General features: G+C 42.0%; 44 protein-coding genes and 1 riboswitch. Of the genes, 13 read left to right on the forward strand and 31 right to left on the reverse strand.

From position 1 onward, the window contains the following. Positions 1 to 265: 265 nt before the first annotated feature. Positions 266 to 709 carry a hypothetical protein gene (locus BMZ06_RS03940; protein WP_089750342.1) on the forward strand — a complete coding sequence of 148 codons (444 nt, stop codon included), beginning with the start codon at positions 266 to 268 and terminating at the stop codon, positions 707 to 709. A 39-nt stretch (positions 710 to 748) separates the two neighbouring features. On the opposite strand, the gene BMZ06_RS03945 is transcribed toward BMZ06_RS03940, so the two are convergent. Continuing rightward, on the reverse strand, positions 749 to 1,618 hold the full coding sequence (locus tag BMZ06_RS03945; RefSeq protein ID WP_089750344.1) for an alpha/beta fold hydrolase: 870 nt from the start codon (positions 1,616 to 1,618) through the stop codon (positions 749 to 751). Positions 1,619 to 1,840: 222 nt separating this feature from the next. Here BMZ06_RS03945 and BMZ06_RS03950 point away from each other — a divergent pair, with 222 nt between their 5' ends. Both BMZ06_RS03950 and BMZ06_RS03955 read left to right on the forward strand, forming a co-directional pair. Continuing rightward, positions 1,841 to 2,209 (forward strand): hypothetical protein, encoded by a 369-nt coding sequence (locus BMZ06_RS03950; protein WP_089750346.1) that lies wholly within the window; start codon positions 1,841 to 1,843, stop codon positions 2,207 to 2,209. A gap of 169 nt (positions 2,210 to 2,378) precedes the next feature. Then, complete coding sequence (locus BMZ06_RS03955; protein ID WP_089750348.1) at positions 2,379 to 2,660, forward strand: hypothetical protein; 282 nt, start codon at positions 2,379 to 2,381, stop codon at positions 2,658 to 2,660. Between the two features lie 124 nt (positions 2,661 to 2,784). Here the strand turns inward: BMZ06_RS03955 and BMZ06_RS03960 are convergent, their stop codons facing one another. The 4 genes from BMZ06_RS03960 to BMZ06_RS03975 all read right to left on the reverse strand — a co-directional run bounded on the left by BMZ06_RS03960 (position 2,785) and on the right by BMZ06_RS03975 (position 11,386). Then, positions 2,785 to 3,666 (reverse strand): AbaSI family restriction endonuclease, encoded by an 882-nt coding sequence (locus tag BMZ06_RS03960; protein WP_089750350.1) that lies wholly within the window; start codon positions 3,664 to 3,666, stop codon positions 2,785 to 2,787. Between the two features lie 527 nt (positions 3,667 to 4,193). Further along, positions 4,194 to 6,668: a restriction endonuclease-like protein gene (locus tag BMZ06_RS03965; protein WP_089750351.1), complete on the reverse strand. Its 2,475-nt coding sequence runs from the start codon at positions 6,666 to 6,668 to the stop codon at positions 4,194 to 4,196. Next, a complete protein-coding gene (locus BMZ06_RS03970) occupies positions 6,640 to 8,379 on the reverse strand; it encodes an MrcB family domain-containing protein (RefSeq protein ID WP_245755950.1) in 1,740 nt (579 codons plus the stop codon). The genes BMZ06_RS03965 and BMZ06_RS03970 overlap by 29 nt, the downstream gene beginning before the upstream one ends. 286 nt (positions 8,380 to 8,665) lie before the next feature. Continuing rightward, the gene (locus BMZ06_RS03975; RefSeq protein WP_089750356.1) at positions 8,666 to 11,386 is read right to left on the reverse strand and encodes an AAA domain-containing protein; all 2,721 of its coding nucleotides are present in this window, start codon (positions 11,384 to 11,386) and stop codon (positions 8,666 to 8,668) included. Positions 11,387 to 12,871: 1,485 nt separating this feature from the next. Between BMZ06_RS03975 and BMZ06_RS03980 the strand changes: the two genes are divergently transcribed. The 3 genes from BMZ06_RS03980 (at position 12,872) to BMZ06_RS03990 (ending at position 15,874) form a co-directional block, all read left to right on the forward strand. Then, positions 12,872 to 13,870, forward strand: a complete 999-nt coding sequence (locus BMZ06_RS03980; RefSeq protein WP_089750357.1) for a tRNA dihydrouridine synthase — start codon at positions 12,872 to 12,874, stop codon at positions 13,868 to 13,870. 331 nt (positions 13,871 to 14,201) lie between these two features. Continuing rightward, the gene (locus BMZ06_RS03985; protein ID WP_089750359.1) at positions 14,202 to 15,113 is read left to right on the forward strand and encodes an ABC transporter ATP-binding protein; all 912 of its coding nucleotides are present in this window, start codon (positions 14,202 to 14,204) and stop codon (positions 15,111 to 15,113) included. 17 nt (positions 15,114 to 15,130) lie between these two features. After that, complete coding sequence (locus BMZ06_RS03990) at positions 15,131 to 15,874, forward strand: ABC transporter permease (RefSeq protein ID WP_089750361.1); 744 nt, start codon at positions 15,131 to 15,133, stop codon at positions 15,872 to 15,874. Positions 15,875 to 16,002: 128 nt separating this feature from the next. Here the strand turns inward: BMZ06_RS03990 and BMZ06_RS03995 are convergent, their stop codons facing one another. After that, entirely contained in the window at positions 16,003 to 16,473 is a 471-nt protein-coding gene (locus BMZ06_RS03995) for an RDD family protein (protein WP_342708461.1), read from the reverse strand. A gap of 306 nt (positions 16,474 to 16,779) precedes the next feature. On the opposite strand from BMZ06_RS03995, the gene BMZ06_RS04000 reads away from it, so the two are divergent. Both BMZ06_RS04000 and BMZ06_RS04005 read left to right on the forward strand, forming a co-directional pair. After that, positions 16,780 to 18,096: a voltage-gated chloride channel family protein gene (locus BMZ06_RS04000; RefSeq protein WP_089750365.1), complete on the forward strand. Its 1,317-nt coding sequence runs from the start codon at positions 16,780 to 16,782 to the stop codon at positions 18,094 to 18,096. Positions 18,097 to 18,114: 18 nt separating this feature from the next. Further along, entirely contained in the window at positions 18,115 to 18,726 is a 612-nt protein-coding gene (locus BMZ06_RS04005) for a DUF421 domain-containing protein (protein WP_089750368.1), read from the forward strand. 120 nt (positions 18,727 to 18,846) lie between these two features. On the opposite strand, the gene BMZ06_RS04010 is transcribed toward BMZ06_RS04005, so the two are convergent. The 3 genes from BMZ06_RS04010 to BMZ06_RS04020 form a co-directional block, all read right to left on the reverse strand. Continuing rightward, positions 18,847 to 19,545 (reverse strand): ABC transporter permease, encoded by a 699-nt coding sequence (locus BMZ06_RS04010; protein ID WP_089750370.1) that lies wholly within the window; start codon positions 19,543 to 19,545, stop codon positions 18,847 to 18,849. Further along, the gene (locus BMZ06_RS04015) at positions 19,545 to 20,393 is read right to left on the reverse strand and encodes an ABC transporter ATP-binding protein (protein ID WP_089750372.1); all 849 of its coding nucleotides are present in this window, start codon (positions 20,391 to 20,393) and stop codon (positions 19,545 to 19,547) included. The genes BMZ06_RS04010 and BMZ06_RS04015 overlap by 1 nt, the downstream gene beginning before the upstream one ends. Positions 20,394 to 20,600: 207 nt before the next feature. Further along, positions 20,601 to 21,656, reverse strand: a complete 1,056-nt coding sequence (locus BMZ06_RS04020) for a LytTR family transcriptional regulator DNA-binding domain-containing protein (RefSeq protein ID WP_089750374.1) — start codon at positions 21,654 to 21,656, stop codon at positions 20,601 to 20,603. A gap of 598 nt (positions 21,657 to 22,254) precedes the next feature. Between BMZ06_RS04020 and BMZ06_RS04030 the strand changes: the two genes are divergently transcribed. Both BMZ06_RS04030 and BMZ06_RS04035 read left to right on the forward strand, forming a co-directional pair. Then, on the forward strand, positions 22,255 to 28,071 hold the full coding sequence (locus BMZ06_RS04030; protein WP_089750378.1) for a DUF3320 domain-containing protein: 5,817 nt from the start codon (positions 22,255 to 22,257) through the stop codon (positions 28,069 to 28,071). A gap of 368 nt (positions 28,072 to 28,439) precedes the next feature. Continuing rightward, complete coding sequence (locus tag BMZ06_RS04035; RefSeq protein ID WP_089750380.1) at positions 28,440 to 29,510, forward strand: sulfite oxidase; 1,071 nt, start codon at positions 28,440 to 28,442, stop codon at positions 29,508 to 29,510. A gap of 267 nt (positions 29,511 to 29,777) precedes the next feature. On the opposite strand, the gene alr is transcribed toward BMZ06_RS04035, so the two are convergent. From alr to BMZ06_RS04050, 3 genes are all read right to left on the reverse strand, one after another. Continuing rightward, on the reverse strand, positions 29,778 to 30,896 hold the full coding sequence (gene alr, locus BMZ06_RS04040) for an alanine racemase (protein ID WP_089750382.1): 1,119 nt from the start codon (positions 30,894 to 30,896) through the stop codon (positions 29,778 to 29,780). A 59-nt stretch (positions 30,897 to 30,955) separates the two neighbouring features. Beyond that, positions 30,956 to 32,086, reverse strand: coding sequence for an alanine dehydrogenase (gene ald, locus BMZ06_RS04045; RefSeq protein WP_089750385.1), 1,131 nt, complete (start codon positions 32,084 to 32,086; stop codon positions 30,956 to 30,958). Positions 32,087 to 32,189: 103 nt separating this feature from the next. Continuing rightward, positions 32,190 to 33,440 (reverse strand): PucR family transcriptional regulator, encoded by a 1,251-nt coding sequence (locus BMZ06_RS04050; protein ID WP_089750387.1) that lies wholly within the window; start codon positions 33,438 to 33,440, stop codon positions 32,190 to 32,192. A gap of 237 nt (positions 33,441 to 33,677) precedes the next feature. Here BMZ06_RS04050 and BMZ06_RS04055 point away from each other — a divergent pair, with 237 nt between their 5' ends. Further along, a complete protein-coding gene (locus BMZ06_RS04055; protein ID WP_089750388.1) occupies positions 33,678 to 34,754 on the forward strand; it encodes a YkvI family membrane protein in 1,077 nt (358 codons plus the stop codon). Positions 34,755 to 34,833: 79 nt separating this feature from the next. Here BMZ06_RS04055 and rlmH read toward each other — a convergent pair whose 3' ends face one another. The 9 genes from rlmH to BMZ06_RS04100 all read right to left on the reverse strand — a co-directional run bounded on the left by rlmH (position 34,834) and on the right by BMZ06_RS04100 (position 43,328). Then, positions 34,834 to 35,313, reverse strand: a complete 480-nt coding sequence (gene rlmH / locus BMZ06_RS04060; protein ID WP_089750390.1) for a 23S rRNA (pseudouridine(1915)-N(3))-methyltransferase RlmH — start codon at positions 35,311 to 35,313, stop codon at positions 34,834 to 34,836. A gap of 129 nt (positions 35,314 to 35,442) precedes the next feature. Then, positions 35,443 to 36,393 carry a ribose ABC transporter substrate-binding protein RbsB gene (rbsB, locus tag BMZ06_RS04065; RefSeq protein ID WP_089750393.1) on the reverse strand — a complete coding sequence of 317 codons (951 nt, stop codon included), beginning with the start codon at positions 36,391 to 36,393 and terminating at the stop codon, positions 35,443 to 35,445. 60 nt (positions 36,394 to 36,453) lie between these two features. Continuing rightward, entirely contained in the window at positions 36,454 to 37,389 is a 936-nt protein-coding gene (locus BMZ06_RS04070; protein ID WP_089750394.1) for an ABC transporter permease subunit, read from the reverse strand. Next, on the reverse strand, positions 37,386 to 38,891 hold the full coding sequence (locus tag BMZ06_RS04075; RefSeq protein WP_089750397.1) for a sugar ABC transporter ATP-binding protein: 1,506 nt from the start codon (positions 38,889 to 38,891) through the stop codon (positions 37,386 to 37,388). Before BMZ06_RS04075 ends, BMZ06_RS04070 begins: the two co-directional genes overlap by 4 nt. Positions 38,892 to 38,906: 15 nt before the next feature. Continuing rightward, positions 38,907 to 39,305 (reverse strand): D-ribose pyranase, encoded by a 399-nt coding sequence (gene rbsD / locus BMZ06_RS04080; RefSeq protein WP_089750399.1) that lies wholly within the window; start codon positions 39,303 to 39,305, stop codon positions 38,907 to 38,909. Next, entirely contained in the window at positions 39,302 to 40,201 is a 900-nt protein-coding gene (gene rbsK / locus BMZ06_RS04085; protein ID WP_089750401.1) for a ribokinase, read from the reverse strand. The genes rbsD and rbsK overlap by 4 nt, the downstream gene beginning before the upstream one ends. After that, a complete protein-coding gene (locus BMZ06_RS04090; RefSeq protein ID WP_175477793.1) occupies positions 40,198 to 41,193 on the reverse strand; it encodes a LacI family DNA-binding transcriptional regulator in 996 nt (331 codons plus the stop codon). The genes rbsK and BMZ06_RS04090 overlap by 4 nt, the downstream gene beginning before the upstream one ends. 217 nt (positions 41,194 to 41,410) lie before the next feature. Continuing rightward, a complete protein-coding gene (locus tag BMZ06_RS04095; protein ID WP_089750406.1) occupies positions 41,411 to 42,673 on the reverse strand; it encodes a M48 family metallopeptidase in 1,263 nt (420 codons plus the stop codon). A gap of 193 nt (positions 42,674 to 42,866) precedes the next feature. Continuing rightward, a complete protein-coding gene (locus tag BMZ06_RS04100; protein ID WP_245755951.1) occupies positions 42,867 to 43,328 on the reverse strand; it encodes an NUDIX hydrolase in 462 nt (153 codons plus the stop codon). A gap of 246 nt (positions 43,329 to 43,574) precedes the next feature. Here BMZ06_RS04100 and BMZ06_RS04105 point away from each other — a divergent pair, with 246 nt between their 5' ends. Then, complete coding sequence (locus tag BMZ06_RS04105) at positions 43,575 to 44,906, forward strand: FAD-dependent oxidoreductase (protein WP_089750410.1); 1,332 nt, start codon at positions 43,575 to 43,577, stop codon at positions 44,904 to 44,906. Between the two features lie 66 nt (positions 44,907 to 44,972). Here BMZ06_RS04105 and BMZ06_RS04110 read toward each other — a convergent pair whose 3' ends face one another. The 3 genes from BMZ06_RS04110 to ltaE form a co-directional block, all read right to left on the reverse strand. After that, complete coding sequence (locus BMZ06_RS04110) at positions 44,973 to 45,842, reverse strand: 5'-methylthioadenosine/S-adenosylhomocysteine nucleosidase (protein ID WP_217646819.1); 870 nt, start codon at positions 45,840 to 45,842, stop codon at positions 44,973 to 44,975. A 184-nt stretch (positions 45,843 to 46,026) separates the two neighbouring features. Then, positions 46,027 to 46,130, reverse strand: a riboswitch (purine riboswitch). Positions 46,131 to 46,330: 200 nt separating this feature from the next. Then, positions 46,331 to 46,507 carry a hypothetical protein gene (locus BMZ06_RS20585; RefSeq protein ID WP_175477795.1) on the reverse strand — a complete coding sequence of 59 codons (177 nt, stop codon included), beginning with the start codon at positions 46,505 to 46,507 and terminating at the stop codon, positions 46,331 to 46,333. Positions 46,508 to 46,624: 117 nt separating this feature from the next. Further along, the gene (ltaE, locus tag BMZ06_RS04115) at positions 46,625 to 47,644 is read right to left on the reverse strand and encodes a low-specificity L-threonine aldolase (protein ID WP_089750414.1); all 1,020 of its coding nucleotides are present in this window, start codon (positions 47,642 to 47,644) and stop codon (positions 46,625 to 46,627) included. 127 nt (positions 47,645 to 47,771) lie between these two features. On the opposite strand from ltaE, the gene BMZ06_RS04120 reads away from it, so the two are divergent. Next, positions 47,772 to 48,290: a DUF2306 domain-containing protein gene (locus BMZ06_RS04120; RefSeq protein WP_342708443.1), complete on the forward strand. Its 519-nt coding sequence runs from the start codon at positions 47,772 to 47,774 to the stop codon at positions 48,288 to 48,290. 627 nt (positions 48,291 to 48,917) lie between these two features. Here BMZ06_RS04120 and BMZ06_RS04125 read toward each other — a convergent pair. From BMZ06_RS04125 to BMZ06_RS04155, 7 genes are all read right to left on the reverse strand, one after another. After that, a complete protein-coding gene (locus BMZ06_RS04125; RefSeq protein WP_089750416.1) occupies positions 48,918 to 50,141 on the reverse strand; it encodes a S1C family serine protease in 1,224 nt (407 codons plus the stop codon). 79 nt (positions 50,142 to 50,220) lie between these two features. Then, complete coding sequence (locus BMZ06_RS04130; protein ID WP_089750418.1) at positions 50,221 to 51,015, reverse strand: MBL fold metallo-hydrolase; 795 nt, start codon at positions 51,013 to 51,015, stop codon at positions 50,221 to 50,223. Beyond that, entirely contained in the window at positions 51,012 to 51,998 is a 987-nt protein-coding gene (locus tag BMZ06_RS04135; RefSeq protein ID WP_089750420.1) for a two-component system regulatory protein YycI, read from the reverse strand. The genes BMZ06_RS04130 and BMZ06_RS04135 overlap by 4 nt, the downstream gene beginning before the upstream one ends. A gap of 17 nt (positions 51,999 to 52,015) precedes the next feature. Beyond that, on the reverse strand, positions 52,016 to 53,371 hold the full coding sequence (locus tag BMZ06_RS04140) for a YycH family regulatory protein (RefSeq protein ID WP_089750422.1): 1,356 nt from the start codon (positions 53,369 to 53,371) through the stop codon (positions 52,016 to 52,018). Next, positions 53,368 to 55,197, reverse strand: a complete 1,830-nt coding sequence (gene walK, locus BMZ06_RS04145; protein ID WP_089750424.1) for a cell wall metabolism sensor histidine kinase WalK — start codon at positions 55,195 to 55,197, stop codon at positions 53,368 to 53,370. The genes BMZ06_RS04140 and walK overlap by 4 nt, the downstream gene beginning before the upstream one ends. Positions 55,198 to 55,204: 7 nt before the next feature. Further along, positions 55,205 to 55,909: a response regulator YycF gene (gene yycF / locus BMZ06_RS04150; RefSeq protein ID WP_089750425.1), complete on the reverse strand. Its 705-nt coding sequence runs from the start codon at positions 55,907 to 55,909 to the stop codon at positions 55,205 to 55,207. A gap of 390 nt (positions 55,910 to 56,299) precedes the next feature. Next, positions 56,300 to 57,610: a peptidoglycan DD-metalloendopeptidase family protein gene (locus BMZ06_RS04155; RefSeq protein ID WP_175477796.1), complete on the reverse strand. Its 1,311-nt coding sequence runs from the start codon at positions 57,608 to 57,610 to the stop codon at positions 56,300 to 56,302. Positions 57,611 to 57,671: the final 61 nt, after the last annotated feature.

Below are 57,671 nucleotides of genomic sequence, written 5' to 3' on the forward strand. Positions count from 1 at the left end.
GTATCAGTTTGGAGAGCTTCGTGGTGATCGAATCTATTACTTTACATCTTACTCTAATTCTTTTGTCCTGGTCAAAACATTATTACGAACAAAGCGGGCGATCCGCCTGCTAATTTATTTTCTCCTAACGTGGAAAGTACCTCTCCACCCGAGGAATACGAGGAAATAATATGAATGAAGACCTATTTATTTGTAAAAAATAGGTCTTTTTACGTTTTCTTCAAACTACTAAAGGGGAAGTTTATAAAAATAGGGAGGAGATTGTGTGGAAGAACTGTTACGGGATTACGGATCAACTGGAACGGTATGGATTTGGCTGGTGATAGCGATCCTGATTGCGGCGGGGGGCGTAGCTTTATCGATCGCTATTTCGAAGGGCAAGTTTGACTTGCCACGGGTGAAAATCGACCGCCTGCGCTACGTATCATGGGCAATCGTGTTCACAGGTGTGTTAATAGCATTATTTACGCTTGCAGACGGGGAGATCACCTTCTCGCAAAACAATATGGCGTTAGAACAATGGAACGAAAACGGCTACTATGTAGAAAACTACGGAGAGATTGAAGAACGAGACGGTGAAACGATTCAAGTGAAAGAAGGAGCGCAGGAGGCCACAGAATTGAAAGCTGATTATATCCTGATCGGCTGCGACCGGGATGTGTACGCCGAAGTAACCAATGGAGAGGTATGGATATGTGTCTCTGAATAGAAAAAAGGGCGACCCTCTCCGTGAGGACCGCCCTTTCGCTTATTTCTTTTCTTCTAAAAACTCGCGCATATAACGATTGACTTTTTCCGGTTGTTCATGATGCGGGGCATGACTGACCCCTTCCATACGATGAATGGTGAGGTCACGGACATAATCTTCCACCCCGTCCAGATTGCTGTTTTCAAAAGCAGGATCCGCATCGCCCCAGATAATAAACGTTGGTGACTCAAACATTTGATAAGGCAGATCCAGCGGCTGTTTCACATGCTCTTCGAACGGATAGAACGAAGCCGCCCGGTAATAATGAAGCATCGATTTCATCGCATCCGGCTGCATCCAGGCATCTATGTACTTCTGCTCATCCTCTTTGGTCAAATACCCTTTTCTTCGGCCAGGAATCGTCATCATTTTTCTCAACCGCTCCGCATTGTTCTCGAGCAGCTTCTCATGCGAGTCGGTACGCTGGAAATAGCCCATATAACTGCTCGCTTCCCGCTGCCCCGGGTTCTCTTTCAGTTCACGCCTGAACGTGTACGGATGAGGCGCATCAAACATGATCAGTTTCTTCACATATTCAGGCTCCGTATACGCAAGCGTCCACGCAACCGCTCCGCCCCAGTCATGGGCGACTAAAATGCAGTCCTTCTCCCCGAAGGCTTCAATTAGCTGCTTCACATCCTCGACCAGGACCGACATGTCGTAAGAAGAAACTTTTTCCGGCTTATCGGAAAGGTTATACCCTCTCATATCCACCGCGACCACACGATAATCCTTCGAGAATTCTTCGATTTGGTGATGCCAGTTGTACCAGAAGTAAGGGAACCCGTGGAGAAACAGCATGAGTTCGCCTTCTCCTTCTGCGACGTAATGAAGATTGACGTCATTGACTTTCACATATCCTTCTTGCATGATTCCTACCACCTTTCCTACAAATACTTTCAATATGGTGTCACTGTACTCCTCTTCACTGAAAAGGGCAATTATGAAGTCTCATTTTCTGGATAATTAAGAAAAATAACCTAGTAAAATCAGGGATCCTGATAAGGTCAACTTCTTATATGGAATAAATACACTTAAACCTTATTAAGATATTCCATAGAGAAAATTCATTACATAAAAGGAGTTTTGCTTATGAAAGAAATAAAAATTTTTACTTATCTCAGCTTCATACTTTTGCTTACCGGCGTCACCTTTCTTACTTTAGGATTTGACCGCATGCACAATTATAATAACCCGGACAGTGAAGAGTCCTATTTGCTTGAGGATGATGATAGCGAAGATCCTAAAAATGCTTATGTTGGCGGAGATGCGTATAATTACATCATCAACGGCACTCATTCCACCTCCTACTTTGTTTTAGCTTCGACCATGTTTATCCTTTCCGTGTTACTCTTCATGTGCCAAATTCAATATGACACTAAAGAATTAATAAGAAAAACACAGCAAGAAAAAGAGGATGACCCCAGTACTTACCTTCTGTTTCAAGTAGATAAAAGTTAAAAACAGCCCGCATGAAACAATCATGCGGGCTGTTTTTTATGAAAGGCTGGCGGAAAATGCTTCCCTTTCTCGCGTGTAAGAGTTATTTTGTTTTTCTCCTTGTCCTAAATGGGAATATATAATTATTATCGATTTTATGAAAATAAAGGATGCGAGGAAGGGATTATCTATGTTGAAAAAATCTAGTGGTATATCCATATTGATAAGCGGGGTCTCTTTAGGATTAGCCTTAATTCTTGTTCTGTTTTATTCACAGCCTAACCTTCCTACTTTTGCCATCTTCTTGTTCACCCTGGTAACCGGCCTAATTGGAATGATTTTTGGAATCGTCGGTCTGATTAAGGATAAAGGGATGTTGAAGCTCCTCAGTACGGTGAGTGTTTTGGTTGGTTTAGGTTATTTGGTATTTTTAGCGGTTTTCATAGTAACCGGAGATATTTTTGGAACTTAAAATTTTTAAATAGAACAAAGACTTTGAAGAATGGGTACTGCCATAGCCGCTATTACACTGGGTTGTGGCAGTATAGTTTGTATAATGGTAACGCATATGCGACTCTACTCTTAGAGGGTCATATTCAATGGACGATCTCTATTTCTTCTTTTACCCTTTCATACCGGATAAAGCGACTGTCCTCCGGAGAAACACCAGCGATTCTGAACACGTCAACAAATCTATAACGATGAACGCCGAGGTTATCTTTATACTTTGCGAAAACCGCTCTTTCCTCTCCCGATTGAACCTCACGTTTATACGCTTCCTTCCTTTTTGATACGATTTCCTCGTCTTCATGCGATTCATCGATATACGTCCAGTCATCTGCCAAAACATTAAGCCACCCTGCCGCAGCCGACTTCCTGCTGCCTTCTTTGACAATCGATAACTTCGGGCACCATAGCCATAGTTGAGGACCTATACGGAAGTAGCTACGCTGATACCTTTTTGCATTCTTGCCGAATACGGTATTGGCAATATCCTTGATATCCTGAAATGCGATTTTGTCATGAATTGATAAGTGTGTCTGTGATCTACACGATTCTAATTCCTCTTCATACAAAAGCCAGTATAAGGGCCGGGCCTCAGCTCTCTTCTTAATGATTTCAACACACTCGTTAATTCTTTCGTGTATTTGATTAATCGGGAGCGTCGCATCGATGCGTAGAATTAGGAAGTCTTCCAGTTCATCTTCTTTGACAGCAGAAAGAATATCATCCATTCGAAGCTCATCTTGAGAGCGGATATTCTTGTGAAACGCTTCATCCACTTCAATCCCTACATGAATTTGTGGGAAGTAAAGATCCATTAAAGCATAGCTATTTTCTCTTTTCACATACTGCTGGCTGACGGGTTTTAAGTTCAAGTTATCCACCTTGTGCCAAAGGGCCGTTAAAATATAATTCTCATAATCTTTCTTTTTCGTTCTGGAAAAAGTTCTTACAAGATATTCTCGTTTATCCATCCTCATCTTCCTCATCCATTTAATCCGAGTATAAATATATCGTATAATCCGCCTAATGCTGAGTTTCCAGATCCATTAATATCTTTCTATTGAAAACAAGGCTTCTTCGCTTTTATGCAATAAAAAACTCCACTCTTTTCATGCAACACACGAATCTCTCTCAAGTAAAGTAAATAAATCACTGAGCCTATTATCATACTTTAGCTTTATCATAAGAAGCCCTTCATAGCGGAAATATTAAATACATAATTTATTCTACGTTTGAGGTCTTTTTCCTTTTATATTTCCAGGTAGCTAATCGATGAATTACAAAAAGGTAGTAAGGGGAGCAGATGGAAATAGATGCCCAAACCACGAAAGGTTTACCAACACATTTGATATACTTATGGTAATAAAAGGAGTGTAGAATGATATGGGAGATATAAAATTATTCTCATTACATAACGATAGTAAAAGTGCCTACCCCACTATTAACTTCATGGGAACAGGCACTTTATCTACTATCAAGGAACCGAAGGAAAGCGTCATTACCCTCTCGACTGAAGGTTCACTATTTCCCTGAACACCTTATTCACGTTGTGCACCACATCCCCATAAGAAAAAGCCATGCTCCCCTTATCGGATCGTACATTAACAACCGATTCCTCCACCTCTACCGTTATTCCACTAGTGAGGGTTCGGAAAGAGGTGACCTTGCCGGCCTTTTCGAGCTCTGTAAAATCTAGGTCCATACGAATATCTCTAGAAAACCTTCTTAACACTTCCCACAACTGCCTTTCCATAGCACTCTTCATATAGAGTTGAGGTAATTCTTCAGCTGCCTTCAAATTCGGTAAAGTAGTCAAAGTGGAGGTACTAATCCCATAGCCCACTGGCTTAATAGAATGCTTGAGTCTTTTCCAAGTATCCATGTATAGACGGATTCCACCACGTTGATAATCTACTTTTAAATCGCGTAGTTTTGCGTATTGATAAATTCCACCATCCTCTGCAAAGATAGCTTTCGGCTTATATAAAGCTATGTAGCTTGCTTCCTTCCAGCCTTTACACAAATACGAATCCGGAATAGACATCTGGCCTGACTGGTTGATGTTCCGTAACTGTTGTTCACCGTTCACCTTTACGATTAATACTTTCTCTTTCACTCTAGAATTCCACTCTTCAAGCGTCCCTTTAGGCAAAATTCCCTCTTCCTGTAACTGTTTAGGTGAGCACTCTATTAATCGGTCTAAGAAACGCTCCACTAATGCAGTTGATTGAGGTAGAAAAGGAAAACCACCTATATTTACTTTTTGAATGCTTTGGTAAAAGGCGTGTTTTTCGTATTCATGTTCTTCGCCCCAAGGGAATAATACGTAGGCCCCAAACGTATTACGCTCATAGGCGCTAGCATTATTTTCTACTATCGCATCTCTATAGCGGTGCATGGTGTTAATGTCTTCTTCAAGTGGACCAGGACTATGGTAAGTCCGTCCATAATAACTTCCTTCTGCAGCAAAATCGACGCGGTACTTGGCATCAAAGACATATTCGTAAGCATGATCTTTCCCCACTTTTTCTATGCTTAACATAGAATCTGGTTTTTGCCTTACCGTTGGCAATGTTCCTGAATGCTTTTGGAAATGTAAGGTGATCTTTTCGTTCGTATGAGGATGACGAAAGACTCTTTTCGCCGACTTCGACTGATTTAACGTTACAAAAAGACCCTCACGATTGACTCTGATAATATCTTGACTAATCATCTTATACTTTGAAGCTAAAATTTGCCCTAACTTCAAAAACGTCCAATATTCATAGAGTGTTGCCACATCTTTGACAGACATTCTCGCTACTTCTCCATGCAAAACTAAACCACGGGATAACGTCAGATAAGCTTGATAAGCTTCTCGGTATCCAGGTGCCATTTGTAGTACAAGAGTCATGACAGAGCGATCAAGCTTTCCTATGGTTCTCCAAAAGGAAGAGGCAAGCTTTCTTTGGATAGAGGATTCCATATCTTCGACTACTTTTATGTTATCTTGATTGGGGTTTTGTTGATCAAAGGGATTTCTCTCTTCCATCTTTCGTTTTAATGAACTTAATTTATGAGATAACCTAACCATCATCCATTTGACGAAGCGGTTTTCTAATGTGTCGTAGGTTGGTTCTTTTTGAACGTTTATTCCTTTCGTGGGCATCATTTTCCTTTCATGAATGGGAATGCCATTAGGAGATTCCACAAATAGACCAGGACGCTTACGCAGATATTTCAAACCGACCGTGTCTTGCCTGTTAAGCTGGTCGCCTCTCACTAAGCGATGTTCTTTCTTCAGTTGGTGATGTGGTTGCTTTTCAACTTGTGTAACGGCCTTTGTAAACTGTTGGAAGTATTTCATTACTAAACGATAAAATTCTGCCCAAGAGGGGTCGGCCGCTTGCGTTGTGGTAGCTCCCAAATAGGTTTTCTTAACGAAATGATAGGCTAAGTTATAAACTTCCTCATTCACTTCCTCTAAGAGCTTTTGGTAATCTTCCTTATACGACAGCTTAGAAGGAAAGACTTCCAAAGTTACATCCAACTTCTTTTTCCCTTCACTACGTATAGAGAAAGTGGTGTACCCTACTTCATTCGTAAAGGATAAATTCCCCATTAATAGTTGGTGAGGATGCTTCCCTACCTTACTGACAGCTTTCCTTAAGGCAGGGTGTTCATGTTCAAATTCTAATGAATCGTGCTTTTTAGGCGTTACCACGAGTTGATAAACTCCATTTTCAAAAAATAAAGGCGGCACACTCGTATGATCCGTGAGCCTCTCTTCACGCACATCAAACACTCTAACGGATTCAATAGCTTCTCCATTTACTGAAAAGTACATTGATTCATAGGGCTGAATAGCCTTGTATTGCTTCAAACTCTCATAACGACTGTGGTACGGCTTTCCCTTAATGTAGAGGGAAAACGAGTCCGTCTCTATTTCAATCAGTTCTCTTTCATCAGCTGCTCCAGAAGGAAGTAAATCCATCTAAATCACCTCGCCGGATCATCTCATAAACCTTTCGACCACTTCTCGGAAAACGTGCCTGGCCCAGTATGTCCTCGATCTGATCTGATGATAAACCTTCTTCATAAGTATGGTTTGTAAAGTAAGTAAATAACTTCATTAACACTTGAAAAGCTTGTCCATGACTAGCTGTGAGTCGCGGAAGAATCTTTTGGTAAAACTGAAAGTCTAACGCTTCATCCTCAGTCATTAAATAGCGACTATAAATCGTATAGAAACAAACCTCATCACGGACACGATAACCCACATGTGCCTGAATGGGGTTAAGGATATCGTTGATCTGAACTAACTCTTTCGTTACATGTTCCACCGTTTCTTTATTTGATGAGTAGGCGTCTTTCAAACGAAGGTATTCTGATTGTATCCGTTGATTCGGAAGGTTTACCTGTTCCTGTTGTCCTTCCTCTTCTTCAAGAAAAAACAAGGTATCCAAATGAACGTCGTTCCATTCAATTGTATTCGCACGATCTAATACCTTTTTACTAAACGGATGAGTGGTTTCATCCATATTCACTGTCCCAATAATATATAAATTAGGCGGGATCGTTAGCCGTTCCCCCGCTTGGTTTTTACTCATAATCGGGAGGGTCTGAACTTTTCCATCCACCCATTTCCTGCTTTCCATCACACTTAGAAAATCACTAAAATAATACTCCACACGCGCCAAGTTCATTTCATCTAGCACGACAAAGTAAGGGTGCTCTTTATGTAGCCTCGCTTCCTTAATCACAGAGGTTAACGGTCCCTCCTGAAATGTTCCTCTAATATCGGTGTAGCCTAGAAGGTCAGAGCCGTCGCTCCAGTCGGGTCTTACTGGAATTAAAGTAAATTGCTTGGTTTCCTCTGTTGCTCCTAAACTTTCGGAAAATAACTCTATGATCTTTGTTTTCCCTGTTCCAGAAATACCAGATAAAATCACAAAAGGCTTTGTTCTGAGCGAGAGGAACAAATTTTTCACATCCTCTAATTCATAGTAAAACCCTTGATTTCGTATGTAAGAATGAATATGATCGATGATTTTTTCATCTGACCACTCTATCTTGTGATCTGTATCATTTTCCTCTACACTTTCACTCTGCACGCGGACGTAGTCATCATAGATATCAATCATGGACGATAAATCTTGTCGTAGGTCAGCTTCTGAAGGCAAGGAGTTCGGGACGTATTCAATATACAGTGCCGTAGACTCTTCATAGCTCTTTCCCTTGGAGCTGCTCCCGATATTAATAGCATCATCTTTATGTATAGGTGAAGAAGTAAGATAACGATCTGTCTGAATCGTGCTTCTAATATCTGCCCGGATGTGCTTGAGCTGTTCTTTAGACGCTTTTGTGATTCCTTGAGCGAATGAAAGATAGACCCTCTCCATATCTTCACTAAACAAGTACCCTAAATAGTAGCCTTGTTGTGTACTTGTTGTTACATGCTTATCTAAGATAGTAATCCAAGGGATTTGGGCCCAATTTCCTTGTCCCACCGAACCTTTCACTATAAAGCGGTCTTGATCGATAAAGTCCAGCGAGTTAATTATTTTTGGAGCATTAGTGCGAACAAATTGCCCCAATGAATTGGATTTAAATTGCTTATTTTTTTCTGTTAAATATTCATTTGTAATCTTGGTTAATATCGAGTGAAGCTTGTCTTTACTTTCTAAATCTACTTGATTATTCACTGGTCCAACTCTCCTCAAAATCAAGTTTATAAATACACCCTAAGGAACCATATGTCTAATGCCATGAAATTCATATTTAGACTGATTTATTTAGTCACTTCTACTCAATCGACTATTTTCAAAAATAATCCATAGTTATTACTAACACTATACGATGAAATCATGTTTTGAAAGTAAAAAAGAAGAGAACGACTCCTCTTGTTAACAAAGGCATTCTCTTCTTTTTTATTTTGATTTGAAGGATTAATAGAGTGCCGGAAGAGAGGAATTCCACCTCTACCAGCTCTTACCTTAAAATCTCCACTAGTTTATTATGTAATTTTTCTTTTTCTTCACTACCAGTCGTTTTCATTCTAATTACTGGAATTCCATACTTTTGTAAAATTTGGTCTTTCATTTGATCTCTTTTAAGCTGCTCAGAGTTCTCGGAATGGAAAGCATGGCCGTCGACTTCTACCACTAGTAGGGGCATTTTATCCATTTTGTTAAATATAACAAAGTCTGTGTGAGTTAATGGATTCATGGCATATTTTCGTTCTGATTTTGTAAGTCCTTCAGAGTCCTGAATTAACATTCGAAGTGGTTGATGGAGAACGAAATCCAAGCTCATGAATTTTTCATCACTTAACACTTCCTCGATTACTACATTCATTAAATTTTCTGAAGTGTATTTAGAAACTTTTTTACTTTTTTTCATTATATTTAATAATTTGTCTGAGTAGCTACTATAGAGAAGATCAAAAACGGAATGAATTTTGCTTTCTATAACTTGAAAATTGTTATATCTAATATATCTAATTAAATCTCCTATATTCGTTCCGTGCCAACGATCGCCCCCATCGGCTACTACGACAATTAGCTTTTCCTCTGCACGTGATATAGCTACGTTTATAAGTTTAGCGTCATCTACGAAGTCATTTGCTTTGACTTTATTAGAAACCGTAGTCAGAATGATTGTTTCTTTTTCTCTTCCCTGAAATTTATGGACAGTGTCTACTTCCAATTCAGAGTGTCCATGTGTATCTTGGATTGTATCCGCTTGTAATCTGTATGGCGAAATTACCCCCGTAGAACTCAACTCTATCTTTTGTTGTGGTAGTACTTCTTTTAAAATTACGTCTATTTGCCTTTCGTTAATTTTGTCCCTGGCATGGTTACCTTTGGCTGTCTGATATATTACTAAAGGTTGGTCTTCTTCCTCTTCTTCTGTCAACACTACTAACTCATTATTATAGAATTTTTGATTACAGAAACCAATAATCTTTGGATGGCATCGATAATGCTCTTTTAGCAGCGTTCTTGGAGCATCTTTAAATACAGCCCCTACCGATGATAATAAACTGTGCTTTGCGTAATGGTATCCTTCATCAACATTAAAATCCTCAAATATTCTTGTCGTTATTTTCTTAATCTCGGAAGTAATGACATTAGGAAGCTGCTTCATATCTCCTACGATTACCGCTTTTTTTGCAGAAGATAAAGCTAATGCGCCAGTTACTAAATCCACTTGCGAAGCTTCGTCAACAAGGACAAAATCAAACAGATAGTTTTGAGGTGCATTGTTTCTCAGGGAATGAGTGGTACTTAAAATGATAGGATACTCCTTAGAAAAATCACCAAAATTATTCCACAAAGCCTTCTCATCGAATAAAACCCTTTTCTTTTTCTTTCCAAAAGTGGCTGCCAACTTTGCTTTGAGCAACTTCATAGAGTCTGCACTATACTGTTTCATGACAGAATCAAAATCATAATTCTTCAACTTCTTACCTAATCTACTTATTTCAGTCTCCAATTCTTTTACCTTTAATTCGTAATAGAGCCTTTGTAGGTTAGAAATAAGTTTCTCTGAGGAGTATTTATATAGCTCAAAGTTATAAATGCCGTACTTCATTAGGTAAAATAACTTTTGCCTCCATGTAATTTTCCCATCCTGTATTGATCGCTCGTACTCAATTAATAATTGCAATACTTTATCCGAACTTAATTTGTAATAGGATTTTATTTGTAAAAGTTCTAGTTCTGTATTTGAAATATAGTCTTTAAAATATTTATACTCTGTTTTAATTGAAGATAATGATTGCTTCAGAGAAGCTTGCTTATTTTTAAACTCTAGCATTTGGTTCAGTTCTTGTTCGGATTCCTCTAGCTTTCTTCTAATGGATTGGACTTGGGTATCCTCTAGTACCCAATGATCCATGTTAGGATATGCCCCACTCTGCTCAGAGAAAAATTTTTCCTTATTATTCTTATTCCCTAAATAAGCAGCTAAAAAATCAATTCCATACTTTTGCAATTTCTCAAGTACATTGGATGTAGCAGAATTATTATTCGAAACAACCGCAACCGTTTTGTCATTCATAATAGCGTTGGCAATAATATTAAGAATCGTTTGCGTTTTTCCTGTACCCGGGGGGCCTTCGATGATACTAAGCTGTTCGTTCATCGCATTTATAGTAGCTGACTTCTGGCTAGCATTAAATCCAAAAGGAAAAATTACACTTTCTTTTTTAGATTCACTTTTTAGTGGTTTTCTTTCTAAATAAGCGGATAAAACACTTTGGGAACTGACAGGCGTTAAACTATCATACTGTTTACTTAATAATTTCCGACCTTGCTCTTCTTCAGAATCTATCTGTTGAGATAGTTTTTTTAAGTAATCAAAACAAATAATCGCGTTTTGATTTGATAAGCTATCCTCATCTATTGTCAAAGATTCTCGGGAATAAGTTTTTTTGAAACCACTATTAAAAATCAATCGTACATGGGCTTCGAAAACCAAAATATCATTAATTCCATTTATAGGTTGATTATTGTTATATATTATTTTAGAAGCTGTTTCCAACCTTTTAGGATCACGATACCAAACTACTTTATTTTCATTATATTTGTAGACCTTATTGGACCTCTTAAACCTAATATGCCAATTGCCATTATTAAAATTACAAAATGAAACTTGATCTGTTTTGTCCGTGCCGTTTATAAGGACCAGGTCTTTGTCTAAATTCACCCTTAAAGCACCTCTTTTTTAAGCAATATGAATTTCGATTACATCTTTTCCTTTTAGACATTTTATCACATCATTGATCAGCGCTATATTAAATAAAGGCGTCTTCATCTGAGGAGTTGCCATGGAAACACCTCAGATGAAGACGCCAAAATTTTTCTCTTTTTCAAAAACTATTATTATTTTAACCAATTAATTGAAGAACGCGGAGATGTACATCATGTATTCACTAAAAAGCGTATACAAAATAATGGATATAATAACCGTCGCCATTATAATCAAATCGCGAACTATGTCTATACTGAACAGGCGGTTAATTTAGCGATCAAGGACCAGAAACCGGGAAAGTACATGGAAGTTGTTAAATAACAAATTGCTAATAATGAGTTTGTAATTTGGAGAAATAAATGATGAAACATTGCTAAAAGAAAATATGAAGATGAATTGCGTTCCTGAATCAATATTTTCAATGACTGCCAATAATTATGATGAGTTTCTAGTAGAGAGAACGCGGATGATGATGGAAAAAGTTCGAAGGTTTTATGAAAGGTTATAGAAAACATATTAGTTCCTAATTTCCTAAACCACCATTTGTATAAGTTAGTAATTATTTAATTAATAATATTTGCTTTTATATAAGCATTTGTCACCTAATGAGAAGTTTTGCGCAGAAACTAGAAACTAAATTCACAAAAAACAAAAGACCTATACCAAAAAAGAGGCTGGCAAACTTTTAAGGCATAGGTTTATATACTAATATTCGTTTAAACCTCAGTCCTTAATTGATGATAAAATGCCCTGAACCACTTCCTTCTTGCTGGTAGCCTTTACCTTATAGTGATGGCTTAAAAATTTAGTCATAGCAATACATTTATTCGCTTGATAAAACTCAATAAATAACGTAACACGTCCTTTACGGTAAAAACTTTCGAGACGAAATATTAAATTAAGGTTATATACAGATAAGGAACTATTACAATATGATATTAAGTAGATCTCTCCTTTATAAATCAGCCTAGTTTTTATTGGAGCTTACTTTTAAAGAAGGGCATCATTTACCCATCTTTTTGTATAGATCAGGCTCCTTGATCCATACTTAATATGAGGTATTTAAACAGGTCTAAAGATAAGTCGATTCGCCCTCCCTTGCACCTTGAACCACCACTTCTATTCCTTGTAAAAATCACGTAATCCTAACTCTCTTCACATACTTTGATTCTGTATTTTAAATCTCATCATCTATTTCCAATCCACTTCACAGTTTCAACTACCTTATCAACTGAGCCACATTGGTGTTGGCTACATCATCCATTTCAATTAAGATTTTCCTCAAAACAAGACTGGTACTTCTCTTGCACTTTTCGTTTGATACCATTAAAGTATATAATGGTTGAAATCCAGCCTTATTGGTAATGGATATGATAGAAACATTTTTACTTTTTAATTTTGGGAACATGGTTTCCCTTAAGGAAAGGGTTCAGATATAGTATGAAAGATAATTTTTGGCATGAGTTGCCGCGACCGTTTTTTGTTCTGGCACCGATGGAAGCAGTAACGGATGTCGTTTTTCGTCACGTCGTGAGTGAAGCAGCGAGACCTGACGTGTTTTTTACAGAGTTTACGAATACGGATAGCTACTGCCATCCAAAAGGAAAAGACAGCGTACGGGGGCGTCTAACCTTCACGGAAGATGAACAGCCGATTGTCGCCCATATTTGGGGAGACAATCCCAAAAAGTTCCGGGACATGAGTATTGGTCTAGCCGAAATGGGCTTTCGCGGCGTGGATATCAATATGGGTTGTCCTGTACAGAATGTTGCAGCCAAAGGTAAAGGGTGTGGATTGATTCGTCGTCCAGATGTTGCTGCGGAAATCATTCATGCCTCCAAAGCCGGAGGACTGCCCGTAAGTGTGAAGACCCGTCTCGGTTATACAGAGGTGGAGGAATGGCGGCATTGGCTGAAGCACCTCCTGGAACAGGATATAGCGAACCTTTCCATCCATCTCCGTACGAAAAAGGAAATGAGTAATTTCGATGCTCACTGGGAGCTCATTCCAGAGATCAAGCAGCTTCGTGATGAAGTTGCCCCTGATACGCTTCTGACGATCAACGGGGACATTCCTGACCGTCAGAAGGGACTTGAACTCGTGGAGAAATATGGTGTGGACGGGGTGATGATCGGCCGGGGGATCTTCCATAACCCGTTCGCTTTCGAAACAGAGAAGAAAGAGCATACCAGTGAAGAACTGCTCGATCTCTTGCGACTGCAGCTCGACCTTCATGATAAGTATTCTGAAGGACTGGAGCCCCGGATCTTCAAACCGCTTCGCCGCTTCTTTAAGATTTACGTCCGAGGATTTAGCGGAGCAAGTGCCTTGAGGAATGAGCTGATGAGTACAAATTCTACTGATGAAGTACGTGCGCTGCTTGATGAGTTTACAGAGAAAGATGGTGTGAACGAAGAGGAAAGTTTTTCGGTATCTTAGGTAAGGTCCTTTTACAGGAGAGGAAAGCCGTTCGGGCTTTTCTCTCTTTTTTATGAATAAAAAAAGATGACAAACTAAAAGCACTCTTCTTCAATACCTTTCTCAATACACTCTTGCTATAAGTATAATTCCACCCTCTATGGCTATCTAGATTATAAGAATTCATCTGTTTCGTTTAATTTCCAGAGTCCTTACCTACTTGTCGCGAAACACTTTAGAAAGAATAAGTATCTTCTCTATTTTCTTAAAATTATGAAACTAATAATCTTGAGCATACGTATAAGAGACAGTTAATTACAATTGGGTTGATAACGGGAAAGGAGACAGTTCTGTGATCAAGGTAGAAAACATCAGCAAGTACTACGGCACACTGCAAGCACTCAACAACATCAGTTTCACTATCAACGAAGGCACATGCTTTGGACTCGTTGGCCCGAATGGAGCCGGCAAGTCGACGCTTATGAAGATTTTATCCGGCATTTTACTTAATTTTGATGGGGACATCCATGTGAGAGATTGGAAGGTTTCGAAGGACCGCCTCAAGATCAAGCAGCAGATCGGCTATATTCCTCAGGAGATCTGCCTGGAGGATACGCTGACCGCTCGTGACAACCTGATCCTTTTTGGCAACTTGTATGGACTGAAAGGAAAAGAGCTGCAGCGTCGGATGGATGAGGTGCTTGATCAGATCGGCTTAAGCGAAAGGGTAAAGGATAAAGTCGTGACGTTCTCAGGTGGTATGAAGCGCCGGCTGAACATCGGCTGTGCGCTTTTGCATAAACCGGGCATCGTCATCATGGATGAGCCGACCGTCGGCATTGATCCGCAGTCGCGGAATTCGATTTTTTCGATTATTCATCAACTGAAGGCTGAGGGAAGCACGATCATCTACTCCAGTCACTATATGGAGGAGGTCGAGCAGCTGTGTGACAGCATTGGCCTCATTGATAAAGGGCAGCTCATGGAGTTCGGCCGGATGGAAGAGTTGTTAGAGAAGTATGCGAAGCCTTCGTTGTTTATTGCTGGAGAGAGCATTGAGCTTGGGATGCTGCAAACCTTTGGAGAGGCGGAAGCGAAAGGAAACGGTTATTTACTGAATAGTGACGAGCCGCTTCTCACTCTGGAAAAATTGGTGGCGCACTGTCGCGAGAATAGTTTGGAGCCACGCAGGCTGGAGCTTTATCATCCGCGTCTTGAAGATATTTTCTTCAATTTAACCGGCACGCAGTTAAGAGACGCTTAGGAAAAGGAGAAATCCATATGTGGGCAATTGCTCGTACTGAATTGAAAAAGACGGTCCAGGATAAAGGGCTGTGGTTCTGGACATTTGTTCTCCCGATTGTATTTATTGTGGCTTTTGTTGCAATTTTCTCCGGTGATGAGAGCACGAGCTATAAAGAAGTGGTGACGCAGATTATCCCGGGCTACACAATCATGTTCGCTTTTTTTATTATGATTTCCATGGTCATTGTTTTTGTAAAAGATCGAGAGCGCGGGATGGTCGCACGGATTGCCAGCACTCCCCTCTCGATCCATCAATACTTCTTTGGCAAGTGGCTGCCGTTCATGATCATCGTGCTTGTCCAAATCACGGTCCTGTTTGGGTTTGGTGTCGTGGTCTATGATCTGCCGCTTGGAGACCCCTTTGCTCTCATTCTTTTATCCCTGGCGCTTGCGTTTATTGTGACCGGATGGGGCATGGCGATGGCCGTTATTGTACGAACGGAAAATATGGGGATAGCGATGACGCAGATTCTCGCTTTAGGCGGGGCGCTCCTCGGTGGTCTCTGGATGCCGGTCGAGTTTATGCCTGATGTCGTTCAGAACATTAGTAAAGCCCTGCCGCAATACTGGGCGCTGCAGGGGTATAAGGAGATTATTCTCTCCGGAGGCGGGGTTGCTGATATTTGGCTGCACCTTTTGATCCTGATTATTGCAGGTGTGGCTGGCGGAGTGCTTGCTTTAGTCTCTTATCCTAGATTTTTACGGCAGTCACGAAGCTAGTAATTAAAATCGTGAAGCTCCAAGGCCTTCCTTTTTCTGGGGGACCTGAGGAGCTTTTTTGCTGATAAGATACATGAACCGAAATTTCTTCTATATAAACACAAAAAAGCACTGATCCTTATCAGTACTTAATCAAAAGGCTCTTCCTTTCGTTTTACGGTGGTATAAGAGCTCATTTCTCCCCAGCCACGTCCCTTCTTATCGACCAGACAGGCAATCAAAGAAACGAAGTACCACAGCCCGTTGGTGAGAATGACTGGTCCGAATCCGAGCACCGCGCGCAAGATGATTTGGAAGAAGTTCGGTTTCTTTCCGTTGTTAGATGTGACCGTCAAATTCATCAGCAGCATCCCCAGTGTCCTTCCGTTTGCGAACAGTGGAATGGCGAGTAAGAAAGTGAAGTGAGTGATGATGAAAGCTTTCCAGAATATCGGGTTCGGATCGAATCCTCGGCCGGTATCTTGCCATTGCGTATATAAGGCGGCAATAAAGCCGGCGATCATGAGTTCGAGTCCGGCGGCTATGAGCCGTTGTAACAGGTTCTTTTCGTTTATGATAATCCCTCCTCCCCTTTGCTGTATTCTATGGGAGCTTGACAGGAAAGGTTCTGGGAGTGGCTTGGTGCATCATCCCTCTTGATTTTTAAGATAGTCCAGAAGCTAGCTTCCATTCAAAAGCCCCCTTAGGAATTCCCTTTTTCGGGATACCTAAGGAGCTTTTTTTGTAGGCTTCGAACGTCCGGTAATAGGTATCTCCTCTAATGGTCTCCATAACCTCTACGTAAATAATCCTCGCCAATCTTTTTTGCAGTCATCAGTTCTTCCACCCTTATTTTCATAATTCCAACCCAATAGGCAAAACTAGAACCAACATTCCCACCAGACTGGAAATGAGGTGAATGGTTGATGCTTCTAAAGTACAAAAACTTCTTTTCAATTCTTGGTTCATGGATTTTCTTTGGAGGCCTAATTGGTTTAATCGTTGGCTCGGCAACCACTTTCCTTTTAGAAACAAACGATTATCTTGGAGATGAGGTTCGATTAGAAAGAGATTGGCTGATCTACTTCCTCCCCCTTGGAGGAGTTCTCATAGGATACCTTTATATGAACTACGGCAAGGTATTTTTGAATAACACCTTGAATGACACGGCTGAATTAAACAATCTCGTGATCGACTCCGTTCACGGTAAAAAAGAAGTGCCACTGCGAATGGGTCCGATTGTTTATCTCGGCACGTTTATAACCGTCCTACTTGGTGGGTCAACGGGACGAGAAGGTGCAGCTGTCCAAATGGGCGGAAGTGTAGCTGCAGCGATCAACAAATTCTTTAAGGTTAATAAACTCGACAGAAAAACGTTAACAATGAGCGGAATAAGCGCTGGTTTTGGCGCTGCCTTCGGGGCACCCATCACCGGGGCTGTATTTGGCATGGAAATGTCGGCATTAGGAAAACTGAGACTGGAAGCATTCGTTCCCTGTCTTACGGCAAGCTTCGTCGGCCACTATGTAACGACAGCCGCCTGGGGGCATGAACATGAAGAATTCATCATCCAAAACGTACCGGAAGTATCGATGATTACCTTTATGAAGGTGATTCTATTAGCTGTTATCTTCAGCCTGATCAGTGTTTGCTACTGTCAGCTGCGGCACGGCATACAGAATTTTTCTGAGAAACTTTTCAAGAAAAATCATATGAAAAGAGCCTTCGTTGGAGGGCTGATCGTTGTAGGATTAACCCTCATCGTGGGATCCCAGGATTATAACGGCCGGGGATTAGAGATGCTTGAACAATCTTTCCAGGAAGAAGTCCCTCCCTTTGCTTTTCTGGCCAAGCTAGTATTTACTGCGGTCACTCTGGGAAGCGGATTTGTGGGCGGCGAAGCGATCCCTCTATTTTTTATTGGGGCCACATTAGGCAATGCTTTACATGGCTTTATCGACTTGCCTCTATCTTTTCTCGCTGCGCTAGGATTAATTGCCGCCTTTTGTGCAGGTGCCAATACCCCTTTGGCCGCCTTCCTTTTAGCCATGGAGATGTTTGACGGAAAAGGGTTAGAGTTCTTTTTAGTGGCCTGTTTAGTCAGCTATCTCTTCTCAGGACACCACGGACTATGGCCTTCTCAAAAAATATATGGACTTAAGAGCAGGTTATATCGTATTCCCCCGGGAAAAACGATCGAGAATGTAGAGAAAAAGAAAAAACACACGAAACCAAATGGATAGCTCGGGAGGTGGATATTTATGGATTTCAACTTTATATGGAAAGCCATTGTCGTGGTCGTTGGGGGCGTCCTTATTTTGCGGTTAGCCGGCAGAAAGTCCATCTCCCAGCTTACAGTAGCGCAGACGGTCATGATGATCGCGGTTGGATCCTTGATTATTCAACCGGTTGGCGACAGGAACATCTGGATCACCATGGCGATTACCTTTCTCATGGTCCTTACGCTTCTTTCCATTGAGTATGTGGTATTAAGATCCAATACTCTGGAAACCTTCATCTACGGAAAATCACTGCTGGTCGTCGAAAACGGCCAGATTAATGAAGCCAATTTAAAAAAATTGCGGTTAACCGTTGATATGCTTGAAGTACGAATGAGACAGCAGAACATTAAGCATTTTTCTGATGTACAATGGGCGACCATAGAATCAAATGGGCAGCTAGGGTATATGTTGAAGCCAGATAAGGATTATGCGACGAAAGAGGATATTCAAATGCTGAAATCATTGATTGAAGCCCAGCAGGCTAAGCCCGGAAATGAAGCACCAGCAACTCTATCAGGTAACTCCGACAACCTGTTTACCGAGGTTAAAAACAGAAAGCATAACGAACGGCCTAAAGAGAATTTGGATTGATAATTACACTCTCGGCTTGGAAGTGAAAGAAGAAGGATGCATCCCCCTCTTAAGCCTCCATAACAATAGAGCTGCAGTCATGATTCCACTGCAGCTCTATGCTCTTCTATCATCTCTTCCTTAATCAAACCGACGTTTTTTGAATATATAGATGGTGACGATCACGCTGAGAACCGCCCATAGAGCTAACACTAGGAAATGCTCCCCAACTGACTGGCCATTCATCAACTGTTGAAGCAGCTGGCCGAGTTGTTTATCTGGCAAATAGCTTAACACCTTGATGAGCCATTCCGATTCAATCATCGTGCGGAAAACATCCCCCATACCAAAAATAAATAAAACCGGGATTCCCGCCACCGATGTCTCCATTACCGTTCGAGAGACTAGTCCAAGAATCGTTCCAATACTGATAAATATAACGAGACTAATGAGTATCGCTGCAGTGACGAGCAGAGTCTGATCAGGCATGGGGATGTTACCGATTAGTATGACGGCAACAACCATAATTATGCTTAAGACAGCTGAAAGCACACTCTTTCCAATGAAAATTTCTGAGGTGTTCAATGGGGAAAGGAGCAACCCTCTTAACGTGTTCTTCTCTTTTTCTTCCGCTATCACGCCTGCCTGGATAAATGAACCCACCATCACCATCGAAAGGGTAATGGGCATAAAGACAACTGCTGTCTCCATCCCCTCTCCCTGACTGAATATGAAAGCAAAGAACAGCGGTATTACAGCCGTAGACAGCATATAGGCATTTTTTAAAAGATCTCGATAATCCTTAATAACCACAGCTTGAATTCGTTTGATGGAAATCATTAGAACAGCTCCTTTCCTGTAACACGAGCGAAAATATCACCTAAGCTTGGCTCATTGGAATGCACGGATGCCAGCTGTTGATTGGCAATCACTTCACGAATGTGTTCCGCTCCTTCATGATCGTTGCCGACGAGCTGTTCTCTTCCATCTTTCAGTAAGAGAGTTATTGAAGAATTCGAATGGCTCACCCGCAATTCCCGCGGAGGGCCTTGCAATTGGATGTGTCCTTTATTTAAAAAGGCCACACGGTCGCAGATCCTTTCCGCTTCATACATATCATGCGTCGTTAAGAAGATCGTTGTGCCTTCTTCGTTTAAGGTACGTAAAATGCGATGAATCCGCTCCGTACTGACAGGGTCTAAGGCAGATGTCGGTTCATCAAGAAATAACAATTCCGGCTTATGCAGAATTGTCCGTGCCAGGATCACCCGCTGCCTCATCCCCTTCGACAGCTTGCTAACCACCTTGGATTCTTCACCTGTCAATCCCACTTCATGCAGCACCTCTTCAATGCGCTTATAAGGAACGCTGTACAGTTGACAATATAATTGTAAGTTCGCGTTTACCGTTAATCGTTCATATAATCCGGAATTATCCGTTAACACACCAACGCGTCTCATTAGCTTAGGGTCTTTCAAATCTTCTACAGCTCTCCCAAAAACTTGAATGCTTCCGGACTGATAACCCTCTTGAGCCGTAAGCAGCTTAATTGTCGTCGTTTTACCAGATCCGCTTGGTCCCAGGAAGCCAAACGTTTCTCCAGATTGAATGGAGAACGACAAATCATCCAATGCCCGCTTCCCATCAAATTCTTTATGAACATTCGAGACATTAATAATCTCGCTCATATCCAATTCCCCTTTCCTGCTTTCGCAAGTGAATGACTTCAGTTTAAGAGGAACTGATCACCGGCGCATTAAATCAAGCATGGAAGGAGTCAATCACCGGATGAATGGAGCTATGAAACTATGAATGGAAGACTAAAAAAGCACGAAAAGAGAATTTAAAGCAGCGAATAAACGACTTGTCCCGACAATTTCCCGGGAAATATTTACTTACATACGCAATACATTCTTTAAATCCTGCAGTTTTCCTTTTGATAATGGAATATTGCTTTTATGATGATCATCGAGAATTAAGCTGTAGCTGTTTCTCGTCCATGTCATCACCTCACGAACCTTCTGGAGGTTCACAATATAGGAACGGTGGCAGCGGAAGAACCCGAATGGTTCCAGCCGCTCCGATAACTGCTGCAAAGTAATCGTACACGGAAACGCCCCACCTTTTACGTGCAGCTGAACTGTACCATCGACACTTTCCACGTAATCAATCTCTGTAGGATCAAAAAGAATTACTTTTTCTTTTACCTTTGCAGGGATCCTCTCCAAATGGACATGGGAACTTGTCCCAGACTGCTTTGAGTCTGAGTCATTTGCAAACTCATCTTCATCCTCTTCCTCGCCCGGCTCCTGCACATCCATTTTCTTTAATCCATCTTCATTCAAGCGATACACTTCATTCGTTATATTTACCGCACTCTCCATATTGCTCGTTATAATCAAAGCCGATCCACCTTCTGCTTGATGCTCATTAATCAATCTTCTCAAAATCACCTTGCTCTCGAGATCAATGTTCTGATCTGGCTCTTCTAAAATGATCAGCTCTGGCTGATGCACGAGTGCCTTCACCAAGGATAGACGCTTCCTTTCCGAAAAATTGAGCGTTTTGATACGTTGCGGCTTCTTAGCTGATAAATTCACTTTATGTAATAACTCATGAATGTCCGCTTTCTTACCGTAAACCTGCTGGTAAAACTTCAAATACTCATAAGGGGTTAAACGTTCATATACCTCTTCCTCGTGGAACACCACCCCGATCCGATGACTATATCGCTTCCAACCGGAAGGAAGGAACTGATCAAAGTAAGAAATCCGCCCTGTTCCTGCTTCGTGCCCGGTCAAGATGTGAAACAACACCTTCCCCACAATATGGTCGCATTGAATCGCTGCTACTTCGCTTTGATTGAGGCTAAAGGTGAAAGGGTGAAACCAAACTTTATCCCCTTCGACCTTGCCTACCTCTTCTAGTTTTAAGATAGGTTTCTGAGACATGGAAGATCACTCCAAAGTTAAAATAAATGCGCATCTAAGCGCGCTTACACTAGTAATAAAAGCAGAAGAATCATGGCTTTATATCAAGAGAAGGGTTAAACCCCCTATGGAACGGAAGGCTTTAACCCTGCAATTTATTATACATTATTATTATAAACGATTGGTCTATGTTATATGTGGTTCGGTTAAAACCATCAGCTTCACGAAGGCTTTTTAAAAAACTGAATTAAACCTTATATCGTGACCCGATATGAGAACTTCGTTTTAGCTTTTTCCAATTCCTTATTAAAAGATAACGTCTGTTTTACAGAACATATTTAAAAATTAAGAAGTGTATTCTCAGGAAGTTATTTATAGTAAGAATCACCGTAACTTTAGTGGAACCAACTAAAATGAGAAGTTGTTTATCACATCTCATCACTGCTTCTTTCTCTTACCCTCGTAAAACACTTAAATTGAAATAACTCGTCTTATTTACTAAACCCTCCAAGGGAGATATGAACATTTACAATATTATACTTTTTTTGACCAAATTACTCAGCCAGGTTGGTATAATAGTAATTAGTACCTAACTTATTAAACATGAGGTGGTTAATTAGTGGAAAAACTTATATCCTGTGATTGCGAATATGATGAGAGAGTATGTTTTGCGCTTCAACAGAACCATGTCCCATTTATTAATCGTTTAACGCTTGAAAATCTTAGTAAAGAAAAACATAACGATATTAAAGTAGTTCTATCCTCTAACCCTTCATTTTTTGAAACCAGAACCATTTATTTGGACTCCATAAATCCAGAAGAGCCTATCGAACTTAATCCGGATATCCATTTATCAGCAGAGTACCTTAGTAATCTCGATGAAAGTATGAAAGGTTATTTCAGCATAAGAATAGAAATTGGCGACGTAGAAGCATATGAGAATAACTTGCCTGTTGATATTTTGTCATTCGATAGTTGGCCGGGTTCTAGTGTAATTCCTGAAATTATATCGAGCTTTGTAACACCAAATAGACCCTTTATTATGGAAATCATAAAGCAGGCAGCGGGAATTATGCAGAAGAATACTGGAATCTCTTCCATGGATGGTTACCAAAGCGGAGATCCTAATCGTGTCATTGCACAACTCTCAGCTATCTACTCCGCTATCTCGGAACATAAAATTACTTACGCAAACCCTCCTGCAAGCTTTGAAGCAGAGGGACAGAAAATACGATTTGCTGACATGATTAAGAAACACAAGCTAGGTACTTGCCTTGATTTAACACTATTATATGCGGCATGTGCAGAAGCCATAGGCATTCACCCTATCATTGTATTTTTCCAGGGCCATGCCTATCCAGCTTTCTGGCTAAAAGAATTCACCTCTCCGGAGAGTTATCAAGATGATAAAAGCATACTAACCAAAAGTATGGCGGGTGGTATAAATGAAGTTATTGCCGTGGAATCAACTTATCTCACCAATGAAACTTCAACTTTTAATAGCGCGGTTCATGCTGCAGAAAGCAGTTTAAATAAACCCTATTACTTCCATTTTTTCGTAGACGTTCACAGAAGTAGAATCGGACAAATTAAACCCATCTCTTTGAAATTCAGCCCTGATGCTAATATGCAAGTGGATATGCAGCCAGAAGAGCCTGTACGAATTAATAGCAATTTTGCTTTTGAAAAAGTTGAGGTCATCCCGGAAGATGAGCAACTCACTGCTCAGACAGATGATTCTCAAGATAAGATCACCTATTGGCAGAATAAATTAATTGATATGAGTTTACGTAATAACCTACTGAATTATCGTATTCAAACCCAAGGAATTCCTGTGGTTACCTCTGATATTGACAAGATTGAGGATATTCTGGCTATGGGCAAGAAAGTGTTCATAGAACCTTTGCCTAACGAGTGGCGAAATAATATTAGAGATTTTAAAGACCAAAAAGAATTATTGAACAGCAAAATCTTAACAGAGGATGTTAAAAATAATAGATTACGCTCGCTTCATTCTGAAATGAAATTAGAAAAAGAACTAGTTAAACTTTACAGAAAATCCAAAAACACACTTGAAGAAACAGGCGCCAACTCGTTATTTATAGCTTTAGGGTTCTTAAAGTGGCATGACCCTAAATCTCCATCCATGGAACGTTATTCTCCAATCCTGCTCCTCCCTGTAGACCTTGTGAGGCTTTCCGCAAAGAAGGGCTACTACATTAGGGCTCGTGATGAAGAAATACAGATAAACATATCTTTGATTGAGTACCTTAAGCAAACTTTCGGTATTGATGCATCCATGCTCTACAATATACCAAAAGACGACCATGGTGCAGATGTAAGAAAAGTACTGACTAATATGCGAAGAATTATTATGCAAATGAAGAATTGGGATGTGCATGAGAGTGCTAGCATCGGCGTTTTTTCCTTTTCCAAATTTGTTATGTGGAATGACCTTGTCAATCACTCAGAAGTATTGAAGGAAAATAAGATAGTTAAAAGTCTGATAGAAGGAAACTATACTCATAATAAAGATGAGTCCTTTACCGACTCTCTGACAAGGCAAGAAGATGAAGAAGCAAAGGTATATGCTCCATTAAGTTCGGATGGCAGCCAGAAAGAAGCTATTCTGGCAACAAGTAAGAACAAGAGTTTTGTTTTACACGGTCCACCAGGCTCAGGTAAATCACAAACCATCACTAATATGATTTCCCATGCGCTTGCCACAGGAAAGTCTGTCCTTTTCGTGGCGGAAAAAATGGCTGCTCTCAATGTCGTACACAACCGGCTGGCTTCTATTGGCCTGGGTGACTTTTGTCTGGAGGTACACTCCAATAAAGGACAGAAGAAAGATATTCTTAAACAGCTGGAAAGATCTTTTGAACTTCACAAGAAAGTCAAAGGAACTAACTGGGATGATAAATTTGAGGAAGTGAAAGCTTTAAAGAAAGAGTTAAACAAGTATGTAGAAGAACTTCACCACCGAACTTCACTTGGGCAGAGTATTTTTGAAATGATTGAGATCTACTCAACTATTTCAGCTCCTAAAGAATTAATTGAATTTGAAAAAGAAAAAGTTATGCAAATGGAAGAAGTTAAATTGCGACGCACTAAACAAATTATAGAAGAGTTAGAAGTGATCAGTAAGGCTTGCGGCGGAGTAAAAGAAAATCCTTGGCTGGGAATCAAACAAACGCATTATTCTTTAAGCCTACATGATACCCTTAAGAAAGAGTTGAATGGCATTCAAACTGAAACGGAAAAGCTTCTTTCATTAGATAGGAGTTTAGCTGACATTGGTTTGTCTCATAGCCTAAAAGACCATAGCTGGTACATGTTCATCTATAAGATTATTCCTTTCCTCCATGATATTCCTGATGCTGAATTAGAACTTATCGGTGAGGAACAGTTTGAGAGTGTTATATCAGAGATTACTATGGTCATTCGTGCAGGAGAAGTTCATGATGAAGCTCGAGGTAAGATAGAAGAACGCTTTGATAATTCGATTTTAAAGATAGATGCAGAAACTCTCCTGCAAAACTTTAGATTAGCTGAGAACAGCTGGTTCATTCAAGAAATGCTGGAAAAAATGAAAATAAAAAAAGAACTTAAGAAATACTTGAAAGCAAAAGACAAAATTGAAACGGATGAGATAGAAACAATTATCAAGACGATCCGGGATATACAGGAGAAAAAGGATATCCTAATCCAGCATAATGATATTATGAATCAACACTTCCCAAATTTGTGGGATGAAGGTGAAGGAAATGGAGATTGGAGAGGTATTGAAAAAGCCGTAAAATGGATGACCGATGTACGAGAGGCTATTAAAGAGTTGCAACCTTCTCAGGAATGGCTCTTTAACAATGCCAGAAACCTTCATGCTCATAAAGAAGATTTTTCAAGCAACAAGTTAAAAGAACAAATGGAAAATTACACAAAAGGATTTCAAGTTATTATGAATCACTGGGAAGCAATTGAAAAAGAATTACTCATTGAAGATATCCATGAGCCTGCTAAACCTGACTGGGCGAACTTTAGCAGAAATAAGGCTCTTCATCTCATGGAGTCGTTACCTCTGCTTAAAGATAACTGTCAGCTTGCTGCTGTTATTAAGAAAGCTGAAGAATTTGGACTAGGGAATGTAACGAAGCCTTATCTGTCTGGAAGACTGGAAAATGATGAGCTTGTATCTTCTTATCTCTATGCATTTTACCGTATTAGGATTGATGGAGAAATCTCTGCAAGTGAAGATTTATCCCAGTTTTCAAAGATAAGTTTTGAGAATAAAGTTAATAAATTTCATACATTTGATGAAGAGCTTAGTGAGCTCACCAAACTTGAGGTGTATGTTAAGTTAATGGCTCGCGTGCCGAATTTAATGAACAACTCTATTCAAACCTCTGAGCCGGGCATTCTTTCAAAGGCAATCAAAAGTAAGGGAAGAGGCATTGCCGTTCGTCAGTTATTTGACAGGGTTAAAAACCTTCTTCCCAAAATTAAACCTTGCATGTTAATGAGTCCATTATCGGTAGCTCAATATCTAGACCCAGCCTTCCCTAAATTTGATTTAGTTATCTTTGATGAAGCATCTCAACTTCCAACAAGTGAAGCGATTGGGGCCATGGGAAGAGGCAAGAATGTCATAGTCGTAGGCGACCCTAAACAATTACCTCCCACAGATTTTTTTGGTACAAAGCAGGAAGAGGAAAACTTTAATCTACAGGATATGGAAAGCATTCTTGATGATAGTCTTGCTGTACGGCTGCCCCAGAAGCATTTGAGGTGGCATTACCGAAGTGAACATGAAAGCTTAATATCCTTTTCAAATAGCCACTTCTATGACAATAAATTAGTTACCTTCCCTTCTATAGATGATATCCATTCTCGAGTGTCATTTGTAAATGTAGAAGGTACCTACGACCGAGGGAAGACACGACAGAATAAGGTTGAGGCTGAGGCAATCGTCAATGAAATCTTTCTAAGGCTTACAAACCCGGAGACACAAGGTGAAAGTATAGGTGTAGTCACATTCAGTCAGCCGCAGCAAACGTTGATTGAAGATTTGATTGATGAGCGACTTAGACAAGATCCTACCCTCGAGAAGTATTTTTCAGATGAAGTGGAAGAACCAGTATTTGTTAAAAATCTGGAGAACGTCCAAGGGGATGAGCGAGATATTATTCTCTTCACTGTGGGCTACGGACCTGATCAAGAAGGTCACGTATCCTTAAACTTTGGTCCGTTAAACCGGGATGGTGGATGGCGCCGCCTTAACGTTGCAATTTCTCGTGCAAAAAAAGAAATGGTTATTTATGCTTCAATGGAACCTGATAAAATCAATCTATCTAAGACTAATGCTGAAGGCGTTCATAGTCTGAGATCATTTATGGAATTCGCAAATAGAGGAAAAATTCCTACCCCCATCAGAAACCAAACGAAGATTAATAAACCAAACTCTAGCGTGATTATTCCAAAAATAAAAGAGGCTTTAGAACACCATGGTTACCAAGTAGAAACAAACATTGGCCGCAGTGACTATAAAGTAGATTTAGCAGTAGTGGACAAGAATAACAAAGAGAAATACCTTGTGGCCATACAAGTTGATGGGCATCGGTATGCAAGTTTCACAGCCACCCGGGACCGTATTAAATTGGGAGAAACGATGCTAAAGAAATTGGGATGGCATATAATCAAAGTATGGTCAGTCGAATGGTGGCATAACGAGGAAAAACAAATTGAGGAGTTACTAGCACAACTTCACGAAATAGAAAAACTGCCTCCAGAGACTAAGAAACCGAAAAAAACTTATCCCATGCAAGAAACTATACAGAATAAGATTAGTAACCTTGCCATACCCACAGTTCCTAAACAACAAGCAAGCTATTATGAGCCAACCGTTTTAGAGGGTGTAACAATATCCAATGATTATTTCTACACACTTGAAGGCAAGCCTATTATCCAAGAGCAGATCAAAACCATCATAAAAAATGAAGCACCTGTTAGTTACTCGAAGTTATCCAAAACAATTATAAAGGCGTGGGGGTTCACCAGGAGTGGGGCTATGCTGGAAAAAGTCATACAGGACAATTTAATTGGACTGATGGCTTACGAAACCACTGAGGAAAATGGGAAGTTCCTATGGAAGGATGTGGAACAACGCTCATCCTACAGTGACTTTCGTGTAAAAAATAGGCATCGAAGGAATTTAGAAGACATAAGTAGCATTGAATATTCCAATGGTGTGATTCAAATTATGAAGACCGCTCTTCGGCTGCCTAAGGCTGACTTAATCCGGGAGATATCCAAACAGCTTGGTTACAGCAGGACCAGTTCTAAAACAGAAGAGTATGTACAGAAAGCCCTTGATCTGAATATCCAAAAAGGATTGATTACAGAGGACAATGAGGGATATATAGAATATATAGGTGGGTAATCATATATAAGAGTCCTATTCACATCATATAGGACTCTTTTTCTTCTGCTGTTTTTTTGCGAAAAAACTTTATAGGTTGAGAAAAAATAAAATTAAAAAGCCACTGCTTCTAAATCTTCTAAGGTTTCGTTACCAAATGTATCCCATTTCAAAAGCTCAGGTGTATTCGCTAAGTCTGAACTAGTCCAACACCCTATTAAAAACAGCGCCGTATTCCATTAGGAAGCTGCGCTTTTTTATTTGTTCACTAAATAGTGTTACCTAAGTCTTTTAGGCAAAAGATCCATTCATTTAATTTGCTCAAAGTCTCCTAATTAGAAGGCAAGAATCATATACATACTTCATGAACTTTTCAATAGGAGGAATTTATGGACCGTTCAAACCACCATAAAGCGAATCCGTACTTAATGACACGTAGCCTAATACCAGAAAATCAGGAGACACCGATCCAATTTATCAAGACTGATATTGTGGATCATAAATTATTTTATAGGCGGAACCACTTTCCTTATCCAACTCTTTCTTATTCAAACTATTATCTTCCGATTAATGGGATGGTATCCACCCCCATCCTGCTCTCCATGCAGGATATTCTTCAATTTCCTTCAAAAACGATACCAGTTGTCCTTGAATGTTCCGGAGATAAACGGAACCTGTTCAAACCAAAAGTATTTGGAGAACAATGGGAAAAGGGTGCGATCAGCCAGGGCTATTGGAAGGGGGTCCCTTTACGGTCGCTGCTTGAACTTTCCGGGATAAGAGAAGGAGCAAAAGAAATTGTTGTAGAAGGATATGATTTTGGAGACAGAACTGATTTAAATAAGGTTTTCACTTACGCTAGAAGTTTGCCTATTGAGAAGGCGCTCCACCCTGATACCATTATTGCCTATGAGTACAATAACCAGCCTATTCCTTTTAAACATGGATACCCACTGAGGCTAATTGTTCCACAGTGGTATGCCATGGCTTCTGTTAAATGGATCAAGCAGATTAGGGTTATAAGTTCTCACTTCGAAGGACCCTTTCAATCCATTGATTATATGTATTATCCAAATAAAGAAAATAATAAAGATGCCTTCCCTGTTACTACAGTCAATGTAAACTCAACTATACAAAAGCCTTTAGATATGGAAATTTTAAATACGGGTAAGCATTTGATAAAAGGGATCGCCTGGTCAGGTAAAGGCTTTATTACAAATTTAGAAATAAGTGTAGATGGTGGGGGTACCTGGAAAAATGCGAAATTAGAGCCTGCTAGACGTGGTGGTTATGCCTGGCAATCCTGGTCTTATGAGTGGACGGTATCAAAGAAAGGCAACTATATGATTATGTCAAAAGCAACAGACTCATATGGCCGAATCCAACCAACTGTACCTTTTTGGAATAAGAAGGGGTATGGGTATAATGCTATTGATAAAATCAAGGTCAAGGTAGAATAGCAAGCGGGATTGATTAAAAAACAAAGTTTCAGGCACCTCTAGTTTTATCTAAACGGAGGTAGCCTGAAACTTTGTTTATTATTTATCTATCCTGTCATTATCAAGCACGACTTCAAACCTCTGCTTTACCACTATCTGTAATAGGGTTCATTCTTCATAATCTTAAACGCCCGGTGCTCCAATAGGTTAGTAAAGAAGAAAAGCGTCCCCTCAATGACACAGCCATTGAAAGGAAATGAATGTAAGACCTGGTCTGCTTCTATGCTTTTAAATATTTTTCCTTGGTACACGCTGGCCGATTTGGCATGTGATTTCGTAATGAATGGTCTGAAGCTGATCGGCGACTTCTTTAAGGGATATGTTCCCTTCTCCCGGTTCCCCGAAAAATGTGTAGACTGCATCTCTATTGGATTCTTCCACGGAACTTACATCAATCATTGTTTGGTCCATACATACTTTCCCTACAATCGGACATTTCTGTTCGTTGATGACGACATGGCCTTTATTGGATAGGGCACGGGGCAGTCCGTCTCCGTAGCCGATGGGGACGGTTGCCACTTCTATTGGCCGCTCTGGTTCGTAGGATCTTCCATAGCTGATTGGCTCGCCGGGATAGACCATTTTGATCATGATAGGTTTCGTTTTCAGGCTCATCACCTGTTGAAGCGAAATCCATTCTCTCATATGCTCACCGGGATAGAGGCCATACAAGCTGATGCCCACTCTCACCATATCCATGTGCATAGAAGGAAAGGTAATGGTGGCAGCACTATTGCAACAGTGGGTGATGGGAATTTTCCCATGTACATTTTCTACCTCTTCCACGACAGACAAAAAGTGGTGGAATTGCCGTTCTGTATAATCAGGGTCTTCATTATCGGCATCGGAAAAATGGGTGAAAATCCCTTCTACATGAACGTAAGGAGAGCCGTTTTTTTCTAAGAGCTGGAGGACATCCTCCCCCTTTTTTAGTCCGATTCGATGCATGCCGCTATCAACTTTGATATGGATGTTCACTGACTTCTCTTTCTCTTCTGCTGCACGGATTACTTCTTCCATAATTTCGTCTGTAAACACCGTCAGAGTAAGGTCATGGTTAACGGCTTCCTGAACTGCTTCTCTCGGGGTATAGCCAAAAATAAGGATCGGTACGTTTATGCCTGCTTTTCTTAACTCAATCGCTTCCTCAATAATAGCCACACCTAAACGGTTGGCTCCTGAATCAATCATTGATGTTGCACACGGGATAAGTCCATGGCCATAGGCATCTGCTTTGACCACCCCCATCAACTGACAGTCTTGACTAATATAATCTTTGAACGCTTTTACATTTTGTTTGAGAGCTTCCAGGGAAACTTCGGCCCATGTGGGGCGGTAGTTCGTCATGGTTATTCCTCCTGCCTATAAAGAAAGCTCCTCCAGCAGTTGTGGAGGAGCAGGTTAACTTATACGTGTGTGACTGTCTGAAGTGCTTCACGAACTGGTTTGTACTCATAACCAAGATCACGCGCTACGGCTTCATACGTCAAGTGACCATTCGCCGTGTTCACTCCTGCTTCAATTGCTTTATTCCCCTCAACTGCTTGGTTCACGCCTTTAGAAGCGATTTGCAGAGCGTAAGGAATGGTTACATTCGTCAGGGCGATGGTAGATGTGCGTGGCACCGCTCCCGGGATGTTAGCAACAGCATAATGAAGGACGCCGTGTTTTTCATAAATCGGGTCATCGTGCGTCGTAATATGATCGACCGTTTCAAAGTTGCCTCCCTGGTCTATGGCTACATCAACGATGACAGAGCCTTCTTTCATGTCTTTGACCATATCTTCCGTCACAATTTTCGGCGCTTTAGCTCCTGGAATCAACACAGCACCGATGACCAGATCTGCTTCTTTAACGGCTTCTGCAATGTTTAGTGGGTTGGACATTAACGTTTGGATATCTGACCCGAATTGGTCGTCCAGCTCGCGAAGACGATTCGGGTTCAGGTCGACGATGGTAACGTGAGCCCCCATCCCGATCGCCATTTTTGCTGCGTTGGTTCCAACGATTCCGCCACCAATAATGACGACTTTTCCACGTGAAACACCAGGAACGCCACTTAACAGGATACCTTTTCCACCGAAGGATTTTTCCAGGAATTGCGCTCCTACCTGGGTAGCCATACGGCCTGCTACTTCACTCATTGGAGTAAGAAGCGGCAATTTATGATCGACAGCCACCGTTTCATAAGCGATTGCTGTCACTTCATTCTCTACTAATGCTTTCGTCAATTCAGGCTCAGCGGCAAGGTGAAGGTACGTAAATAGAACCAGTCCTTTTCGGAAGTATCCGTATTCAGACGGTAGAGGTTCCTTCACTTTCATGACCATTTCAGAATTCGCCCAGATATCGGAAGCGGTTTCAACAATCTCAGCACCAGCATCACGATATTCTTCGTCTGTAAAATTACTGCCTGTACCTGCATGGGTTTCGACACGAACCTTGTGACCTGCGTGAATGAGGTTGACGACACCTGAAGGCGTAATAGCTACGCGGTTTTCATTATTTTTAATTTCTCTTGGAATTCCGATAATCATGGGGAGTCCACCTTTCAAATTGTATGTAAGAAAAGTATAGCTCTTCTGCTGAACATTTTATTTAGGAGAAACTGAAAAAATAAACAGGAGAATTTGTGTAAAATCACAAATCCTCCTGTTCGTTTTCATAAATCAATAGATCTAAATAAAGCATCGTTTTTTGATTCACATCTTTGAAGTCGATGTTTCCGATTTCCTTGATCCGTTTTAAGCGATAGTTCAGTGTGTTCGTATGAATATGCATGTGGGCAGCTGCCTGGTGGACATTACTGTTATGTTCAAGAAAGACTTTCAATGTCTCAAGCAACATGGAGTTTTGGCGTTCATCGTATGTTTTGATCCGGTTAAGCGCATCATTTTTATAGTTTTCTTTTTTTTGGAGGGCTGCCAGTTCATTAATGAATTGATAAACACCCAGGTCCTGGTAGTTGTCGGCATGATTTAGACCTGTGGGATACTGCTCCTTCAATTTAAGAACTTTCAATGCTTGCTTATAGCTGTCACTGATGAATGATGGCGATTCGTAAATCAACCCGAAAGCCCCTTTTAAATCTTCAAAGTGAATCCGCTCTTTCATTTTTTGTATGAATTCACGAATGAACGTCTGATTCATCTCATTCGCATCCTCTTTATTATCGGTTCGGACAAGCAGAATAAGCTGTCGATCATCGAATATCCGGTTCACCACCCGCGTTTGATGAAGAGTTTCCGTTAAATAATACGCGTGTCGTTCAACCGCTTGACTCATGTCTTCCGTGAATTCGAAGACCGCTACACAAAGCTGGCCATTCAAGTTCATCTTATACTTTTTGGCCATCCGTTTAATTTCAGACGGATTCGTTAAAGAGCCTGTCAGCAGCTGCCAGAAAAATTCTTTGCTGCTTTCGTCTGTCTTTTTCTTCTTAGCCTGCTGTCTAAGTAAATAGTGACTCACCCACTGGGCCGCTTCTTTCATTTCTTCCAAATGCTCGGAAGTAACGGCGGAGTCATTCGTTTGCGCCCATATGAAGCCCAGGATTTCGTTGTCTTTGCGAACAGATATAGCCAGGCGATCACCGAGGCCGATGTCGTCAATTTTATGAACAACGAGTGGCTCATCACTTTCGAAAAGCTTAGCCATAAACCCGTGTTTCCATAATCCGTTAATCACATGCTCAGGTACTTTCCGTCTCATGATGGTCGCGGTTCGTGCATGATCCACGTTCTCTTCGTGTTTGCTGTAGGAGACAATGCAATGATTAGCATCTTCAATGGTGACCGGACATCCTAAGACCTCCGCAATGCTATCGGCAAGTCCTTCGGGTGAATCGATGAAATCTTTATATGAATACGTCAAATACGGTGATGGTTTCATAGTGATACTCCTTATGGGGTGGATACCCTTATATTATCATGGTTTTTTACATACACAATCCATTCTTTCTATTGAAATCTTTGTCAAAATGAACGAATATAAGATAGTGGATTTGTAGATTCCACCAAATCTTTGAAAACGCATTCATGATAAAGTTAAGAGACTTCTTCCATATGAAAACGCTTCATTATAAATGGAAGGCTCAAGAGACATTACTGTACATAGGAGGATCCATTCATGAAACAAGTACTTAAAATTGCAAGCGCCTTCATAGGAATCATCGTCGGTGCCGGCTTTGCATCGGGCCAGGAAATTCTTCAATACTTTACGAGTTTCGGATACTTAGGAACGATTGGGACGATTATTTCAACCGCTTTGTTCGCCTACATGGGGATGATGCTAGTCAAACTCGGCACAAGGACACAGGCCACTTCGCATAAGGAAGCGATATACAAGGTAAGTGGACACAAATATTTAGGAGTGATTGTAGATTACGTCATCATTCTGACCTTGTTCGGTGTCGGAGTGGTCATGATCGCAGGAGCGGGATCCATTCCCAGTCAACAATTCGGTATGTCTCCGCTTGTAGGGGTTATTATTATGAGCGTTATCGTTATGGCAACCATCATGATGAACGTGGACAAAGTTGTCAATGTTATTGGCAGCATTACTCCATTTTTAATTTTGACCGTCATTATTATATCTGTTTACAGTCTGTTTACGATGGACCAGTCCTTCGGTGATTTAAATGCTACAGCTGTCGAACAGCCTTCAGCCTTATCGAATTGGTTTATATCCGCTATTAATTATGTTTCCTTTAACGTAGCCGTGGGGGCATCCATGTCCTTACTAATGGGAGGAAACGAGAAGAACGAGCGGACGTCTGCGATTGGCGGGTTACTTGGTGGCCTTGGGCTCGGAATCATGATTGTTCTCAGTCACCTGGCCATTTTCTCTAAAGTCGATACTGTAGCTTCCTATGATATGCCGCTTCTTGCTCTCGTCGATAACCTATCCCCCGTATTAGGGATGTTCTATTCCGTTGTATTGTTCGGGATGGTCTTCAATACAGCTGTCAGCATGTTCTTCTCTTTTGCTGCTCGTTATACAAAAGTCGGGACAAGCAATCACAAGAAATTTGTGCTTATTACTGGAGCCGTAGCTTTCGGTCTAAGCTTCGTAGGGTTCACGGAGCTTGTCGCGTTCTTTTATCCTTTGATTGGATACATGGGGCTGTTCCTGATCTTAGCTTTGATTACAGCGCCGTTCCGATTGAAGAAATCACAACAGAAAGAAGAACGATTATCTGCATAAACCAAAAGGCCACCTCTATATTGGTGGCCTTTTTTCATTGTTTCGGTGCTATTTTATAAGTTGTCTGCCTCTCTATGGATCACTTATGATAAGGCTCACCCTTCATAATCTTAAATGCCCTATAAACCTGCTCCACCAGCATCAACCGCATCAACTGATGTGGAAACGTCATCTTAGAGAATGACAGACTAAAATCACTCCGCTTCAGCACCTCTTCACTCAGTCCAAGCGATCCGCCAATCACAAATGCCACTTTACTCTTCCCGTAAGTAGCAAGGCTGTCCATATGACTGGCAAGCTTCTCAGAAGTCAGCTGTTTCGCTTCTATTTCAAGCGTCATCACATACGTCTCCTGGGAGATCTTAGACAGGATTCGCTCCCCTTCTTTCTGTTTCACTTCTTCCATCTGCGCTTCACTCAGGTTTTCTGGAGCTTTCTCATCAGGGACTTCAATAATGTCCACTTTGGCATACGGGCCAAGCCGCTTCACATATTCTTCAATTCCATGTTTTAAATATTTCTCTTTTAATTTTCCTACGGTTACAATACTAATTTTCAAGATTTCATCCTCCGTCCGTCACACGATTTGTATCTATTTTATCACGTTTTTCCTTTATCCATAATTAACCACCTCAGGTCATCCATAATATGGATGACCTGAGGTGGTAGTTTTTACCTTATCCTGTTTTTATTCGGTTACGAGTTGGAGTTCGACTGGGATGAATTCTTCGACTTGTTCATCTTTAGCGACTTTGCCTGCTGCATCGATCGCATTCTGGCCGATCAGTTCCGGCTGCTGGGCAACGGTTGCGTCCATTCTTCCTTCTGAAACAGCGGCGCGGGCGTCATCAGTAGCATCAAAGCCTACAACGGTTACATCTCCCAGCATGTTATTCGCTTCAAGAGCCTGCACCGCTCCCAGGGCCATTTCGTCATTGTGAGCGAAGACAGCATCGAGACTGTCTGTACTTTGCAGAATGTTTTCCATAACCGTTAGTCCTTCTGAACGGTCAAAGTTGGCGGATTGGTTAGCGACAATTTCAATGCCATCCATAGAATCTACTACGTTGTGGAAGCCTTCTCCTCTTTCACGTGTGGCAGAAGCACCTGGAATTCCTTCAAGCTCCACAACCTGTCCTTCTTCACTTAGCTGTTCGGCAATGAATTCTCCTGCCATTTCTCCACCTGCGACGTTATCAGAAGCAATGTGAGTCACGACCTCACCGCCGTCGGCTGTCCGGTCGACCGTAATTACAGGAACGCCTGAATCATTGGCCGATTCGATCGCAGAGACGACCGCTGAAGAATCAGCCGGGTTCACGAGCAATACGTCGATATCCTGTTGTAACAGGTCTTCAATATCACTGACTTGTGTGGCTGCATCGTTTTGAGCGTCCGCCGTAGTAATTTCATAACCGGCATCTTCTGCAGCAGCTTCAGCTCCGTCACGTAAAGAAACAAAGAACGGATTGTTTAGCGTGGAGATGGACAAACCAATTTTCGTGGTATCATCTCCACTACCAGAATCCCCGCTGTCTCCTTCTGAATCATCGGAAGAGCTTCCCGGCTGTTCTGTGGAACAAGCGACGACCAACAACAATAAAGCAAAAAGGCCAAATAATTTCATCCAGTTTTTCATTTTTTCTTCCTCCCTGTTTTTTTATATGTCATCTTGCTTAAGCCAAAACATCATGTCTATTTATTTAGACCTTCGATCAAGCAGCACAGCGAGCAGTATGACGCCGCCTTTGACAATCTGCTGATAAAAGGATGACACGTTCATTAAGTTCAATCCATTATCCAGAACGCCGATAATCAAAGCACCAATTAAGGTTCCGCTGATCAAGCCTCGTCCGCCGGCAAGACTGGTGCCTCCAAGTACAACAGCCGCAATGGCATCCAGCTCATACATGGATCCTGCCGTAGGCTGGGCAGAGTTTAAGCGGCTGGTCAAAATGATTCCGGCAAGGACGGACAGCATTCCTGTCAGGGAATACACCCAGATTTTTACGCGATCGGCTTTAATACCGGATAGAATCGAAGCTTCTTCATTCCCACCAACGGAATAGACTTGTCTGCCAAAAACGGTTTTGTGCAGGATTAAAAATAGAACGAAGAAAATGAGAATCATTAGTACACCTGGGAAAGGAATCCCAAACACATACCCTCTTCCAATCATTTCAAAAGTGAAGCTATCGGAAAGTCCTGTAATTGGACGTCCATCCGTATAAACCAAGGTTGCCCCGCGAAAGATCGTCATCGTAGCCAGTGTGGCAATAAAGGGAGCTACTTTTCCCTTCGTAATTACCAGACCATTGAAAGCTCCCATCGCAAATCCTGCCAAGAGACCAATAAACACGGCCAACAGCGGATCCATGCCGCTCGATAACATTCCGGCTGTAAGAGCACTCCCGAATGCCAGAATGGAACCAACCGATAAATCAATGCCTCCGGTCAGTATGACAAAGGTCATTCCGAACGCGATCAGCGCGTTAATGGATACCTGTCTAAGTAGATTCAATAAATTGTCTAACGTGAAAAAGCTATCACTTACAAAACCAAGGATGATCATAATGAGCAGAAGTCCGATTAATGGACCTAATTTAGCAAAGTTGTTGACTACCATGTTTTTCATCCTGACTCTCCCCCCGTCGCCGCTTGCATAATTTTTTCCTGGGTGGCTTCTCCACGATTAAATATTTTAGATACTGTTCCTTCATGGATGACCATAATCCTGTCACTAATGCCGAGGACCTCCGGCAATTCCGATGAAACCATGATGATGGCTACTCCCTGCTCCGTCAGTTCGTTCATAATGTGATAGATTTCCTTCTTCGCTCCTACATCCACGCCGCGGGTAGGTTCATCCAGTATGAGGACCTTGGGCTGGATGCCCAGCCATTTTGCGATGACCACTTTTTGCTGGTTGCCCCCGCTTAACGATTTCACTTCCTGTTCCCGACCCGTGGTCCGGACATGGAGCCGCTTCATTAAGTCATCAATCAGTTCGTTTTCTTTGGAAGAATTGATCCACCCTTTATTAGAAATCGCTTTCATATTTGACAACGCGATATTTTCACGAATGGACAAATTCAGTACGAGTCCCTCGTCTTTACGGTCTTCAGTGATAAATCCGATACCTGCCTTAATCGCATCACTCGGATGTTTGACGGTCAACAGCTTGCCGTTCAAGTAGATGCTCCCTTTGTTTTTCTTTACGGCACCGAAAATCGTTTCCATAATTTCGGTACGACCGGCACCCATCAGCCCGGCCACTCCAAGAATTTCTCCTGCGCGTACGTCAAAGCTGACATCCTCAAACCACTTGCTTCTGGCGAGATGTTCCACTTTAAAAATAACCTCACCATTCACTTCATCTCGGGATGGAAATCTCTGACCAAGCTCGCGGCCGACCATCATTTTTACAATGGATTCAAACGAAGTGCCGGATGCCTCTTCCGTTCCGATATATTCGCCATCTCGTAAGACGGTGATCCGGTCGCAAATTCTGAAGATCTCTTCCATTCGGTGAGAAATATAAACGATACTGACACCTTGTTTTCTAAGAGAATCAATCACTTCAAACAGGCTTTCGATCTCCCGGTCCGTTAAGGCCGCCGTGGGTTCATCCATAATAATCATCTTGGCATTCGTCGATATGGCCCGGGCTATTTCGATCATCTGCTGTTTACCCACCGATAAGTCTCCGGCATTTTCATTCGGATCGATCGACGTAACGCCCAGTCTTTTTAAATTCTCCAGCGTCTGTTTATGCATTTGTTTTTTCTGGAGAATCCCGGTGTTGCGCCAGGTGATTTCTTTTCCTAAGAACATATTTTGAGCGACCGTTAAATGAGGAATAATGTTCAACTCCTGGTGAATGACCACAATCCCTTGTTTTTCTGCTTCCTTAGGATTGGAAAAAGAGATCTCATCGCCGTTTACCTGAATGGTACCTCCGTCTCTTGCGTGAATGCCCGTCAGTATTTTAACAAGTGTGGATTTCCCAGCCCCGTTCTCACCCATAAGCGCGTGCACTTCGCCTGGATTCACGGAAAAGTTCACTTTTTTAAGAACCTTGTTGCTGGAAAAGGATTTATCAATATCGTTCATGACTACAAAGGGCTGCTCAGACATGTTATTCACCTCGCTTTATGAAAAAATGACTCCGGATTGTAATAGAACATTTGAAAAAGGTGTAGCCTCTCCCGTTCGAATAATCACTTTTGAATCTTTGGATTGCTTTTTCAAATTTTCATGGGGTGTGTAATACTTCGGAATCTCCGCTAAACAATCGGAGATGTGCTCATGCACCGTTGGATTATTGGCTTGAATTTCCTCCGCAAGCGTTACTCTTTCGATTTTCATATCGCCCGTAACGGCACGCAATACGGTTAATAGATCAGGGGTTCCAAGGTTCAGAGAAACATCGATACAGCGGGTTTCTTCAGGAATCGGGAGCCCGCAGTCCGCTATCATAATCGTATCGGTGTGACCAAGTCTTGCGAGAATAGAAGCGATTTCCCGGTTTAAGATGCCGTGCTTTTTCATAATGATGAACCCCCCTGATCTCTTAAAAACTGTTCCACCTGCTGTTGATCAGGCATGCCGCTCTGTGCCCCTTTTTTCATAATTGAAAGAGCGGCTGCGGCATTGGCGGTTTGCACGGCTTTCTCTATGGTAAGACCCTTGGCCAGCTGAGTAGCCAGAGCTCCACTGAATGTATCTCCTGCCCCTGTCGTATCTTCCACTGGAACCTCGTAGCCTGGCACCGTGGCTAATTCTCCATCTTTATAAATGGTGACGCCTTCTGATCCTCTTGTGGTAATCCACTTCTCCTCCGACCGATCTTCCTGTAACTCTTTTTTGAACAGCTCTGCTTCTGTTTCATTAGGCGTAAGGTAATCAAAGGCCTCAATAACAGATGCGGGCAGCGGCTGATAAGGTGCCGGATTCAGGATCATAGGAACGTCGAGGTCCTTCTTCAGATCGGATAGATAGGTGATCGTTTCGAGCGGAATTTCCAGCTGGGTAAGAATGATATCACTCTCTTTAATCAGTTCCAGATGGTCCTGAATATAAGAAGGCGTGACTTCCTTATTTGCGCCCGCTGCTACAATGATGCGGTTGTCCTGGTTCGAAAGGATAATCGTCGCAGTTCCCGTCGCTTCCTTCTCAGACCTGGCAATCGCTGAGGTATCAATTCCTTGGTTTTGCAGATGATGAACAAGGTCTTTACCGAATACATCGTTACCAACAGCTCCAAGCATCTGGACATCAGCGCCGAGTCTGGCAGCCGCCACCGCCTGGTTCGCGCCTTTTCCGCCGGGATAGGTTGCGAAATTGTCCCCGAGGACCGTTTCTCCCTGCTTTGGCATAATTGTCGTCTGAACGGTTAGGTCCATGTTAATGCTTCCGATTACCGTTACCTTAGGTTTCTTTGTCATGGATGGTCCTCCTTTCGTCTCGTCGAATCTCTCTCTATTAGTTCCACTGTGAATTCTTCTGAATGGATTTCATGATGCCGGTCTTCTATTTGCTGGATAAGTAATTCTGCTGCTCTGGCTCCTATTTTGTAAATCGGCTGAGCCATGGTCGTTAACGTCGGAGTGGTTGTTTCGCCAAGGGTAATTCCGTCAAAAGCAATCACAGAGAGCTGATCGGGAATTTTTATTCCCAGCGACTCTGCCGCTTTGATCGCGCCCACACCCATGAGATCATTCGCTACAAACAGCCCATCAATTTCCGGGTGTCTGGTGAGAAGTCTTTCTGTGGCCTTCTTTGCTTCTTCAAAGTGATACTCGCCAGGCTCAATGTAGGACTCCTTGAACCAGCTTTCTTCTTTAACGACATCCAGGTAACCCTCGAGGCGCTGAGTGGCATTGCTCGCCTGCTCCGGACCGGATATATGAGCAATTCTTTGGCAGCCTAAATCTTTTAAATATTGGACCGCCTGTCTGGAGCCTTCCCGGTTATTTACCGTAACCGAGGCCATCGATCTATGCAGGATTCGGTCAAGTGCAATGACCGGGACATCGATATTCTGGATGTACTCTTCCGTCATCGTGCTTGAAACCACAATAATTCCATCTAGCGACTTCTGTTTTAACGCCTCTAAATACGTGATTTCTTTATTCAGATCATCGTCCGTATTACATAGCACAAAGGTAAAGCCATGCTGGTTGGTCATATCTTCTACAGCGCGTGCTAATTCAGGGAAGTAAGGGTTCATAATGTCCGGCACAAATAGGGCAATCATCTTGGATCGTCCTTTAAATAAGATACGCGCCACATCATTCGGCCGGTAATTCAGTTGTTTGATGGCTTCAGCCACGCGCTCCTTCGTTTCACTGTGAACATATCCGTTCCCATTCAATACTCTGGAGACGGTAGCTGTAGACACTTCAGCCAGTTTGGCAACATCTTTAATCGTAGGCATATACATCGTCTGCTTTCTTTTTTAAATATGTGTAACCCGTTACATATTCATGAAAAAAATAAAGGCTTTATTAAATTTCGATTACATGTAACCCGTTACACACCATAATAAAGCGCTTACAATACAGTGTCAACCCGAAAGGCGTAGATCCAAATAATCCCACCTCAGGTCATCCATAATCTGGATGACCTGAGGTGGGATTATTTGGTGGTTCTCTTTATTCAGTTTGCTGATACTGCTCAAGAAGATGAATGCGCTCCATCATCGTCGGATGACCATAACGCAGGTATTTCACTAGAGCTGGAGGATTTACTTCACTAAGTCCGTTCACCGTCAGTTCCTGAAAGGCACCGACCGCAGCTTCAGGATTTTGCGTCATTTCAATCGCGTACACGTCCGCATCCATTTCCGCGTTTCTCGAGATCGCAAGCTCGACAGGTGTTGCTGCAAAGCTTAGTAATGAAAGAATGATGAAGAGCACCGGTAGTCCGGCGATATCCGAGACCGATTTTATATTGAGTTTATCTCCCCACCTACGTACTGAATATTTCATAAGGTGATAAGCCAGATAAAGTCCAATGAACGCGGCAGCCACCGCTCCGAACAGGTTCCAGTACAGGTGATGCATTACATAATGGCCAATCTCATGCGCCATAATGAACAGCACCTCTTTTTCCTGCAGGCGGTTAAGCGTCGTGTCCCAAAGAACGATTCTTAAATTGGACCCAATTCCGTTCACGTAAGCGTTCATACTGTTTGTTTCCTCGGACATATTCACTTCATAGACCCGCTCCGCCGGAATATTCGCTTCATCCGCGAGGTTCAGAATCTTTGCTTCTAAGTTTTTATCCTTTAGATCTGAGAACTCATTGTATAACGGATCAATTACCACCGGCTGAAGATACATCATGAACACTAAAAACGGCATCATTAGTATCGATGCGTACAGCCACCAGCGTTTTTCGAACTTTCTCATCAACATGTACAAAACCGTAATGAGCAGCGCCATAATGATATAACCCACCCAGAAGCTGATTAACTCATCTTTCATCCAGTCGGAAAACGTCTGCGTGGATATGCCATAGTTGAGTGAAAGCCTGCGGCTGATGTAATCAACAGGAAACGTAAGTATCCAGGTTAATGTAGAAAGAAGCAGAACATAAACCGGGATATGTACGATCGAGAAACGAGACACTCGCTCGCTGGACTGCTTAAAAACCGTGGATATTCCAAAAATCATTACACCTAAATAAATGATCCACTCGAGCGGCAGACTGACAAAGTAAAGAAAATTTTTGTAACGGGAAAAGTCCTGACTCTGCGCAAGCTCTTTGGCCGTCATAAAAGTGGCCGGGTCAGCTGCCGTACCTTGATAAGCTTCGGGCACACCAAACTCGGTCCATTGAAATAAGTAAAGACCTATAAGGACGCCATAAATCGCAAATAGTATGAGTGTCCAAGTGAGGAATCGTTTCTTCACTTCGTCACCTCCGGAAGTTTTCTGCCCCTTATTGTACGAGCTTTGAAATCATTTTAGAACAAAAGGCTCCCGGTCACAAGATTAGGGCAGAGGTTTAAGCTGCCGGATCACCCGGAGAGATCATCTTCTCTGGAAAAGGAAGAAAAAATATGCCCTTCTGAATTTAAAATGTATTCGCCATGCGTTTCATCGGTTAATTCTCAACAACCACATGCTCCGTATGTCCAGGCAGCCTGCGCAGTCCAGAAGTCAGAAATTCAGGCTGCACGATAATTTTGTTCAATTCCATAATCGGAATCCATTGATAAATGAGCCGCTCCCCTTCCAGTCCGTGGAAAGGCCCTTCCTGAAAATGAGACCGACCAGAACTTAAAGCGAAATAAAAGCCAAGCTCATGATAGTCATGTCCATCATAGTGAAAGAAATTCTCTGCAATCCACGATGTATGGGCCACGTGCACGTCGTACCCAAGCTCTTCTTTCATTTCCCTGACAACCGTGTCTCTTGCCTGTTCACCGAGCTCGACTCTTCCTCCAGGCAGCGCCCAGTATTCATCTCCCACTTGTTTATGTAGTAATACATGATCCTGCTCGATTAATATGCCCGCCGCCCGGTAGTTAAACCGATTCGCACCCGTCTGAAACTTCACATCCATCCCCATTCCTCCCCCACAATATCGTCTACCCTCTAATGTATCACATGCAGGAATAATCTGGCACCTCAGGTCATCCAGATTATGGATTTACCAGAATTTGGATGACCTGAGGATCCAAAAAATACCACGCACTACTATGTGAAATATTGAACAAAATTCTTGCTATTTCCTCTCAACCTTTATATAATAGATTCATAGTTGGTTATGTGAATTATTTCACATTCAACATTTAAGGAGGATTTCATCATGAAAATTGCTGTTATCGGAAGTACTCACGCAGGAACGGCTGCGGTTACAAATATGGCAAATCTTTACCCTGACGCTGACATTACGGTTTATGAGCGAAATGACAATGTATCCTTTCTATCTTGCGGACTGGCTCTATATGTAGGCGGAGTGGTTAAAGATCCTCAAGGACTGTTCTATTCCTCTCCGGAAGAGCTACAGAAACTCGGAGTTACGATGAAAATGCAGCACGATGTAGAAGGTATAGATACCACCAACCAAACCATTACGGCGACGAATTTAGTCACCGGGGAAACGGTTCACGATGCTTATGATAAATTAGTCATGACGACTGGTTCCTGGCCGATCACCCCTCCAATTGAAGGGATCAACCTGGACAATATATTATTAGCCAAAAACTTCACTCAGGCAAATACGATTATTGAACGCACCAAAGACGTAGAACGCGTCACCGTTGTAGGTGCCGGCTACATTGGAGTGGAACTCGTTGAAGCTTTCGAAAAAGCCGGCAAACAAGTAACCTTAATTGACGGCGCCGACCGGATTCTTAATAAATATTTAGATCCTGAATTTACCGATATCGTAGAGAAAGATTTCACAGACCGCGGCATTACGCTTGCCATGAACGAAACGGTTCAACGATTTGAAGGTACCGAAGGTTCCGTAACGAAAGTTTTCACTAATCAAGGCGAGTATGAAACTGATCTTGTAATTATGTGCGTAGGCTTCCGCCCGAATACCGACCTGCTTAAAGGAAAAGTGGATATGCTGCCAAACGGAGCGATCAAAGTGGATGAGTACATGCAGACGAGTGACCCAGCGATTTTCTCAGCCGGGGACTGCTGCGCGGTTAAATATAACCCGACAGGCGAACATGCTTACATTCCACTCGCTACAAACGCGGTGCGCATGGGGACCTTAGCAGCGAGAAACCTGATGCAGCCGACCGTGAAGCATGTCGGGACGCAGGGGACTTCCGGGTTGCACATTTATGACCTGAATATGGCATCTACCGGATTAACGGAAACATCCGCTCAACTGTTAAACACTCATGTGAAAAGCATCACAATAGAAGATACGCACCGCCCAGGCTTTATGCCAACCGCTGAAAACGTACAGTTAAAAGTTTCGTTTGATCCGGCCACTCACCGGATTCTAGGCGCACAGGTTATTTCGAAAGCGGACGTGACGCAGTCGATTAATACGATGAGTGTCTGCATCCAGAGCGGCATGACGATGGAGGAGCTCGGCTATGTAGATTTCTTCTTCCAACCGCACTTTAACCAGCCGTGGAACTTTATTAATAAAGCCGGCCTGCAAGCAGCTCTGTAACAAAATATGAAGAATACAAAAAATCCCCCGGTCAGTTTAGCAGCTTGACCGGGGGATTTTCCTATTTTATTCGCCTGTTTGCTTAGAAATATATTCTTTCACGACTTCATATACATAAGCCTGGTTTGCTTCCGCTGTATTCGGATCATACTCTCCACCGTTCACTTTGTTGTTGGAAAGGATACGAATACCTAAGTAAGGCACCTCATACTCCTTGGCGATCTGCGCGCCGGCAGCCCCTTCCATTTCCTCAACAGAAGTTCCGTACTTCTCATGGAACCACTGGATGCGGTCCACTTCATTGTTCCAGACGTCCGCCGATCCAATTGTACCTTCAACCACTTTTCCTTTCTCGTGAACATCTTTTACAGCTTGAGCAGCGGCAAGAAGTTCCTCGTCCCCTTCAAAGTAGCGAATGTTTTCTGCATCCGGATCTTCTCCTGCACTTCCTTCAGATGCCATTAGATCCATAGGAATCCATTCTTTCGGCGCAATTCCTTCCCCGTCTGCTCTGTTTCCTGTTTTCATCGATCCAATATTCGTAACTCGTTCACCTAATACGATGTCATAGACATGCAGGTTCGGATCATGTCCGCCGGATGTACCCTGGTTAATAATCGCGGCCGGATCATATTTTTCAATCGCGATGGCCGTAGCGGCTGCTGTGTTTTCCATCCCTTTTCCGGTCTTGGCTACAATCACAGGATAATCATTCACAGTCCCTTTATAAAAAACGAATGATCCTGATTTCTCTTCTTCCACATTGTCTAAGCGTTCCGCGAAATTTTCCGCTTCAATCGGCATTGGGCCTTGAACAATAATAGGCTGCTGCTTACTTTCTTCATCTTCGGCCGCGGCCTGATCGGACGACGAGCATGCAGCAAGTAACGATACGAATAGAATAGAAATAATAGCGAGTGGTGCGTATTTTTTCATCAAAATGAATCTCTCCTTAACGAATAGAATAGCTTTCTGAACCCTCATACGCCGTGCGCACTCTCTTACTCCGTCCATAGAAAAAGGCCTAGAAAAGCAGATGATTCTCTACCTTCTAGACCTACAAAGTCAAAGTACACCACGGCTCAAGAATGTTAAACCAAAGAATAAGAAACCAGCCGATCATGGGTGTACTTTAACTCGTAGTCCAGTTCTTTCATTGGGAACCGGGTAGAGACGCTCGGACCTTATTTCCGAGAATATACGAGTTGGGCTATGTAATTGGGTACTGTGATAATATAGCAGACTCATTCCACACATTCAACTAAAAAACGAACAAAAATAAAAATAATTCTACTATTGTTCGTTTTATACAGAAATTAGGACCCTGATCCGCCCTTACTTACTGAAAATAAAACTTTTTACTACTGTGTATTTCTGTACAATTAAAAAAACCCCTCTGGATTTCTCCAAAGGGTGAGGGGAGGTCATTTCATTCGCTTAGTGGATTTTTTATAGGATTTAGACTTTCTTACATGCTTACTGAGTTCATCCAACGGAATACCGTCCACAAAGCGGTCCTTATGAAACATTTCAGCGAAAATGTGATGCTGGGCGGCGGACAGATTCTTACTCGTACTTTGACCAGTCTCAAGTTCCGGCATGGAACTCACCTCCAAAGTGTTAACTTTCGAGTCCCTCTTTTGACTGATGAACTGCCTCCAGGTGATCTCATACTTCACCTTATGATGGAGAACCGCTCAATATGTACATTTTAAGAATTATAAGCATTGATTTACTCTGTCGATGACGCGGTCGATATCCTCACGGGAGACATCATAGTGGGTAACAAACCGCACCGTGTGAGGTCCAAACGCTACAGCAAGAACGTCTTCACTCTTCAGCTCCTCAAGAAACTCATGCGAAGTCTTTCCCCGTCCTTCCACATTGACTAAGATAATATTCGTATCCACGTTATTCTCAATTTCCAGCCCTTCTATATTTCCTAATCCTTCTGCTAACTGCTGAGCATGCTCGTGATCTTCCGCCAGCCGGTCGACCATTTCATTCAATGCCACAAGTCCCGGAGCCGCAATGATCCCTACTTGACGCAGGCCTCCGCCGAGACGTTTTCTCCACTTACGCGCTTTTTGGATAAAGTCCTCAGATCCTGCAATGATGGAACCCACGGGAGCTCCCAGCCCTTTCGATAAGCAAAACTGAATCGTATCCGTCTGTTCAGCGTACGTTTTCACAGGAATTCCCGAAGCTACCGATGCATTGAACAATCTTGCCCCGTCCAGGTGAACTGGAATACCAGATTCCTGGGCCAGTTGATGAATGTCTTGCATATTTTCTAAAGGAAGAATCGCTCCCCCGGCCTTGTTATGACTGTTTTCCAGACAGATCAGCCCTGTTTCAGGAAAATGAATATCATCCGGCCGGATTGCTGCTTTGACTTCATGAGGGTTCATCGCCCCTCTTGTACCTTGCAGTGTCCTCGGTTGAACACCGGCCAGTGCAGACATGGAAGCTCCTTCATATAAAAATAAATGAGCATTTGCTTCCATAAGAACTTCATCCCCAGGTTGGCAATGGGTCAACACAGAGATTTGATTCCCCTGTGTACCACTCGTAACAAAAAGAGCAGCTTCTTTCCCCGTAAGTTCAGCCGCTCGATTCTCAAGTTTTTTCACAGTGGGATCCTCTTCATATACATCATCCCCCACCTCAGCTTCGAAGGCCGCTTCACGCATGGCACGGGTAGGCTTCGTTACGGTATCACTCCTTAGATCAATCATGTCATCTCCTCCTTTTCTGTTATTGTACGAAACAATTCAGGGAGATGGAAATATATGAATTACTAAGACGATTGACCTGCTTCTTATGTTATAAATAAAGTAGCAGGAACAGGGAGGGGACTATTGAATGAGTTCATTTCAAGTATTATTATATCTTCATATTCTGGCGGGGTTTACGGCGCTTACTATGTTTTGGATTCCTTTAGTTACAAAAAAAGGGGGAATGATTCATAGACGTGTAGGCTGGATATATGTGTGGGCCATGGGGATCGTAGCAGCTACTGCTTTTTATATGGGGATTTATCGAATAGGATTTGATGCTTCACGAAACGCGGCAGAAAAATCTTTCGCCTTCTTTCTGCTATTTATAGCAGTTCTCAGTGCGTCAACCGCCTGGAATGGAATACGGGTGCTGAGGTTCAAGCGAAGGACCAAAAGAAGAAGTTTGTTAAGTCTGGACACAGGAATCTCATTCGCACTCATTTTCAGTTCCATTCTTACCATGGTGATTGGATGGGTCAATCAGTTTCCATTATTACAGTACTTCCCGGTAATTGGACTATTTTTAGGTTATGGACAGCTTAAATACTGGCTTACTCCTCCACAAACGAAAATGACTGGTATTTTGAACACTTTGGCAACTTAATCGGATGTTCCATCGCCACCATTACCGCCTTCACTGTGTTCGGGGCCCCGCGCTTGTTAAACATTTCATCGATCAGCATGTTCTTGTGGTTTTTACCTACGATCGTCCTGACTCCACTGATTTTTGGATTTACTCGTTACTACAGGAAGAAGTTTCGACTATCAACGCCTAAATAATACTTATCCACACTTTCGTAAATCGTTAGAGAAGTTGGAGTCCAAATACAACAACAGTATAAATTTACTCTTCATTTATTTTCACGATCTTTACGAAGGATTCATTATCCTTACACCCATTTCACAAAATAAGAGTCAAAAGTCATCCACATGTGGAAAAAAGTAACTAACGATTTTAGTTACCCACAATTGTCCACAGACTTATGCACAACTATTGTTAATTTTCTAATATTCACAGGTTTTCCCCGGATGTGAACAGGTTATCCACAAAACTATCCACATATGCACAATTTGGGAAGGGTATATGGTAGTAGAATTTACGTTCGCCACCATATATGCTATTTATCCAGAACACTATTCACAGGCTGTGGACAAAATTATGAGGTTTTTCGACAATAAAAGAGATATCCTCAACAGTTTATGTTTTTAAGGATACCTCTTTTTATACGTTCTATTCTTGTGAACCAAGGGTGACGGTAGTCGTATTTTTTTCACCATCACGGTAGTACGTGATCTCAAGTTCATCTCCGGCATCTTTTTCATTATATAAGTACTTCCGAAGATCAATAATATCCTTCACTTTGTTGCCATCAAGTGAAGTGATGACATCAAGTGGCTGCAATCCAGCTTTTGCTGCAGGGGACATTTGCTTAATGCTTCGTATATACAGGCCGCCTTCAACTTCCTCTGGTAAATTCAACGTACCTTCCCACTCCGAGCTTGGAACTTCATTGAGGCCATAAGCTTCGATACCGATATAAGGACGGTTCACTTGTCCGAATTGTTCAAGTTCCTCAATAATTGGTTTGGCTGTATCAATCGGAATAGCGAATCCTATCCCTTCCACAGCCGATTGAGCAATCTTCATAGAATTGATCCCAATTAATTGTCCTTCTATATTAATTAAGGCTCCTCCGCTGTTTCCTGGATTAATGGCCGCATCCGTTTGAATAACCTCTGCCTGCCAGTCTTCTAAGCCATCACCATTAAAATCCTGCGGAATCGCACGCTGCTTGCCGCTGATGATTCCCTGCGTAACCGATCCGGAAAAGCGCAGTCCTAATGGATTACCGATCGCAATTGCCGGTTCTCCAATTTTAAGATTTTCTGAACTTCCGAGTTCAATCGTATGCTCCACCTGATCGCCAGGCATTTTAAGTACTGCTAAATCTGTAAACACATCACTTCCGACAAGCTGAGCTTTAATTCTCGTTTCATCGGCAAGGACTACTTCAATTTCACTGGCCCCTTCAATTACGTGATTGTTGGTCACTACATGGGCCGTTCCATCTTCATTTTTATAGATGACACCTGACCCTACATTACTTTGCTGACTGGAACCATTCTGCTCCCAGAAATTCTGCTGAGACTGAAGATTAACCACGCCTACGACTGAAGGAGTTACTTTATCTACAACATCTGTAATTTGTGAAGTCACATCTAGTTTCACATTTTTCGTCGTATCTCCTGTGAGCCCCTGGTCACCCTCGACCAGTCCGCTATCATCTTCAGGAATGGTAATCTCATAAGGAAGTAATTCGGTTTGAACTAGAGCTGGAAGTGCTAACAAGATTAAAACTGCACCAAGGATCACTCCTACAATGGTAGGCATGACCCAACGCCTTCGACTGTTCTTCTGCTGGGCAGCTGGGGAGTGGTCATCATAGTAACCCACGCGGCTTCACCCATCCTTTCTTCGCTCGTTTATGATCTACTCACGTATTCTTTCCTGTTTTACCAAAAATAAAACGCTATTATACCTCATAAATAGGAGTCGCCTGTTTCGGATCCGTATCATGAAGCTCAAGGTGAGAGCCAATATGGAATCCCCGTTCCTCCAGAATATTTCTCACGGACATCCGTGCCAGGTCCTTCATATTATTGTCCAGACTCAAGTGGGCCAGATAGATGCGCTGCGTGCGGTCCGTCAGGATATCAGTTAAGGCGAGAGCGCAATCTTCATTAGAGACGTGACCGGAATCTCCTAATATACGTCGTTTTATATTCCACGGATATCGTCCCATGCGGAGCATACTTACGTCATGATTGGATTCAAAAATATAAGCGTCGGCATCTTCCACCGTTTTTTTGATTCTTTCAGATACATAGCCCAAATCCGTGACGAGGGCTACTTTTTTCCCGTCCTGATGAAAGGTAAAAAACATAGGATCCGCGGCATCGTGCGAGACTGCAAATGATTCTATATCAAGCTTGCCGAACGTTTTCGTTTCTTCCATATTAAAATGAAACTTCTGATCTAATGACAATTTTCCAATATGCCCTTCCATGGCGTGCCACGTTTTTTCATTCGCATAGACAGGAAGATTATAACGTCTTGCCATAATTCCTAACCCTTTAATATGGTCGCTATGCTCATGCGTAACTAAAATTCTGGACAAGTCATTCGGATCAATATTCACTTGCTGCAATAAACTTTCGATACGCTTCCCACTTAATCCTGCATCGACTAAAATCTTTTCTTCCCCAGATTCTATATAAAAAGCATTACCTGTACTGCCTGAAGCGAGTACACTCATACGTAAAGTCATTCATTAGACACTCCATTGTTTGTTTCTTCTGTTTCTTCTGTTTCCTCTGTTCCTTCAGCCTCTTCTGCCTCTTCATTCTTTTCATTATCCACCAGAGGGGATGACGTATTATTCACACTTAAATTAAAGGAGCTGTTAATCTTCTCGATGAATGCTGACTCCTTCTCATCTATAACCGCACCCGTCATCGCATAGACAAACAGGTTCTTCTCTCCGTTTACCGTCACTTTCCACGTTGGGGCAAATACTTGCGGGCCATTCTCCTCGCCTGGTACTAAATAAAAGCTGTTATAATACCCCACTGACATACTGGTAACCTCATCTCCCGAGGCTAAATGATCTTCCTCCATTAATTTCTGGATGATCTTACGCGGCTGGATCAGCTGCGTCTCTTTAGAGCCAGAGCTTGGAGCTTGTTCTTCTCCATCCGAGAAAGATAACAAAGTAGCAATATAATTTGTTATTTTCCCGTCCTCAACCTGAAGCATTAAGAAGCCTGCGCTATTATAAAAAATGGTATGATCATTTTTCTTCTGAAAAAACAGGATGACTCCTTCTTCTTTGTTCCAGTTCCAATATTCATACTGATTACCAAAAGGGACCACACTGTTCACCTGATCCACTACATTATCTTCCGTAACTTCAACAGGTTCGTTGAGCTCGCTTTTTAAAACACTGTTATTCTGTACCGCAACCGTTTGCTCGTCTCCCTCTCTTAATTCCTGGATCTGTGAAAGAATCCCCTCTGAAAATTCACTACCTGAAGAAATGGTCTGAGGAACAGACGGCACTTCGGTTGGAACGTTATCCCAGGAGACAGTAATGTTGTTACTTTCAAGCTCCGCTTCAAAGTTCTCGGAGTTTTCTGTAGCAATCGGACCAAGCTCCGAGGCCTGCTGCTTTTCCATAAACTGATTAAGGAGAAAGATATCCAGAACTAAAAAACTAAGGATAAATAATACTTTAATTTGTCCCCATTGCATTTACACCCTTCTCCTTCCTAGGATACTTCTTCATTTTGGCTTAATTCTTCCATTTCCAGAGGGACCCAGCTTCCCGATAGTTTAACAAACCATCCAGGAAAAAGGGAATAAGCAAGGTTAGGACGCTGCTCTTTTAACTGATACCCAATCTTAACGTCTTCCACTTCATCTAAATTATATTTATCCGTGTTCGTTAAGAATTCCCTCACGTCTTCTCCGGAAGCGAGCTCGTCCGTGGACGTGTTGTCATAAGGATAACGTTCAAAACTGACAAGCGGTCGAATATATTCCTGGATCTCGCCTTGTTCGTATTTCATGGACATGATTTCTACATTAGTTTCGCTTGATAGAATAGGCAGTCCATTGAAATGCATGCGGTATGTTGCCTTTTCCATGGTCGAAGAAATACTGTCCAAATAAAACGTGTTGGTCCAGCCCACGTGGTTATTCACATCATCGATGCTGCTTTTTAATAAATCATACTCAAGCAATGGACTTGGGTTAGCACGGTTAGGAATCATGTACTCATATTTAAGTCTGGTTTCATTATCCAGAACATCCAATCGTCGGTCTGTCGTAGCAAGACGTCGATGACCATCAATCGATGAAGATGAAACCACGGCATTAGGTGGAAAAAGATCGTTTTGAATCGGAACCAATGGAATCGGAGTGGTCTGCAGCACTTCCTCTGGATAAGTCACACGACCTTCAGGAAGATAAATCGTACTTTCAATCTCAGAGTTCCCCAGAAGGGAGATTGAACCATCCAAAGCAATCTGCTCGATTAAGTCATTCTTGTCCTCCAGCTCATTAAATAATTGGCTTCCATAGTCTTCATCAATGGTAGCCCTGAGCTTAGCAGGCGCTACGTCGTCCGTCGAATCTACGGCCAGAACCTGATAAAAAGAGGAAGAATTATCTTCATGCCCATGGATAAAAAACAACCTGTTAAATACTTGGGTCTCTGAAAGCTCTCCTGTACTTACAGTAAAGATATGTTGAAGCACTTTTAGAGGAAGCTTCTCGGAAAAAATAGCTTCCACCACATGACTATCCTCATCAAAACTGGGCTGTTCTGGAGTTTCGTCCACATTCGAAAGCTCCCATTGCTTCATTCTGTCGTACATTGCCGTTTTTTCTGCCGGATCTTCATAGGAATAGGAAGTCCCTAAATCGTGAAAAACGAACTGCTCCGGCTCCACTAGGCTGACTAAATCATTTTCTTCACCGTCTAATTGTGTGGTGTCAATTACTTCTTGTCCCTCTTCAACGACCTCACCGATTGGCTGATAGTTCCATAGAGCGACAGTTAATATTAGACTGAAAGCAATCAATATAACTAAAATCACGGACTTCATTGTTTCCATGTTCATGAATTTCCCCTCCGCTTCTGACTCATTAACGGAAGTGTAAAGTGTACCGAGGTCCCTTTACCCTCTTTACTTTCTGCCCATATTTTACCGTGATGGGCTTCAATCATTTCCCGGGCAATAGCGAGGCCAAGACCGGTTCCGCCCATTTCTCTTGCTCGCGATTTATCTACCCGGTAAAACCGGTCAAAGATTTTATCTACTGTATCTGCCGGCATACCGATCCCTTCATCAGTCACACTCACACGAAGCTGCTTCCTGGTAGAATACGCATCAAAATGAATCGTGCCGCCTTCGGGTGAATATTTTACAGCGTTGGATATGACATTATCCAACACCTGTGTCAATTTATCTTTGTCCATCCATACGTACATGTTTTTCTTAGGAAGGTTTCTATCAAACTCCATATTTTCATCTTTATTCATCTCAAATCGATCAATAATCTGATTAAAGAAGCCGACAAATTCGACACGCTCTCTCATTAAGGTCGTTTCTTTATGATCCATCTTCGTTAGTTGCAGCAAATCATTGACTAAGCGAATCATACGATCGGTTTCATTTTGTGTGACATCTAAGAATCTAGGAGCAATATCAGGGTCCTGCCAGGCTCCATCGTTTAAGGCCTCAATGTAGCTCCGCATAGTTGTGAGCGGTGTGCGCAGTTCATGGGAAACATTAGACACGAATTCCCTGCGTTCCTGCTCTACCTTCTCCTGCTCTGTAACGTCACTAATTACCGAAATAAACCCGTCCATTTCTTCATTCTCATCTTCTACAACTGAAAAATTAGCCTTGATCAGCAGGTGCTTATCTTCACTGCTGAGGTCAATAATCATCGATCCTGCTTCTTCGACTTCGGAAATATCCTCCATCTGGTCGCCAAGATCGAAAACATCGATTAAAGACTGCCCCTGGACTTCTTCAATCGTCTGGCCGATCAGCTTAGAGGCTGGCGCATTCATTAACACAATAGCTCCAAGACGGTCTGTAGCAATGACACCATCTGACATATTCGACAAAACAGAACTTAATTTCCGCCGTTCTCCTTCTGTTGTCGCCTGGGATAACTTAAGTTTATCGTTCAGGTCGTTAAACGTGAGACCGAGCTGGCCAATTTCATCATTACCTTTTACATCGACCTTTTGGGAGAAGTCGCCGGTAGCCATAATCTGAGCCTGCTCTTTCATTTCCGTTAAAGGCTTGGTAATGGTACGAGCCACCAGGATCCCAAGCAGGGCGGTGACCGTTATCGCAAGCAGGGTACCCTTGGCAAATATACTATTAATCGACTGCATTTGTTCATAGATGCCATTCATGCGGGCCTGATAGTGGAGAACCCCTACAATTTCCCCGGCTTCCGTTGTAATGGGTTTCTCTCCTACATACAAGTTTGTCCCATCCTGCCGTACGGTTCGCGGATCGGTCTCGCCGAGGATAAATACTTTAGTGATTCGGGCATCCGTCACTTTTTTTCCGATATTTGCGCTATCATCACTACCGCTGTCAAACGAGGCAATGATATTCGGACCTGTCTTTTCAATCACCTGTAATTTCTTGATATCTGAACCATTAAATTCATTGATCAGACCCTCTACTTCTGCCTGTAAAGAGGGGTCACCCTCGCCTCGTTCTGCCTCAAAGGCATTTTGGAGACTATAGGTGAGTGAATTTAAGCGTCCTTCAATCGAATTAGTAAAGTTTTCCGTCAGATTATTTTCCAGCTTATCAACAAAATAGGCACCAATCACTTGGATGCCTAATAGAAGAAGCAGAATATAAACGAGAATCAGCTTCAGTCTGACGGACTGAAAAAAACCTACTTTCTTCATCAAAACACTACTCCTGCTCTGGATTTCTTAAATAATAACCAACTCCGCGTCTGGTAACGATCCAGACGGGATTACTTGGATTTTCTTCGATCTTCTCACGCAGTCGACGCACAGTAACGTCTACGGTTCTTACATCTCCATAATAGTCGTAGCCCCAGACGGTCTCCAGCAAATGCTCACGCGTCATGACCTGTCCGATATGACGGGCTAAGTAATGTAATAATTCAAATTCACGGTGGGTCAATTCAATGTAAGAGCCATCCCGCGTCACTGTATAAGCATCTGGATGAATCGATAATCTTCCTATTGTTATGTCTTTAGGCTGCTGGGAGCTGTCTTCCGGCTCCTGCTGCTGACGCCGCAAATTAGCTTTTACTCTGGCAATCAGTTCGCGATTACTGAATGGTTTGGTCACGTAATCGTCTGCACCCATTTCAAGTCCCAGGACTTTATCTATTTCAGCATCTTTGGCTGTCAGCATAATGATTGGCATATTATGATTCTTGCGCACTTCCCGGCAGACTTCGTTTCCGTCCTTATTCGGAAGCATAATATCTAATAAGATTAAATCCGGGTCTTCTTCGTCTGCTTTATGAATGGCTTCATCGCCATCATAAGCACACACGACCTCATATCCTTCTTTTTCTAAATTAAATTTCAATATATCTGCAATTGGCTTTTCATCGTCTACAACTAAGATCTTCAGTGCCATACACTGTCACATCCCTTTCCTCGACTTCTATACCATCTATTATTTTAACTTATTTATGGAAAAATGTCTTTTTCTAATAAAAAGTTATGAAAAATGTGTTCAGAAAAAATAATTTATTTCTACAGAAAAACCACTATGACCAGGATCCATAGCGGTTTCTAACTAAAATACTCTCTTAAAAATTCTTATTGGTTTTTCATAACACAATAGGGCCGGTTACTGTAAGACTCAGTTTTCAGATATCTTGGGTCCGCCGCTAATAAAGAGAGGGGCTGGCTACGGAAACAACCCTCATCTCCATTTTAGTAAAGGACCCAATTATCTCGAGACTGAGTCTTACACAAACGGGAGCTTTTCTTTAGCAACATCGCGCAAAATGTAACAGTGATATTAGAAAAATGAAGCTGGATCCTCGAGTTTTCCATCTTTGTGAATTTCAAAATGCAAATGAACGCCCGTGGAATTTCCCGTGGTTCCCATAACACCTAGTTTGTTTCCTTTTCGGACGGTTTCTCCTACCTCCACATCAATCGAAGCAAGATGAGCATAAATCGTTTCATATCCGTTATTATGATCAACCACGACTTTATTGCCAAACCCACTCTGATACTCAGCCGTAACGACTTCTCCGTTATCGGCAGCCTTAATTGTACGGTCATCCACCCCTGCAATATCAATCCCTTTATGATACCTTCCCCATCTTTCACCCACATGGCTCGTAATCATTCCTTCAACTGCGGGCCACGCGAAAGTACCTGTACCGCGAGAAGGGATGATTTTCGTTCCTTTAAGAATAACTTCTTCGACAGGTTCTTCCACCACTTCTTCTTTTAAAGTTTCTCTCGTTTCCACGCTTCCATTCTTTTTGGTAATCAGGGTATGGATTTCTTTTCTTCCATCGCTGCCTTCTTTTTTCGTTTCTGTCTCACCTTTTAATAGATCGTTGGTTTCTACAATCTTTCGGGAGGACTCTATGGGTTTTTCCTGAACGTCTTTTTCTTTAACAACTACCTCGGTCAGGGGTTCAGATACTTTCCCCTCAACTGGTTTATTTCCTCCCAGGCTTTCACCGTTATCTTCCACTACAGTTCCATTTTTCACCTTTTGCACGGCTTGCGAGACCGAAGAAATGCGAGAAGGGTGAACGTGCAAGCTCTCTCCTTTAATTTCATGACTGAGCTCCACCGATAAAATGCCAGATTCACCTTCTTCCTTCTCTATTGGTTTACCTTTCGAATCTTTGAACTCTAATTGAGTAAGAGTTTCCTCTTCCACATATTTTTCTTTCAGCCGCTGTTTAACTTCCTCTATTTCCTCCTTGCCAGAAAGGTAAGCGACCTTTTGATCATCTATGTTTACTTGAACGGATTCAGCTGAAACGGAAATTGATTCCTCTAATTGTTCCAGCACTTTCGCTTTATTGCTATCAGACGAAAGATTTTTCTCACGCTTAAAGGTAATATCTTCGTTCAGTTTAAGATCTTCTTCGCTATATGTGATTTCCGCTCTATGAACACGATCTTCGATAAAGGACTGAATGTCTTCCTTTTTCTCTACGGTTCCGATGGATTCATCATCGACATATACTTGATAAACCGTATTTATATTCTTCTCTGCATAAGCTGTTCCTACAGTTAAGCTTAATACCAGCACTCCTGTAAAAGCGGCCTTTGTCATAACCGCTTTTCTATCTTTCTTCATTTCCTTTCCCCCTGTGAATCTATTTATCTCTTTTATTATCATTATTATTAATATTTTCACT

It is taken from the genome of Halobacillus alkaliphilus (assembly GCF_900113125.1).
GTDB classification, from domain to species: Bacteria; Bacillota; Bacilli; order Bacillales; family Halobacillaceae; genus Halobacillus; species Halobacillus alkaliphilus.

Bases quoted from the DNA above. Each gene is read 5' to 3' on its own strand.
- BMZ06_RS03945 (WP_089750344.1), bottom strand. From the start codon at position 1,618: ATGCAAGAAGGATATGTGAAAGTCAATGACGTCAATCTTCATTACGTC.
- BMZ06_RS03950 (WP_089750346.1), top strand. From the start codon at position 1,841: ATGAAAGAAATAAAAATTTTTACTTATCTCAGCTTCATACTTTTGCTT.
- BMZ06_RS03955 (WP_089750348.1), top strand. From the start codon at position 2,379: ATGTTGAAAAAATCTAGTGGTATATCCATATTGATAAGCGGGGTCTCT.
- BMZ06_RS03960 (WP_089750350.1), bottom strand. From the start codon at position 3,666: ATGGATAAACGAGAATATCTTGTAAGAACTTTTTCCAGAACGAAAAAG.
- BMZ06_RS03965 (WP_089750351.1), bottom strand. From the start codon at position 6,668: ATGGATTTACTTCCTTCTGGAGCAGCTGATGAAAGAGAACTGATTGAA.
- BMZ06_RS03980 (WP_089750357.1), top strand. From the start codon at position 12,872: ATGAAAGATAATTTTTGGCATGAGTTGCCGCGACCGTTTTTTGTTCTG.
- BMZ06_RS03990 (WP_089750361.1), top strand. From the start codon at position 15,131: ATGTGGGCAATTGCTCGTACTGAATTGAAAAAGACGGTCCAGGATAAA.
- BMZ06_RS04000 (WP_089750365.1), top strand. From the start codon at position 16,780: ATGCTTCTAAAGTACAAAAACTTCTTTTCAATTCTTGGTTCATGGATT.
- BMZ06_RS04005 (WP_089750368.1), top strand. From the start codon at position 18,115: ATGGATTTCAACTTTATATGGAAAGCCATTGTCGTGGTCGTTGGGGGC.
- BMZ06_RS04010 (WP_089750370.1), bottom strand. From the start codon at position 19,545: ATGATTTCCATCAAACGAATTCAAGCTGTGGTTATTAAGGATTATCGA.
- BMZ06_RS04015 (WP_089750372.1), bottom strand. From the start codon at position 20,393: ATGAGCGAGATTATTAATGTCTCGAATGTTCATAAAGAATTTGATGGG.
- BMZ06_RS04020 (WP_089750374.1), bottom strand. From the start codon at position 21,656: ATGTCTCAGAAACCTATCTTAAAACTAGAAGAGGTAGGCAAGGTCGAA.
- BMZ06_RS04035 (WP_089750380.1), top strand. From the start codon at position 28,440: ATGGACCGTTCAAACCACCATAAAGCGAATCCGTACTTAATGACACGT.
- alr (WP_089750382.1), bottom strand. From the start codon at position 30,896: ATGACGAACTACCGCCCCACATGGGCCGAAGTTTCCCTGGAAGCTCTC.
- ald (WP_089750385.1), bottom strand. From the start codon at position 32,086: ATGATTATCGGAATTCCAAGAGAAATTAAAAATAATGAAAACCGCGTA.
- BMZ06_RS04050 (WP_089750387.1), bottom strand. From the start codon at position 33,440: ATGAAACCATCACCGTATTTGACGTATTCATATAAAGATTTCATCGAT.
- BMZ06_RS04055 (WP_089750388.1), top strand. From the start codon at position 33,678: ATGAAACAAGTACTTAAAATTGCAAGCGCCTTCATAGGAATCATCGTC.
- rbsB (WP_089750393.1), bottom strand. From the start codon at position 36,393: ATGAAAAACTGGATGAAATTATTTGGCCTTTTTGCTTTATTGTTGTTG.
- BMZ06_RS04070 (WP_089750394.1), bottom strand. From the start codon at position 37,389: ATGAAAAACATGGTAGTCAACAACTTTGCTAAATTAGGTCCATTAATC.
- BMZ06_RS04075 (WP_089750397.1), bottom strand. From the start codon at position 38,891: ATGTCTGAGCAGCCCTTTGTAGTCATGAACGATATTGATAAATCCTTT.
- rbsD (WP_089750399.1), bottom strand. From the start codon at position 39,305: ATGAAAAAGCACGGCATCTTAAACCGGGAAATCGCTTCTATTCTCGCA.
- rbsK (WP_089750401.1), bottom strand. From the start codon at position 40,201: ATGACAAAGAAACCTAAGGTAACGGTAATCGGAAGCATTAACATGGAC.
- BMZ06_RS04090 (WP_175477793.1), bottom strand. From the start codon at position 41,193: ATGCCTACGATTAAAGATGTTGCCAAACTGGCTGAAGTGTCTACAGCT.
- BMZ06_RS04100 (WP_245755951.1), bottom strand. From the start codon at position 43,328: ATGGATGTGAAGTTTCAGACGGGTGCGAATCGGTTTAACTACCGGGCG.
- BMZ06_RS04105 (WP_089750410.1), top strand. From the start codon at position 43,575: ATGAAAATTGCTGTTATCGGAAGTACTCACGCAGGAACGGCTGCGGTT.
- BMZ06_RS04110 (WP_217646819.1), bottom strand. From the start codon at position 45,842: ATGAAAAAATACGCACCACTCGCTATTATTTCTATTCTATTCGTATCG.
- BMZ06_RS20585 (WP_175477795.1), bottom strand. From the start codon at position 46,507: ATGCCGGAACTTGAGACTGGTCAAAGTACGAGTAAGAATCTGTCCGCC.
- ltaE (WP_089750414.1), bottom strand. From the start codon at position 47,644: ATGATTGATCTAAGGAGTGATACCGTAACGAAGCCTACCCGTGCCATG.
- BMZ06_RS04120 (WP_342708443.1), top strand. From the start codon at position 47,772: ATGAGTTCATTTCAAGTATTATTATATCTTCATATTCTGGCGGGGTTT.
- BMZ06_RS04130 (WP_089750418.1), bottom strand. From the start codon at position 51,015: ATGACTTTACGTATGAGTGTACTCGCTTCAGGCAGTACAGGTAATGCT.
- BMZ06_RS04135 (WP_089750420.1), bottom strand. From the start codon at position 51,998: ATGCAATGGGGACAAATTAAAGTATTATTTATCCTTAGTTTTTTAGTT.
- BMZ06_RS04140 (WP_089750422.1), bottom strand. From the start codon at position 53,371: ATGAACATGGAAACAATGAAGTCCGTGATTTTAGTTATATTGATTGCT.
- walK (WP_089750424.1), bottom strand. From the start codon at position 55,197: ATGAAGAAAGTAGGTTTTTTTCAGTCCGTCAGACTGAAGCTGATTCTC.
- yycF (WP_089750425.1), bottom strand. From the start codon at position 55,909: ATGGCACTGAAGATCTTAGTTGTAGACGATGAAAAGCCAATTGCAGAT.
- BMZ06_RS04155 (WP_175477796.1), bottom strand. From the start codon at position 57,610: ATGAAGAAAGATAGAAAAGCGGTTATGACAAAGGCCGCTTTTACAGGA.